The organism is Variovorax sp. 10N432, assembly GCF_056394465.1.
On sequence record NZ_JBFTHX010000041.1, the window covers coordinates 1 to 54,573 of the forward strand.

Sequence of the window (54,573 nt, forward strand, 5' to 3'; positions counted from 1 at the left end):
GTGAGCTMGTCGAGGAACAGCGTGCCGCCGCGGGCACGCTCGAAGAAGCCGTGATGCTGGCGGTYGGCGCCGGTGAAGCTGCCGCGCTCGTGGCCGAAGATCTCGCTCTCGATCAGGTTCGGCGACAACGCGCCGCAATTGACCGCGAGGAAGGGCAGTTCCCGGCGCCGGCTCAGGTCGTGCACGGCGCGGGCCACCAACTCCTTGCCAGTGCCGCTCTCGCCATGGACGAAGACGGTCACGGCGGTGGCCACCACCCGCCTTCCCTCCGTCGACGCTCTGCTGGTCGGCTTCGGCTGGACCGGCGCGATCATGGGGCAGGAGCTCACCGATGCCGGGCTCAATGTTCTCGCCCTCGAACGCGGGACCTGGCGCGACACGCCGACCGACTTCGCCACCACTTTCGCGCAGGACGAACTTCGCTACTACTGGCGCCACGCATTGTTCGAGCCGCTCGCGCACGAGACGCTGACGATCCGCAACAAGCCCTCGCAGGCAGCGCTGCCGATGCGCCGGCTCGGCTCGTTCCTGCCGGGCACCAACGTCGGCGGGTCGGGCGTGCACTGGAACGGCCAGGTCTGGCGCTTCCTGCCGAGCGACTTCGTCGCGAAAAGCCACAACTTCGAGCGCTATGGAGCGAAACAGTTCGTCGAGGGGATGACAGTCCAGGACTGGGGCATCACGTATGACGAGCTCGAGCCGCACTACGACCGCTTCGAGTACCTGTGCGGTATCGCCGGGAAGGCGGGCAACCTGAAAGGAGCGATCGTCGAGGGCGGTAATCCCTTCGAGGGGCCGCGGCAGCGCGAGTACCCCACGTCTCCAATGCGGATGAGCTACCCGCCCACGCTGTTCGCGCAGGCCGCGCGCGATCTGGGCTACAAGCCCTTCCCGCAGCCCAGCGCCAACATGTCGCAGGCCTACACGAACCCGCTGGGCGTACAGCTCGCGCCGTGCACCTACTGCGGCTTCTGCGAGAAGTTCGGCTGCGGAAACTACTCGAAGGCAACCGCTCAGACGACCATACTGCCAGTGCTCATGCGCAAGCCCAATTTCACGCTACGCACCGAAGCCGAAGTGACGAGGATCAACCTGGACTCCACCGGCAAGCGCGCGATCAGTGTCACTTTCGTGGATGCGGCCGGTGAGGAATTCGAGCAGCCAGCGGAGCTGATCATTCTTTCCGCGTACATCCTACACAACGTGCGGCTCCTGCTGCTGTCGAAAATCGGTCGTCCGTATGACCCCACGACCGGCGAAGGGGTGATCGGGAAGAACTACGCCTACCAGATCACCTCGTCGGTGCACGTCTTCTATGACGACAAGCTTCTTAATCCTTTCATCGGCGCAGGCGCGCACGGCATGCTGATCGACGAGTTCAACGGCGACAACTTCGACCACGCGGGCCTGGGACTCATTGGCGGCGGCTTCATGGGCCTCGTACAGACCGGCGCGCGGCCGATCGAGAGCCATGCCACGCCCAAAGGCACGCCCACCTGGGGCAGCGGCTGGAAGAAAGCCATCGCACACAGCTACCTTCGCTCGACGACCTTGTCGACGCACGGCGCGGTGATGAGCCACCGCGCCAACTACCTCGATCTGGACCCGACATACCGCGACATCTACGGGCGCCCACTGATGCGCATGACCTTCGACTTCACCGACAACGAACATCGCATGTCCGACTACCTGACGGACCGCGCCGCCGAGCTCGCCAAGGCGATGAAGCCCGCGAGCGTCAAGGTCGATCGTCGCACCGGGAGCTGGGATGTCGAGCCGTACCAGACCACCCACAACACCGGCGGCGCGATCATGGGAGGCGATCCAGCCACCAGCGCCGTGAACAAGTATTCGCAGAGCTGGGATGTGAGCAACCTGTTCGTGCTCGGCGCGAGCGCGTTTCCGCAGAACCCCGGCTATAACCCGACCGGCACGGTCGCCGCGCTGGCCTATTTCGCGGCGGAGGCGATCCGTACGCGTTACCTGAAGTCTCCGGGACCGCTGGCATGACCCGCGCGACAGGCTCGACCGGAACGCGGCGTCTGGGGGCGTTGGCCGCACTCGGGCTCGCGGCGGTCACGTCGCTGCTCGCGCCAGACGCGTCCGGACAGCCCAGTGGCGCCGGCAATTCGCCGCCGGGCCCATCGGCTGCAGCTGCCAATGCGCAGCAGATCGAGCGCGGCCGCTACCTCGCCGCGGCCGGCGATTGCGTGGCCTGCCACACCTTGCCGCGCACCGCTCCTTTCAGCGGCGGACGGCCGGTCGAAACGCCCTTCGGGGTGGTGCTGTCCGCCAACCTGACACCCGATCCGGAAACCGGTATCGGCCGCTACGACAATGAAACCTTTTATCGCGCGCTGCACGAGGGAATCGATCGCAACGGCCATCACCTCTACCCGGCCTTCCCGTACCCCTACTACGCTCGTGTGACGCGGGAGGACAGCGACGCACTGCTGGCCTATCTGCGCTCGCTGCCGCCGGTGATCCACGCGATCGACCGTAACCAGCTGCACTTCCCATTCAACTTCAGGCCGATGGTCGCCGTGTGGAACCTGCTCTACCTGGACAAGCACGGCTACCAGCAGGACAAGGCGCAGTCTGCCGAATGGAACCGTGGCGCCTATCTGGTCGAAGGCCTTGGACATTGCCAGGCGTGCCATACGCCGCGCAACCGTCTTGGGGGCCCTGAAAAGGACGAGGCCTTTCGCGGCGGTCGCTTCGCCGACTGGTTCGCGCCCGACATCACGCCCAACCGGCGCACCGGCATTGGCGCGTGGGGGCGAGAGGCCGTCATCGAGTTCCTGCGCACGGGCCGCAACGTGCACAGCGGCGCCGCGGGCGAGATGGCCGAGGTGGTGTCGTTCTCGACCTCGCGCATGACGGATGCCGACATCGGCGCCGTGGCGACCTATCTCGCGAGCCTGCGACCGTCTCCCCCGGCCACCATCACGAAGCCGTCGAGCGGCCAGATGGCGCAGGGCGAGGCACTCTGGCGGGACAACTGCGCCGCCTGTCATCGCGAAGATGCAAAGGGTGTCCCGCGCGCGCTGCCGCCCATCTTGGCAAGCGCCAACCTGCAGCAACGCGACCCGACCACGGTTCTGCATTACATCCTCGCAGGCGCACAGCACCGGCCCACCGACGCCGCACCCACTGGATTCGCGATGCCCGCCTTTGGGTGGAAGCTCGACGATTCGGAAATCGCGGCCGTGGCATCCTACGCGCGCAACCAGTGGGGCAACCAGGCGTCCCCCGTCACTGCCGACCAGGTCGCCAAGCTGCGCAGCCGGCTGGCCAACGCCGCCAACGCCTCAACGCGCTGGCCGCCCGAAGTCACTCCGGCGCACGATCTGGCGCATCCGGGCGCGGCCACATGGTCGACGGCTGGGACGGACAGCCGCGACAACGGCACGCCCCGCGCGGGGAGGCCGGCGCAATGAGGCTGCGCGTGCGTGAGCGATTGCGCGCGGATCCTGCTCAGAATCGAGATCGTCTGCCAAAATGCTCTCATGCCCTCTTCGGACCCAGCCTCCTCGCCACCGAAACGGCAGGACCTTCGCCCCACGCAGGGCTCGATCAGGGACGGATCTGGTTCGCTGGATCGGAAATCCGAGCCGTCCAGCCGATTCGGAGCGGCGGCCAGCATTGTGGATCGCCTCGATCTGCGACCTCTGCACATGCGACAGCGTCGGCCGTGGTGGAGGCTCTGGTAGCAGCGAGCATTTCACCGCGCCGGTCACTGTACATGTTTGGTGGGTGGCATCAATGGCGCCGCCAGCCGGCATCCCTTCCTTGGCCAAAGTCGTAGCCGCCCTCCGAGGCGTCAAGCTCCTGGTTGATCGACGCATCCTCAGCGCTTGCGATCTAGAGTGGCATCAGTATCACCTCGCTGGATGACTCGGCTTCAACACCAGGGGCGAGGCTCAGCAAGTACTACACCGTCTCTGCTTCATCCGACCAGGTTGTTGCAGCTAGCTCGGGTGGCTCGTATCGGAAATCGATGAGGCGTAGCGCTCTGTAGCATGCCGGCCGAGTCCGCTGGGAATTTCAATGCCGGCGGCCTTCCGGTAGTCCTCGATCTTGGCTTGAATCTTCGAACATTCGCACTCCTTCCAAGTCAGTTGTACAGCGACCCACCATTTTCCCCAGTTGAACCGAAACCCAACGCCGGAAACGCCTCGAACTCCCGAGTTTTCCTCAAACCCGGGTCCGTCGATCTTAGAGCGCGCGAACCCGGATGGACGAGGTCTGTCCGGATGAGACAGGTGAATGATCGCCTCCAGGAAACCAAGCCGTGTGGAGGGGCGCGCATTCGTACGGCCGGCAGATGCGTGGCATGAAAGTTCGGGAAATGCTCGGCGCGCAGGATGATCTGGAACTGGGCGGGCAACACACGATTGGTCGAGCGCGTGGTACCTGGCTCACAAGAGCGGAGCTCGCTTCACGTGGCCTCGAGCACGGTGCGCTTGTTGATTGTGTGGTCGGCGTGGTCGTTGCGGAGGATTCGTTGGTGCTGAGGGTGTTGCATGTAGAGAAAAACCACACCTCGGGCAAGATCCGCCGCACGCTGGAAAGCCGATGCGATCACTGCAGGACTATCGGCCGGGACGTCCCTTGGCCAACTCGCCATCGACGCGCGTTGAAAACTGCTCGACCAGACGGGCGCCTGCCACGGGCGCTTCGCCATTCCGCCTCCACCTTGGACGAGTTACCGGATTCAGGCCCTGAGTTTCGGGGACATTCAGGCCCGGTTCAGGGGCGAGTTTCACGATGAGGACTTCCTCACTCGACCTTGAAGCAAAGGTCTTGCCCGCTTCGGCGGGTTTTTTCATCCCACCTCCGAATGACCGACCCGCTCCGCATCCTGAAGAAGGACTTCGAATACAAGGCTCATGACGTCTCGATCACCACCACGCGAACCCGGGGGCTGTGGAGTTGGACCTGCGACATCGACGGAAAACGGTTGAATGTGAGGGGCCATCGAAGGCACTTGATGGAAGCGTCAGCGTTGATAGAAGCCACGTTCCGCGCCAGAAGATGCATCGACAGGTTGCCATAGCGGACTCGCATTGGCAGAGCCTTCGCGCCGGCTGCGCCAGGGCACGCCAGACGCTGAGCCGATGGGAAGCGATGACCCCCAGCGACACCCACGGTTCGCAAGCGACCGACTGCAATCAGGTCAGTTGAGTTGCCAGACGTTGCCCGTCCGGCCACAGGACCAAGGGACAACTGCGCATCTCGCTGCGAGCGACCCCCGCGACCTTTTAGGCGATCGAGCGCAGTGCGCGCCTGCGCCACAGCCCTCGCAGCACCGGAACCACCCAGATCGCCACCGACAACACCGCCAGCGAAGCCGCGATCGGGCGGGAGACGAAGCCCAGGAGGCTGCCGGCGGACTTCATCATCGACGTGATGAAGTTCTCCTCCAGCATGCCCCCAAGCACCACGCCCAGGATGGCGGGTGCGATAGGGAACTCGTTTTCTTCAAGCAGGTAGGCGACAAGACCTGCCGCCAGCATCACGCCGACGTCGAAGAGCGAAATGTTGATGGCAAATGCGCCGACGATGCAGAACACCAGGATGAGCGGCATCAACACGTTGCGCGGTACGCGGAGGATGCGCTTGGACACCTTGATGCACAGAATGCCGAGCGGGATCATGATGAGGTTTGCCAAGATGAACAGCAGCAAAACCCCGTAGATGTTCTGCTGGTTGGTGGTGAACAGGGCCGGGCTCGGGTTAAGGTTCTTCATGTAGAGCACGCCGATCACGGTGGCCGTGATCGAGTCGCCCGGGATACCGAACACCAGGGCTGGGATCCACGCGCCGGCCAGGGCACCGTTGTTCGCCGAACCGCATTCGACGATGCCTTCGACGTGGCCGGTCCTGAACTTTTCGGGCTCCTTCGAAAATTTCGTGCTCATCGCGTAGGACGCCCAGGCCGCAACGTCGGCGCCGGCGCCCGGCAGTGCACCAACCACCGTTCCCAATGCACTGCCGCGCAGGATCTGAAGCGGGTATCTCTCGGCCAGTGCCCACTGGCCGGACAGGACACTGCCGACAGAGAGGATGCGTACGGATTGGTTCCTGCGCCTCGCAAGCCACGCACGGATGCGGGTGTGCTCTTTACAGAAGTCGAATCGCACGAGCCGTCGTGCGCGCAGTACGGCCGCAGACCGCCGTGAAGCGCCCGAAGCTACGCGCCCCGCGCGGGATCTGCCGAAGATTCTGGCGACTCTTTGCCCCGCCCCAACTCTTCGATCATGTTCTCGCCCACCGGATCGTTCCCATCGAGAGGGATGGATTCCTCGAAAGCGAGTTCCGGCTCTTCGTTGGTCGCAGCGGCGCCCGGAGTCCGCATGATGACTTGAGCATTCATTTGCAATCCTCCATGCAGGGCCAATACGATCGCATGCAGTTGATTCGAGCGGGAGGGTGCTAATCTCGATTGCGTGTCGGCAAAATTCTTCTCTATTTTCGGTGCGGCATTGCCGCCGTCAGGTTTGATCCTCAGCCGGCAGCAGAGCGGATTTTCCGTCCCTTTCGAGACCGGGGTTTCGTTCGGGTCGGAACTCAGCAGACTTGCGCGCCTCTAACTCGGAGACAGCCCAATCGGATGTCGAGTCAAGGTAGAGGTAGTCATGCAATCCACAAGCGGTCTTGTCGAGAAGCACATCCGGGAATCAGAGGCGCGTCTTCGACACATCGACGAACTCATGACCCGGTCGAGCCACCGGGGCCACATTTCTTCAAACTCGGTTCAAGACCTCTTGTCTCACACGAGAGAAAGTCGCGAGAAGCTGGCGGCCGAACTCGAAGGCCTGCGACGGGAGAGCGCCATCGGAGTTGACCAAGCCATGGTTCGCCGCAGCGAAAGACTCACGTCGCTCTTGGAGGCGATCGGTAGACAGTTTGAAAAGGCGCTCGCCGGGGTTTTCGATTGCCGTGGACTATAGGCGCTGGAGGCGAATGGCTCCGAACCAAGTAGCCCGCCCCGGCAGTCCCCCCTGATCTGGCTCGTCGCGGTAACCGTCAGGTTGGGATCGTGGATCCTACAAAGGAGACGCACTCTACGCACGACTCGCAGCGTTGGCATCTCAAGAACGACAGACTTCACAGCATTACCGAGCGCTGACGAGCAATTGATTCTGCATTTCCGCGATGTTGTGCTCGTGCGACGAGAGCATCTCGCTCAATTCTTCCTGAAGCAGGCTMTCGGGCAAGCGCGGGATCAGGTGTCGCAGCCGTCTGGCAACCCACTCCTGGCCGCGGTTGAGGAACGCCAGGCGCGCCGCCAAGCCGTCGATCGCCATGGTCTTCCCGAAGAAGGCGCCGGTCCGCGTGCTGGGCGTTTCGTGCCGCGCCTGGATAGCCTTGATCAACATGCCACACCATCTGACTTCGTCGCGCCGGGCAGATTGCAGTGCTTGTCTCAACGCCTCGTCTTTCACATCCTGCGCCAGCACCATCAGCACCCGCGCGCCGGCGCGTTCGGCTTCCAGGAGTTCGTTCAGCGCCTCCCCCACCTCCTGCGGCTCCGCTTGGCCTAGGCACGCCCCGCCCAATTCGCTCGCGTAGCAGACAGGCGACGAGAGCTCGACACCGGGGGCTGGAGCGTCGACTGCCACGTACAGCGCCTCGGCGGCATCCCGGGCGATCTCACGAAGGCGCTCGACGGCCGACGTCACGTTCCGTATCCGTGCGGCGCCTTCCCCCGCGTAGAGCGCCATGGCTTCCAGATCGCCGGTCGTTGATCTCAAGGGAGAGTCCGTGCTGAACAGATAGATCGGGCGCTCCGGTTCGGCGCCAATGGGCACGCGGCCGCTCGAGAAAGGGTCTCCGCGCTCGCCTCGGGTCACGCTGTTCTTCAACACGCGCACCATGGCGCCGCGTGGCCAGTTGATGTGGAACGCGTCCGTCAACACGGTCCCCTCTTCCTTGGCCTCAACGATCGCCCGCTTGTGGAAATCGTGCGCGAACGACTCCTTCGTCGCGAGGAGTGCAGTCCCCAGCAGCGCGCCCTGGGCCCCCAGCGACAGAACGCTCGCCACGTCCTGTCCGTCTGACAGGCCCCCCGCAGCCAGAACCGGAACACCGACCGCCTCCAGGACCCGGGGAAGCAATTCGACTAGCGGCAGGCGGCCCCGTACATGCCCACCGGCCTCAATCCCTTGCGCTACAACGATCTGAGCACCCGCCTGTTGCGCCAGCCTCGCCTCCTCGGCGCAACCCACCTGGCACATGACCAGTATGCCCGCTGACCGTAGGCGCTCAATGGTTGCAAACGACAGATCCCAGAAGAGGCAGACCACCGGCACAGCCAGGTCGATACAGGTGGCCACCTGCCGTTCAAGCAGGTTTGGATCAGTGGCCGCGGGGATGATGCTGACCCCAAACCGGGCAGTCGTCGAGGCGCGGACTTTTTGAACCTCGTCACGGATGAAGGCCGGCGTCTCGCGCACCATGCCCAGGAGGCCGAATCCACCCGCAAGACTCACCGCACTCACGAGTTCCGAACGCGCAACGCCGCCCATTCCCGCGAGCACCAGCGGGTAGCGACACCCGAGGAGGTCACACACAGGTCGATGGAGAGAACCCGACTCCAGCGCCCCTGTGGCGACGAACTCCGCGTCGGCCTTCATCGGCGCACCCTTCAGCGTATGACCAGCACCGGCACCTTCGAGTGCGCCAGGACCTGATCGGTGTCGCTGCCTGTCAACAACTTGGCAAAGCCCGATCGGCCGTGGGACGCCATCACGATGAGGTCGCTGCCGTGTTCGGCTGCTGCAGCGATGATCGCGTCCGCCACTCCGTCAGCCACGCTGACGGCCGTCTTCAGCGTCACGCCGCGTGCCTCGGCGCGCGCAACGGCCACCTGAAGCTTGTCCTTCGCAGCATTCACGGTGCCGGCTTCTGCATTGGCGATCTCCTCGGGGGAGAAAGGTACGACACCATCGAAATAGTTCATGGCGTATCGCGGCACCACGCTGAGCGCGACAAGTTCGGCATGGTTGTCTGCAGCGAGCCCGATCGCCCGCTCCATGGCCTTGTCACAGAAACTGCTGCCGTCCGTGGGAACCAAGATATGCTCAAACATTTCATCTCTCCTTGCGGTACAAATGAGCCCGGAGTGCAGGCGCTCAGAACATGGCCTGTCCTTCTCCATAGAGCGTCCGGCGGTCCTCCACGGCGCAGACGCCCGGAATGTTCTCGGCGGCGATGCGCGCGGCGTCCTTGTCTGCCGCACGTTGCACCACGCCCACGTAGCTGACGATCCCCTTGTTGACGAAGACACTCGACCAGGAATCGGACCACCAGGAGTGGGAATTCAGCTCCGACATCAGACGCTTGAGGATTGCCTCATCATCGACATCCGGATCCGCCGAGCGCGTCGCAAAGCTGTCGCTGGTCGCCAATGCCCGCATCAGGTCCGCCCGCGTCACCAACCCCTGCAATTGCCCGTCCTTCAGCACCGGGATGCGTCGAATGTGGCGTGCCTCGAAAATGACCGCGATCTGTGTGATCGGCGTGTCGACGCCGACGCTCACCACATCGGTGCTCATGACATCTCCGGYATGCGCGCCGTTGGCCCTGACGTACGCAACGGGACCCGGATCCAGGCGGGTGAGCCGTTGCCACCACGTTCGGTATTCTGCCCATCGATCGGTCCCGATCTCGTGCCGATGCAGGAGGTCGCCGTCCCCGATCACGCCGACCACCTTGTCGTCCTCCATCACCAGGACGCCGCTGATGCGGTGCGCCAGCAGGAGCTCGACCACGTCATGCAAGGGCGTGCCCGGATTCACGGTGATGACGGGAGTGGTCATGATGTCGCTAGCCTTCATGGTCGCTTTCCTTCAGGGTGGTGGCGCAGGAAGCGCCCTTCAATCAACACATCTTTCAGCACTTTCCCATGACTGAGGGCGAGTTCCTTGGCGTCGCAGAGCAGCGTGAGGCGCCCACGCCTGCGCAGGTCGTCGAGCACGTGCAGGAGGTCGTCGTGCCCCGCAAGTTCGGCCCGATACCGCAGCGCGAACTCGTCTTTGCGCCTCAAGTCATGTGCATACCAGCTGCGCAGCCCCGCACTCGGAGCGACCTCCCTGAGCCATAGATCGATGATGAGATCTTCCCGCGGCACGCCGCGAGGCCACAGACGATCGACCAGCACACGCATTCCGTCATCGGCGCTGACGCGTTCCCTCGCGCGCTTGAGCGTGACGGTCTGTCGCATGCCCACGTGAATCGGAATCTTTTCGTGAAAGGACGGCCCCGAGAGGCGTGTCAGCAGTGGGGTCAGCATGGTGTGCCCGCCAGAAGACACATAAGGCGGGCCGGCGCCAGCAAGCTGTGGCCGCCGCCCTGATCCTTGAGCACAGTATCGTCAGATAGCCTGGATGGATCATCCAGCCGCCACGGCTGGCAGACCGCAATCCGACGGAGCAATCGGGTCGGAATGTTCCAAACGACCCAGTCTCGACGCTGTGATTCATCCGGAATTTCAAGCACCTCGCTCACTGTCATCTCCTTCGTCCTTCGCGACGCCGAACGGGCCGCCTTAAGATCATCCTGACCCCTTCCTTTCCTCGTGTAAAACGACATTAATTGCCAGTTCGATGCAATACTTTCGCATCAACTCGGGAGATAGCATGGATCTCACCCTGGCACAGACGTTTCTTCGGATCGTTCAGACACGCAGCTTTCTGCGCGCAGCCGAGCAGCTCCACGTCACCCCGACCGCTGTAAGCGCACGAATCCGGATGCTGGAGGAGCTCCTGGGCCGGCCTCTTTTCGTTCGGAACAAGGCGGGTGCTGTTCTGACGGTCGCGGGTGAGCAGTTCCTGCCGCATGCGACCAGCCTCATGCAGGTCTGGGAGCGCGCCCGTCACCAGGTCGCTGTGCCTGCAGGCCGCCGTGCAGTCCTCACGGTGGGCTGCGAGATCAGCCTTTGGGATCCGTTGTTGCTCCAATGGCTGTTGTGGATGCGCTCGGCGGCGCCGCATCTGGCCGTACGCACCGAGGTGGGCTTCCCGGACGATCTGCTCGACAAGACCGCCAGCGGCGTGCTGGACATCGCGATCGTCTATGCGCCGCAGCAGCGACCGAATTTGCGGATCGAGTTGCTGCTCGAGGAAAAGCTGGTCATGGTGACGACATCAAAGCGGCTGCGCGCTCCGCGGCCGGATGACTACGTCTATGTCGACTGGGGTCCGGACTTTGCCACCCAGCACGGATTGGCGTTTCCCGAACTCTCCAATGCGGCTGTGAAAGTCGGCCTCGGTCCGCTGGGTCGCGAGTACCTGCTCAGCGCAGGTGGAACCGGCTATTTTCGGCTCGACGTGGTACGCGATCACCTCGAGAACGGCCGGCTCCGACGGGTTCCAGACATGCCTGAGTTCCTTTATCCCGCCTACGCTGCATATGCAGATTCCGCTGACGCGAAGATTGTCAATCCCGCGCTGGCGGGCCTTCGCAAGGTGGCACGTCCTACGCAAGCCATCGCCAAGCGCAATAGGCGAGCGTCGTGACCTACTTTTTCCATCGTTCGTGTGTCGCCTCGACCAACGCACGAGCAGGCACCTTGTCGATGACAAGGGGGAAATCCACGCGTTGCAATGCCCCGGTGCGCTCCAAATGAGAAACAGGCCGTTCGCGGGCGAAGCTGGGCGACGACGTACAGCGCACGTGAAATCATCGCGAGTGTTACCACACGACTCGACGCTCTTGCAGGAGTCAGTCTGCTGACGGCAGACCCAAAGGCAACAATCCTTAGAGCGGCCGATGGGGCAAATGTCTATGAACAGCTCATTGTGTTGAACGAACGAAGGAACCAGCGAACACACTTGTATCCTGAGTCGGCGTTGTAGCAGGCTCGTGTCCGCTTGAGTTAGGCGGACAGATGGACACTTGCGGAAGCGAATGAATGGGCCAGCGTCGTCGGTGTCGGCACAATGGCACAACTCGGAGTTTTCAGGTTTTCAGATGCGAATGCGCCCCGGAGCGTCGAAGGCGAATAGCTTGAACGCGAACATGCTGGGAAAGTGGGTGATCGGCTCGGAGAGCGTCGCTGGCGCCGATGCCCAGGGTCGGGCTGCCGCTGTGCACTGAGCGGGTGGACATGTGTGCCGGCGCCGTCACCACGCTCGCTGAGGGTCTTCGGCGCGGCGCGGCCACATCGTGCGTGCACCTTCTCACGCCAGCAAGGACAACTCGCGTGCGAGCAACTATGTGATGCATTCAAGTCCATTCCAGGCTTAAGGCTCGAAGCCGATCGACTGCGGATCAAGGTGCTGGACGCACCCGCAAGAGCGCTGTGTCAGAGGTGCGCGGGGCGCTATCGACGGATCACGCCGGTCCGACGCATCGTCGTCAACCTCAGGGTTTGTGCGCACAATAATTTGCGCACAGAAGATGAAATGACTGATAAATTTGCGCCCAACACATCCGATACATGGCCACTACCCCCCCTCCCTCCTCTATTGATGACCTGCGCCGTTTGGTGGAAAACGAACGCGATGCGCGCGGCCGCGACCGCATGGGCGAGCGCACGCTGGCCGTACTCGTCGATATGCTGGCGCGGCCGGGGCCAGCGGCCGTCCAGAGCATTTCCGAACTTGCCGCGCACAATGGAGTCGACCCGTCGACGCTCACGCGCCTGGGCAAGCGGCTCGGCTTCAACGGCTTCGCACCGCTGCAGGATGTGTTCCGTCGGCACGTATCGGCGACGCAGCCCTTCTACAGCAGCCGCGTCAGCGAGTTGGTCGCGCACCAGGGGACTTCGAGCGTCACGAGCGTGCTGCAGCAACTCGCACAGAATGAATGCCAGAAGATTCTGGCCGCAGCCAGCAGCCTCGATGAGAAGAAGGTCGGCGAGGCCGTCACCCAACTGATCAAGGCCAAGCACGTCTACGTCATGGGACTGCGCGGCACTTATAGCGTCAGCCAGTTCTTCGGCACGTTCCTGAGTACGCTGCGCGAATCGGTCACGGTGCTGGGCGGCCCAGGCTTTCCCATTGCTTCGGAGTTGGCGCGCATCAAGAACGAGGATCTGCTGGTCGCGATTTCTTACCGGCCCTATACGCGCACCGTCGTGAAGGCGGTCGAACTGATCAAGGCGGAGGGCACGTCGGTGCTCTCGCTGACGGACGCCGGCTCGGCGATCGAACTGGCGCCGCACGAAGGTACGACCATCGCGGTCGACCAGCCCTACTACTTCGACTCGGCGCTGGCCCAGTTCTTCGCGGCCGAAGCCATCCTGATGGCGGTTGCGCGGCGACTCGGACCGAAAGCCATGCTCACGATCCAGCGGCGCGAGGCCTTCAACAAGGCACTCGACATTGAAATCAGCTAACCCTGTCCGTCCGATGCCAACCACTTCGAAGTCCCTGCAGATCCCGCCCGAGGCGCTCGCCTCGGCCATCGCCGACGCCAGTTCGCGCTACACGGCCGCGAACCCGAAGAGCCTCGCCCAGCACCGCGCCGCGAGCGAGGTGATGCCGGGCGGGAACACGCGCAGCGTGCTGTTCAGCGCGCCGTTTCCGATCACGCTCACGGCGGCTCAGGGATGCCGGGTGACATCGCTCGACGGACGCTGCTACGTCGACTTCCTCGGTGAATACACGGCGGGGCTCTACGGCCACTCGAACCCGGTACTGTGCCAAGCCGTATCCAAGGCGCTGGAAGGCGGCTGGGTCATGGGCGGCCACATCCGTGCGGAGGAGGAACTCGCACGTCTGATCTGTGAACGCTTCCCGTCGATCGAGCTGGTGCGTTTCGCAAATTCGGGCACAGAAGCCAATCTCTATGCGATCTCGGCGGCCAAGGCGATCACCGCCAAACCCAAGGTCGTGGTTTTCGAAGGCGGCTACCACGGCGGCGTCTTCACGTTTGCCGGCGGCGGGCCGGGTCCGCTCACGGCTCCCTTCGACTTCGTACTCGCGCCCTACAACGACATCGACGGCACCCGCGCGTTGCTCGACACCCATGCGGATGCAATCGGCACGATCGTGGTGGAGCCGATGCAGGGCTCGGGCGGTTGCATCCCGGCCGAGCGCGGCTTCCTCCAGACGCTGCGCGACTGGGCCAGCGCACACGGCGCGCTGCTCATTTTCGACGAGGTCATGACCTCGCGCCTGTCGCCGGGCGGCCTGCAGCAGGTACACGGCATCACGCCAGACTTGACCACGCTCGGCAAGTACATCGGTGGCGGTTTTAGCTTCGGGGCTTTCGGCGGGCGCGCCGAGCTCATGCGCCGCTTCGATCCAAGTCAACCCGGTGCATTCGGCCACGCGGGCACCTTCAACAACAACGTCTTCACGATGGCGGCCGGCGCCGCCGGACTGCGCGAGGTCTACACGCCGGCGGCGGTGGGACCGTTCAATGCGCGCGGCGACGCGCTGCGCAAGCGGCTCGATGCGATCGCGGGCGGTGCGCGCTTCCCGATGCAGTTCACGGGCCTCGGCTCGATGATGAACGTTCACATGCACCGTGGCCCGGTGCGTAGCATCCATGACGTTGCGCACAGCGTGCAGCCGCTGCGCGAGCTGTTCTATTTCCACATGCTCGAGCACGGCATTTGGCTCGCGCGGCGCGGGATGATCAACCTGTCGTTGCCTCTTGGCGAGGCCGAGTTCGCGCAACTCGAGGACGCGGTCGCGTCCTTCGTCGAGCACTGCAACGCGCTGGCATGAGCACGATCGAACTGCTTGGCCTCAGCAAGCGTTACGGCGGGGTCACGGTCGTGGCGCCCACCGACCTGCGCATCGAGCAGGGCGAACTCGTGACGCTGCTCGGGCCGAGTGGTTCGGGCAAGAGCACCATTCTCTCGATGATCGCAGGTCTCACCACGCCGAGCGAGGGCATGGTGCGCATCGGAGGGTGCGACGTGACGCACGTGCCGCCCGCGCAGCGCAACCTTGGCATGGTGTTCCAAAGCTATGCGTTATTTCCGCACATGACCGTGTTCGACAACATCGCATTCGCGTTGAGCATTCGCAGCGTGGCCAAGGCCGAGATCGCGACGCGTGTGGACAGGGCGCTCGCGCAGGTCCGGCTTGGCGGGCTCGAGCGGCGCCGGCCTTCCGAGCTCTCGGGCGGACAGCAGCAGCGCGTGGCGCTCGCGCGCGCGCTCGTGTTCGAGCCGGAAATCCTCCTGCTGGACGAGCCGATGGGTGCGCTCGACAAGAACCTGCGCGAAGAAGTGCAGCTCGAGTTGCGCCAACTGCAGCGCGAGCTCGGCGTGACCACCGTGCTGGTCACGCACGACCAGGAAGAGGCGTTGTCCCTGTCGACCCGGCTCGTGGTGCTCGACCAGGGTCGAATTCAGCAAATCGATACGCCGATCGCAGCCTACCAGCGTCCCAGCAACCGCTTTGTCGCGCAGTTCATCGGAACCGCCAACCTGTTCCGGGGGGAACTTCGTCATCGAGACGGTCAGGCCCTCGTGGCATTCCCAGACGGCGCCCTGCTCGGTTGCATGGCTCCTTCGGGCCCGGCCGGTCCGGTCGACGTGGTGGTGCGGCCCGAGCATGTCGAACTGCTGCCGGCCGACGCGGCCCAGGGCCTGCGCGTCGAAGTGGTCGAGAGCGTGTATCTGGGCCAGTCGAGCCGCCTGCACCTTCGCACCGCGGACGGCGTGCCGGTGGTTGCGCTGTTGCAGCGGCAGGGCCCGGCGTATTCGCCCGGCGAGGCGCTGCGCATCGGCTGGCGGCCCGCGAATGCCTGGGCCATGGCCGGCCGTGCCAGCCTTTGACGCGGCCTTCGCCGGCCAACCCCCGAGATCCATCTTCGAATTCAACCCAGAGGAGCTTCCATGCGCAAAAGTGTTCTGTTCAACGCCCTGTGCGCCGCCATGATGGTGTCCGCAGCCCTCGGATCGGCGGCCGTGAGTGCCCAGACGGGGGCGGCACCTCCCAAGGAGATCCGAATCCTCGAATCGGGCGGCCCCAGCGGCGACTCGATCGAGCAGGCCTACATCAAGCCCTACACGGCGCGTACCGGCATCAAGGTGACGCGCGAGAGCCCGACCAGCGCAGGCAAGCTGCAGGCGATGGTGCAGTCGAAGAACATCACCTCGGTCCTGGTCGAACTCGGCGCCACCAACGTGGTCGCAGCCCGCGCCCTGGGGCTGCTCGAGCCGCTCGACTGGAACGCCATTGACCCGGCACCGATCTATCCCGAGGCACGTTGGCCCGATGCCTTCGGCTACCAATACTCGTCGACCATCATGGCCTGGGGCAAGGGCAGCAAGCAGCCCAAGACTTGGGCCGACTTCTGGAACGTGAAGGACTTTCCCGGCAAGCGCGCGCTGCCCGACTACCCGGGCTATACGCTGCCGCTGGCGCTGCTGGCCGACGGCGTGACGCCCGACAAGCTCTACCCCCTCGACATCGACCGGGCCTTCGCGAGCCTGGAGAAGATTAAGGGCAGCGTCGCGGTCTGGTGGAAGGCCGGCGCCCAAGCGCCGCAACTCCTCGAGGACAAGGAAGTCGCCTATTCGGCCGCGTGGTCGGGCCGCATCGTCGGCAACCCGAAGATCGACTACACCTATAACCAGGGCCTGCTGCAACTCGCCTACTTCGTCGTGCCCAAGGGCGCGGACCCGGCCGCCAAGGCCGCCGCCATGGGCCTGCTGCACGAGATGTCGAAGCTTGAGAACCAGCTCGTCGCGACCAACGTGATCCCGTACACCGGCGCCAGCCCCGGCATCGAGAAGCTGGTGCCCAAGGACAAGGTCAACGACTACCCGACCACCGAAGCCAACAAGAAGATCCAGGCCCAGGCCGACCCGAGCTGGACTGCGGACAACGCCAAGCTTATCGAGAAGCGCTGGCAGGAATTCAAGCTGGGCCTGTAAGGCCGCCGCCGGTGCGCCGGCTTTTCTTGGCTGATCGAAGGAACGAGATGAATGTAGCATCACGCAGGCAGGCCGCGCCCGGCTTCTGGCTGGTGGCGCCCCTGTTGGCTGTCATGGCGCTGGGCTTCAACCTGCCGCTGGTGCTCATGCTCGGCAAGAGCGTCGTCGGCGAGTCCGGTTTCACGCTGCAACACTTCGTCGAGATCTTTCAGGTTCCCGCCTATCTCAAGGTGCTGTTCAATACCTTCCGCATCGCGTTGATCACGGCCGTGTGTTGCGTGCTGCTCGGCTATCCGCTGGCCTACTGGTTGCGGCGACTGCCGTCGCGGTGGCAGTTGTTGGCGCTCGCGGCCGTGGTGATTCCGTTCTGGGTCAGCATCCTCGTGCGCACCTATGCCTGGATCGTGGTACTCGGCAATGCGGGAATGGTGAACCGCTCGCTGCTCGGGTTCGGCTGGATCGATTCGCCCATCGCATTTCTCTACAACGAACTCGGGGTGGTGATCGGGACGATCAACGTGCTCCTGCCCTTCCTGGTGCTGCCCCTGTTCGCGGCGATGCTCAAGATCGACGAGCGCCTCCTGCGCGCCGCCGAAACTCTGGGCGCGAGCAACTGGACTGCTTTCTGGCGCATCTTCTTTCCGCTGAGCCTGCCCGCGCTCGCAGCCGGCGCGATCCTGGTCTTCATCCTGACGCTGGGGTTCTTCATCACTCCTGCGATCCTGGGCGGCGGGCGCGTGCCGATGGTGGCCAACATGCTCGACCTGCTGGTCAACCATCTGCCCAACTGGGAGCTGGCATCGACCATCTCGACCGTCCTGCTCGGCGTGACGCTGGTGTTGTTCGTGATGTATCTGCGGCTCACCACCCGCAAGGAGGAAGCATGACTGTGCCGACCGGCCGGGGTACGCTTGCCGCACCCGCGAGCACGGGCGAGGCGCTCGCGCGTCTGCACCGCTGGCTGGTGGCGGGCGCCGCGGTCGGCGTGCTGGCCTTCCTTTGCCTGCCGGTGCTGATCGTGATACCGATGTCGTTCTCGAACTCGAATTCGCTGCGCTTCCCGCCCGAGGGGTTCTCGATGCGCTGGTACGTCCAAGTCTTCACCGACGAGCGCTGGCTGCTTGCGATGCGGACCTCGCTGCTGCTGGCCGCGCTGTCGAGCACCCTCGCGCTCGTGCTGGGCAGCTTCGCCGCCTATGGCATCACGCGCGGACGCTTCCCCGGCAAGCAGTTGCTGCAGAGCAATTTCATCTCGCCGTTGATCATCCCGTCGGTGGTGATCGCGGTGGCGCTCTACTTCGCGCTGGCCAAGGTCGGGCTGCTTGGCTCCTTCGCAGGCCTGTTGCTCGGCCACACGCTGCTTGGCGTGCCGTACGTCGTGCTCATCATGGGCGTCGCGATTCGCAGCTTCGACATCCGCATCGAGCAGGTCGCGTTCACGCTCGGCGCCTCCTGGTTCACGATGTTCCGCCGCGTGTTGGTACCCAACCTCTTGCCGAGCACCGCCGCGGCCTGGATCTTCGCGTTCGTGACCAGTTTCGACGAAGTGGTGATCACCACCTTTGTCGCGGGCACGCACGAGACGGTGCCGAAGCGCATGTTCAACGACTTGGTGCTTCAGGTGAACCCGTCGATCACGGCCATTGCGACTTTGTTGATCGCGGTCAGCGTCGGCCTCATGGCCCTGGCCGCCGGGCTGGTCCAGCGTGGTCGGCGCCGCCTTGGAACACCACCGGTCAATTGAGTCCCGCCTTTTCCAATGTCCGCAGCGCGGATCTTCACCCCAACGGAGTCAAAGACATGAACACCTCCACGCCCGGATATGCCGCCCATGGCGGCCCGGTACAGCTCTTCTACCTGAAGGATGGCGCGCCGCGCCGTCCGGTGGTTGAGCGAGGCGAAGGCATCTACCTCTGGGACTCGCGAGGACAGCGCTACATCGATGCCTCTTCGGGCCCGATCGCGGTCAACATCGGCCACGGCAATGCACGCGTGATCGAGGCGGCCGATCGACAGATGCGCAAGGTGGCCTATGCGAGTCGCGCCTTCTTCGAGAACGAGGCCAATAGCCTGCTGGCCGACATCGTGACGCAGCTTGCGGGACCGGGCCTCGAACGTGCGTTCTTCGTCTCGGGCGGCTCCGAGGCGACAGAGAGCGCCATGAAGCTGGTTCGCCAGCATGCGCTCACGCAGGGCCAGGGCAGCCGCTGGAAGGTGCTCTCGCGCAGTCCGAGCTACCACGGCGGCACGCTGGGCGCGCTCGCGATCAGCGGCGACCCGGTGTCGGAAGCGAGCTTCGGAGCGATGGCGCGGCTCATGCCGAAGGTGCCGACACCGTTCAGCTACCGGCTGCCGGAAGGCCATACCGTCGAGAGCCTTGCTGAACACTGCGCGGCCGAGCTCGAGGCCACCATCGTGCGCGAGGGGCCCGAAACGGTGCTGGCGTTCTTTCTCGAACCGGTCGGCGGGCTCGCCACTGGCGCGCTGGTCGCCATCGATGCCTACTACCGCCGCGTGCGCGAGATTTGCACCCGCCATGGCGTCATGCTGGTGTTCGACGAGGTCATGAGCGGTGCCGGGCGCACCGGAAAGTTCCTGGCGGCACACCACTGGCCGGACGCGATGCCTGACGTGGTCACTCTCGCGAAGGGTATCGGCGCCGGATACACGCCGCTCGGCGCGGTGTTGGCGTCGCGCAAGATGGTCGATGCGCTGTCGCAGGCCGGCGGCTTCATGCACGGCTACACCTACGCGTCGAACCCGCTGTCGTGTGCAATCGGCCATGCGGTGGTGCAGGAGATCGTCAACCAGGGCTTGATCCCCAACGCCGAGGCCATGGGAATGCGCCTGCGCGAACGTCTGCTCGAAGTGCAAAAGGACAGTCGTGTGCTCGGCGACATTCGCGGCAAGGGGCTGCTGATGGCGATCGAGATCGTATCCGACCGGGAAAGCAAGGCCACCTTTTCGGCCGAGACGCGAGCGATCGACCGCATCGTCGAACTCGCCATGGCGCGCGGCCTGCTGCTGTATTCGCGCCGCACGGCCAAGGGGCAGTTCGGGGAATGGCTGATGGTCGCGCCGCCGCTGATCGTCGACGCGGCGCAGATCGACACGATCGCCGGCCTCATCGGCGAGACGCTGGCGGCCTTCGAGGCGCAGTTGCGCTGAGGCCGTTTCCAGACTTCCATCACAACGCGTTGCCGCTTGGGCACTTCGCCGCAGGGCGCGGCGCGGACGTCCGCGCGCTCCTGTCTTCGATCCTGATGCCGGTCCGCCGGCGCTTCACATCATGAACAACACTTTAGAGTCACATTCGGGCGGCGACTTCCTGGCGCGCACGCTCAAGGGCTACGGCGTCGATCACATCTTCTTCGTCGATGCGATTCTGCGTCATACGCTGGCGCACGCCGAGGCGCACGGCATCCGGCGCATTCTCGCCCATTCGGAGAAAGCCGCCGCCTACATGGCCGACGGTTTCAGCCGCGCGTCGCGGCGCCCATCGGTCTGCATGGCGCAGTCGGTCGGCGCGGCCAATCTCGCGGCCGGATTGCAGGACGCCTACTTCGCGCACAGCCCGGTGATCGCGCTGACCGGGAGGCAGGTGGCCAACAACCAGTACCGCCATGCCTACCAGGAGCTGCCGCATGAGCCGCTGTTCACGCCGGTCACCAAGTTCTCGGGCAGGGTCGAGACGCCGTTTCAGCTCGCTCACCTCACGCGCCATGCTTTTCGGGTTGCGACCAGCGGGCTGCCTGGCCCTGTGCACTTGGACATGGCCGGCCACGTCGGCAACATCGCGGACAACTGGCAGAGCGGCGAACCAGTGGTGGCCGAACCGCGCCACAGGCGGGTTCCGGCCCACCGAGCGCGCCCTGAGGCGCAGGCGCTTCACGAACTCGCGCAGGCTTTGCAGCAGGCCCAGGCGCCGGTGGTGGTGGTCGGCGCGGCGCTGGTCTGGTCCGGTGGCGAGGCGGCACTGCGCGCGCTGGCCCAGCATGCCCAGCTACCCGTGCTGTGCACGCTCGACGCAAAGGCCGCGATGGCTGACCTGCCCACGCTCGACATGGGGGTCACCGGCACCTACGGCACCGACGGCGGCAACCGTTTCCTGTCCGAAGCCGACTTCGTGCTCTTCGTCGGCTGCGACGTGGGCGATCAGGTCACATCGAACTGGCGGCTCCCGCTGCCCGGCGTGGCCACTGCCCATGTGGGTGTGGACGCAGAAGATCTCGGTCGAAACCTGCCCGGCGCGCTGACTCTGCAGGCCGACCCGGCGACCGCGCTGGAAGAACTGCGCGCACTGTTGCCTTCCGCCTCGCGCGAACACTGGATCGGCCGTGGCCGTGCGTTGAAGGCGCAATGGTGGACGCAGCATGCGCCGATGCTCGACTCGGCCGCCGAACCGGTCCGTCCCGAGCGGCTGATGCGTGAGCTGGGTCGCTGGCTTCCATTGGATGGCGTGTTGGTGGCCGACACCGGCTACGCGTCGCAGTGGTCGGGTCAACTCCTGCAGCTCAAGGCCTCGAGCCAGATCTTCTTGCGCGCGGCCGGCTCGCTGGGTTGGGGGTTTCCGGCATCGCTCGGCGCCAAGGCCGCGAGTCCGGACCGGCCCGTGGTCTGCCTGACCGGCGACGGCGGCTTCATGTACCACCTGCCCGAGCTCGAGACGGCCCGGCGCTGGGGGCTGCGCACCATCACCGTGGTCAACAACAATGGCTGCCTCGCGCAGGGCCTTTCGAGCTTGCGCAAGGCCCAGATCGGCGGCGAGCGGATGCACGACTGCTACCAGTTTATCCATCAGGACTTCGCTGAGATTGCACGTTCTTTCGGATGCACCGGATTGCGCGTGACCCGGCCATCGGAGCTCGGCGCGGCGCTGGAGCAGGCGCTTGCGAGCGAGCTCCCAGTGGTGATTGATGTTCTAAGTGACCCTGCGGCGCTGGCGCCGGTCCCATGGATGCCGCCCGCCTGAACGGTTTGGTGGCCGGCCTGACGACTTCTTGAGCGTGCGCTGAGCAGGGTAGCCCTAGGGAAATCCAACATCCCTTGACGTCTTGGGCTCCGGGGGATCTGGCCGGGGCCATCTCATCTCACGGCCCGCTCATGCAGCACACCTTACAAAGCACGCGGCATCGCTATGAACTGCTCCATACGGGCGCAAAGCAGGCAGATCTCCGAGCGCCCTGCGGCGCGTGCTCGACGCGGATCGCCGAAGATCATCCCTGCGCACAAGGCGCAGCATAAGGGTTTCTCCTGTTTGCATACGTATGCAATGGACTCACATTGCATACGTATGCAAATATCGAACGAGCAGGAAAACACATGATCAGATATCTCAAGCGCGGCAAGGACGTCCAGGTCCGCGCCGAGGATGATGCCAAGGTGCGTGCCACGGTCGAAGGCATCATCAAGGCCGTCGAGGCGCGGGGCGATTCAGCCGTGCGCGACTTCAGCCGCCAGTTCGACAACTGGGACCCGGCCGATTTCCGGCTCTCGACCGACGAGATCGAGAAGGCGCGCAAGAGTCTCTCGGCCCGAGAGATCGAGGACATCAGCTTCGCCCAGACGCAGGTGCGCAATTTCGCGCAGATCCAGCGCGACTCCATGAAAGATGTGGAGGTCGAGACCTTTCCCGGCGTCGTGCTCGGCCACAGGAACATCCCCGTGAACGCGGTCGGCTGCTACATCCCCGGCGGCAAGTACCCGCTGCTGGCCTCCGCCCACATGAGCGTACTGACCGCCAAGGTGGCGGACGTGAAGCGCGTGGTCGCGACCGCGCCGCCCTACCAGGGCGCGCCGCATCCGGCGATCGTCACGGCCATGTCGATGGCCGGCGCCGACGAAATCCTGGTGCTCGGCGGCGTGCAGGCCGTGGTGGCGATGGCCGTCGGCACGCAAAGCATCGCGCCCGTGGACATGCTGGTCGGTCCCGGCAACATGTACGTGGCCGAAGCCAAGCGCCAGCTGTATGGCCGCGTCGGCATCGACCTCTTTGCCGGGCCGACCGAGACGCTGGTGATCGCCGACGAGACCGCCGACGGCGAGATGTGCGCGGTCGACCTGCTGGGCCAGGCCGAGCATGGCCCGACCTCGCCCGCCATCCTGCTGACCACGAGCGAACAGCTGGCACTTGAGACGATGGCCGAGATCGAGCGTCAACTCGCCATCCTGCCGACCGCCGCGATCGCCTCGGTGAGCTGGGCCGAATACGGCGAAGTGATCGTCTGCGACACCCAGGAAGAGATGCTGCAGAAGGCCGACGAGCTCGCCTTCGAGCATGTGCAGGTGATCACGCGCGACCCCGACTATTTCCTGCAGCACATGACGAACTACGGCGGTCTGTTCCTGGGCGCGCGCACCAACGTGAGCTTCGGCGACAAGGTGATCGGCACGAATCACACGCTGCCGACCAACCGCAACGCGCGCTACACCGGCGGACTGTGGGTCGGGAAGTTCCTCAAGACATGTACCTACCAGAAAGTGCTGACCGACGAGGCCAGCGCGCTGATGGGCGAGTACTGCTCGCGCCTGTGCCACATGGAGAACTTCGCCGGCCACGGCGAGCAGGCCAACCTGCGGGTGCGCCGCTATGGCACCCGGGCCGACGTGCCGTGGTATCAGCCGGTTCCGGCCCTGGAAGCCTGAGCATGCTGCCGCGTGCGCCGAACTTCCGCATCGACGGGCGCCGCGCGCTGGTGACCGGCGCCGGGCGCGGCATCGGCCTGGCTGCCGCCGCGGCGCTGGCGCAGGCCGGTGCCGCCGTGACCCTTGCCGCGCGTTCCGAAAGCGAGCTGCGCGAGGCCTGCCGGCAGATCCGCGCCGAGGGCGGTTGCTGCGACCACCTGGTGCTGGACGTGACCGATTCACAGGCGGTGAACGAAAAGCTCACCGCGGCCGGGCCGTTCCAGATCCTCGTCAACAACGCCGGCCTGAACCGGCCGAAGCCGTTGGTGGAGGTGGAAGACAGCGACATCGACGCCGTGTTCGACCTCAACGTGAAGGCCGCCTTCTACGTGACCCGCACGGTGACGCGCGGGCTGCTGGCGGCCGGCCTGCCGGGCTCGATCATCAACATCTCGTCCCAGATGGGCGTGGTGGGCAGTCCGCGCCGCACGCTCTACTGCGCCAGCAAGCACGCGATGGAAGGCATGACCAAGGCCTTGGCGTGGGAACTGGGGCCGGCGGGCATCCGCGTCAACACAGTCTGCCCGACCTTCATCGAGACCGCGATGACGGCTGGCATGTTCGCGGATGCGAGCTTCCGCGACTGGGTCACCTCGAGGATCGCACTGGGCCGGCTGGGCCAGGTCGAAGAGATCATGGGCGCCATCGTGTTCCTGGCGAGCGACGCCGCGAGCCTCATGACCGGCAGCGCGCTGATGCTCGATGGCGGCTGGAGCGCCGCATGAAGTCCAGCGCCACGGCCCAGGAAGTGGCACGGCTCGCGCAGGTGTCGCAGTCGGCCGTCAGCCGGACCTTCACGCCGGGTGCCAGCGTGTCGGAGGACACGCGCAACCGCGTGCTCGCCGCCGCCAAGACGCTGGGCTATCGGCCCAATGCGCTGGCGCGCAGCCTGATCACGCGACGCAGCCGGATCATCGCGCTGGTGATGAGCTACCTGCAGAACCAGTTCTACCCGCTGGTGATCGAAAAGCTCTCTCAAAGCCTGCAGAAGCAGGGCTACCACGTCCTGATGTTCATCAGCGATCTGGAAGAGACCGACGGCGTGCTGGCGGAGATCCTGCAGTACCAGGTCGACGGCATCGTGATGGCCTCGGCGATGCTGTCGCCCGACCTGGCGCGGCAATGCGCCGAGTCGGGCGTGCCAGTGGTGCTGTTCAACCGGGTGCCCGACATCAGCGCATTCGCACGCCACAGCACCAGCTCGGTGACCTCCGACAACCATCGCGGCGGCCGGATGGTGGCCGAACTGCTGCTGGCGCGCGGCCATCGCCGCATCGCTTTCCTGGCCGGCCTCGAAAAATCGTCGACCAACCTGGAGCGTGAGCGCGGCTTCAACGAGGTGCTGGAAGCGGCGGGCGTCGCGGTGTTCCGCCGTGCTGTGGGCCACTACAGCTTCGAGCTCGCGAAAGTGGCCACGCGCGAGTTGTTCGCCGGCGCCGATCTGCCCGACGCGGTGTTCGTCGCCAACGACCACATGGCCATCGCCGCGATGGACGTGCTGCGCCAGGAAATCGGCCTGCGCGTGCCCGAGGACGTCAGCGTGGTCGGCTTCGACGACGTGCCGCAGGCGTCGTGGGGCGCCTATCGGCTCACGACCGTGGTGCAGAGCGTCGAGGACATGGTCGAGGCCACCGTCGAGTTGCTGCACGAGCAGATGCGCGAGGGTACGCACCCTCGGAACGTCGTGATTCCATGCCGCGTCGTCGAGCGCGACTCGGTGCGTGCGGCCGGCTGAGTCGGCTCGCGCTCTTTCATCTTTCATACATTCGAGCAGGAGACTTTTGATGATCCCACGCATCCGCGCATTCGCCGTGGCCGGCCTGGCCTTGGTGGCGCTGGCCGCCGTCCCGGCATCGGCCCATGCGCAGCAGGCCCCCGCCTGGCCGACCAAGCCGATCAAGTACGTGGTGCCCTTCTCGGCCGGCGGCGTCTCCGACGGCGTGGCGCGGCTGGTGGCGCAGCATCTGGGCGAGCGAATCGGCCAGCCCGTGGTGATCGAGAACAAGCCGGGCGTCTCGGGCATCGTCGGCACGCAGTCGGTCGCTCGCTCGGCGCCCGATGGCTACACGCTGATGGGCGGCACCATCACCACCCACGCGGTCAACCCCTTCTTCAACAAGAACCTGGGCTACGAGCCTGTCAGCGACTTCGTGCCGGTGAACCTGGTCGGCATAGTCAGCAATGTGCTGGTGGTACCGGCGGGCAGCCGCTTCAACTCGGTGGCGCAGATTGTGGCCGAACTCAAGGCCAGGCCCGACAGCCTGACCTACGGCACCGCGGGCGCCGGCACCTCGCAGCACCTGTCGGGCCAGCTCTTCCAAAGCATCACCCACACCCGCATGCGCCAGATCATCTACAAGGGCGGCTCGCAGGCGATGGTGGACCTGATCGGCGGCCAGATCGACATGGTGTTCGAGACCGTCGCGGCGGCGCGGCCGATGATCGACGGCCAGCGCGTGAAGGTGCTCGGCGTGACCTCGAGCCGGCGCCTGGCCAGCTTGCCGGGCGTGCCCACGCTGGCCGAAGCCGGCGTGTCCGATTTCGAGATGCAATCGTGGCAAGGCGTGTTCGCGCCGGCAGGAACGCCGAAGCCGATCGTCGACCGCCTGAGCCGCGAGATCGCTGCGATCGTCGCGCTGCCCGATGTGCAGGAGAAGCTGCGCAAGCTCGGCGTCGAGCCCGACGGGCGCGCCTCCGAGGCCTTCACTGCGTTCCAGCGCGCCGAAATCGCGAAATGGGGCAAGGTGATCCAGGAAGCCAGCATCCAGGCCGAATGAAACCATCCCACCCGGACCCATCGACATGAAGAACAGAACTCCTTTCCCGCCGCTCACCCGCGGCGCCCTGCTGCGGCGTGCGGCCGCGGCACTTTCGGCGCTGGCGTTCGGCGGCGCCGCCATCGCACAGGCTGCGCCCGCGGCCGCTGGCCCGGGTGGTTATCCGGCGACCGGCCGCGTGGTGATCGTCGTGCCCTTTGCGGCCGGCGGCGCCACCGACATCGTGGCGCGTCTGGTCGCCGACGAGCTTGGCAAGCGCTGGGGCACGGCGGTCGTGGTGGACAACAAGGCCGGCGCGGGCGGTGGCATCGGCACCGAATTCGTCGCGCGCGCGAAGCCCGACGGGTACACGCTGCTGCTCGGCACCCAGACCGCGCTGTCCGTCAACCCGACGTTGCTCAAGAAGATCAGCTACGACGTGGACAGGGACTTCGCGCCGGTCACCCAGCTGGCGAGCACGCCGCTGGTGCTGCTCGCCAGCAACAAGTCGGGCGCGCACAACGTGAAGGAGCTGATCGCGCTGCTCAAGGCCAAGCCGGATGCGCTGTCCTACGGCACCAGCGGCAACGGGACCTCGCAGCACCTGACCACCCTCATGATGCTCAACCGCATCGGCGCCAAGGCCGTGCATGTGCCGTACAAGGGCAGCAGCCAGTCGCTGGTCGACCTTGCCGGCAACCAGATCGACATGCAGTTCGACAACATGACGACGGCGCTCGCCTTCGCGAAGAACGGCCAGGCCAAGGCGCTCGCCGTGACCAGCCTCGCCCGCTCGCCGTTGCAGCCCGAGCTGCCGACGCTCGCGGAATCGGGCGTGCCCGGCTTCGAGGCCGTGACCTGGCTCGGCCTGCTCGCACCCGCCAACACGCCGCCCGCAGTGGTGAACTGGCTCAACAAGGAAGTGGTTTCAGTGCTCGAATCGCCGGCGGTCACGAACCGCCTGGCGGGCCAGGGCTTCACGCCCAAGCCGATGACGCCGGAGGCATTCCGCAAGTTCATCCAGGCGGAGACTGTCAAGTTTTCCGAGCTGATCAAGACCAACAACATCACGATCGACTAGTTGGACGATGCTCACCGCCGAATTGATCTGCAAGCTGCGCTCGGTCGACACGCCGACGATCTGCAATGCGCTCGAACTCGCCATAGGCAGGCGCAGCGCGCACGGCTTCACCTACGGCACGCTGGTCGCGGCGCCGCAACCGCTGGCGCCCATGCTCGGCTTCGCGCGCACCGCGCGCATCCGCGCCGCGGCGCCCTCCTCGCTTCCAGCCGCGGAACTGCACCGGCTGCGGCTCGACTACTACCGCCATGTCGCGCCGACGCCGGGCCTGCCGACCCTCGTCGTGATGCAGGACCTCGACGAGCGCCGCGGCACCGGATCGTTCTGGGGCGAGGTCAACTCGGCGGTGCATCAGGCGCTGGGCGTCGCGGGCGTCCTGACCGACGGCTCGGTGCGCGACCTCGGCGATCTGGCGCCAGACTTTCCGATCCTGGCGGGCAGCGTCGGTCCTTCGCATGCTTTCGTGCACGTGGTGGACATCGGCGAGCCTGTCGAAGTGTTCGGCTTGTGCATCGCGAATGGCGACCTGGTCCACGCCGACCGCCACGGTGCGGTCCGGATCGCGCCCGAACACCTGCACGCGCTGCCGGGCTGCATCGACCTCGTCCAGCGCAAGGAGGCGCCGTTGCTGGCGGCCGCGCGCAGCGGCTCCTTCGACATCGCTGCGCTCGAGCGGGCGATGTGCGCGGCCGACGACATCCACTGACCCACCCGACAAGTACACACCATGGACATCCGTCATCCTCTCGACACGCGCCTGCCGGCCATGCTGCGCAGCGGCCGACCCTTGCGCGCGATCTTCAATTCACTGCCCAGCGCTGCCATCGTCGAGATGTGCGGCTATGCCGGCTTCGACTTCGTCGTGATCGACAACGAGCACGGCAGCGCGGGCCACGAGACCACCGAACACATGCTGCGCGCCGCGCGCGCGAGCGGCATCGTGCCCGTGGTGCGCTGCCTGCGCCAGGACATCGCGCGCGTGCTCGACATGGGGGCAAGCGCAGTGCAGATCCCGATGGTCGAAAGCGCCGATGAGGCGCGCGACCTGGTGCAACAGGTGCGCTACCCGGGCGTCGGGCGCCGCGGCAGCGCGTTCAGCTCGCGCGCCGCGGGCTACGGCGCGTTCGCCGGCGCCGCCCACACGCAGCGAAGCAACGAGGGGATCGCGCTGATCGTGATGATCGAGACACCCGAGGCCGTGGATCAGGCGGCCGAGATCGCGGCGGTCCCCGGCGTCGATGCGGTCTTCGTCGGCCCCAACGACCTCGCGCATTCGATGGGCTTCGGCAACGACTGGAAGTCGCCCGCAGTCGAAGCAGCGATCGAGCGAGCGCTGCGCGCGGTCTCGAATGCCGGCATCTGCGCCGGCATCATCGCCCTGACGCCCGAGGACGAAGCAAGGTACGGACAATGGGGTGCGCGCTATTTCGCGACGGTCGCCTCGAGCGTGATCACGCAGGCGCTGCGGCACGCGTCGACCGCGGGCGGGCGCGCCAAGGCGGTCGAAGGCATTGCCTACTGATCGAGATGGAGCATGGCTAGCCGTGCTTCGGCCTGCTCGCTTCTTTGAGATCGAAGCTGGAGATCGCCGCCTCTGCAGCGGTGATCTCGTCTTTTCGGTGCTTCCTTCGGCGCCGATGCCCAACGAGGTAACGATTGCCGACCTAATGCGCAAACGAGAACGCAAACGCAAGCCTGCGCGCGCAGCAGTTGCATTAAGAGCCGCTTAAGGCTTCGGGTCTAGCCTTTTGAAGGTCATAAGTTCTGCCGGGAGACATCATGAGCATTCCCTCGAAGGCCCCTTCCCGTTTTGTCCTTGCGCTTGTCGCGGCAAGCGCGCTGAGCGCTTGCGGAACGCATGCGCAGACGATAGCGCCCGGCGCGGCACCAAGCGCCTCGTCCGCGGCGGCCGGCAGCCCGGCAGTGACTCGCGACTTCTCTCAGATTGTCGAGCGCTGCGGCGGCGCGGTCGTCAACATCACCGTCAGCGGCAGCAGGCAAGTCGCCGATCGCAAGCACGACGGCCCCAACCTGCCTCGTCACGGCTTTCCGCCCCTGGATCTCAACGACCCCTTCCTCGAGTTCTTCAGGCGGTTCGAAGCCCCGGGCGGCTCGCTTCCCGGTCAGACCGAAATCCCTTCCCATGGCCTGGGTTCGGGGTTCATCGTCAGCAGCAACGGCGTGATCCTCACCAACGCGCACGTCGTGCGCGATGCCCAGGAAGTTGTGGTCAAGCTGACCGACCGACGCGAATTCAAGGCCAAGGTGCTGGGCGTCGACCCGAAGACGGATGTCGCCGTGCTCAAGATCGACGCTCGGAATCTGCCGACGTTGAGCATTGGCAATTCGCGTGACCTGAAAGTTGGTCAGTGGGTCCTGGCAATTGGTTCGCCCTTTGGCTTTGCCAATAGCGTGAGTGCCGGCGTCGTCAGTGCCAAGGGACGCGCGCTTCCGGGCGATGGCTACGTTCCCTTCATCCAGACGGACGCGGCCGTCAATCCCGGCAACTCGGGCGGGCCCTTGATCGACTCGCGCGGCGAGGTCGTCGGAATCACGTCGCAGATATTCACCGGAAGCGGAGGCTTCCAAGGTCTCTCGTTCGCGATTCCGATCGAGGTGGCGACACGCGTGAAGGACCAGATCGTCGCCACGGGAAAGGCCACACACGCCCTTCTCGGTGTCACCGTCCAGGAGGTGAATCAAACGCTGGCCGACTCGTTCAAGCTCGACAGGCCCGAAGGCGCGCTGGTCTCGAACGTCGTCAAGGGCGGCCCCGCCGACCATGCGGGGCTCAAGGCTGGCGACGTGATCGTCAAGGTGAACGGACAGCCCATCGTCTCGTCCGGCGATCTCCCCGCGCTGATAGGAATGGCCAGCCCCGGCGACAAAGCTGCGCTCGACGTCTATCGCCAGGGCAGCCGCGAACACGTCACGGTCACTCTTGGCGATGCTGGTGGCAAGGCCGCCAGCCTTGTGAACTCCGGCATCTCAGGCGCCAAGGGTGACCTTGGACTCGCCTTGCGCCCGCTGCAGCCGCAGGAGCGGCGCGAAGCCGGGGTAAGCGGCGGCCTGTTCATCGAGGACGTCCATGGGCCCGCGGCACTCGCCGGTGTACTTCCAGGCGACGTGCTCGTGGCCGTCGACCAAAACCCGGTCAACAGCCCCGCCCAAGTGCGCGATCTGGTCACGAAGTCAAGCAAGGCGGTGGCGCTGCTGATCCAGCGCGACGGAAACAAGATCTTTGTGCCTGTTCCCATCGGCTGACGAAGGACGCGCACGCAAGGCAGTGCCTGGAGCAACGCATTGCATGACTTCGTTGCTCCACTACGGGAAAGGAGAAACGAGATGAGAGCAAAGTTCAACATGACCGCCGTCGCCATCGCAGCGGCACTGGGACCGCTGGCGTTGGGCGCCGCCTATGCGAGCRCCACCACGTCGCCACCGGTCTAGAAGGCCGGTGCGGTCGAGTTCATGAGCCGCGGCATCGGCCGGGAAGAATCCAGGGCGATCGAGAAAGCGAGCCCCAAATGGCCGCTGACGCTCGAATCCGCCACGAAGGACCGGCATGGCGCCGACTTCGCGGCCGATGTCAACGTCGTGATTCGAGATGCCAGGGGTCATGCGCTGCTGCAGACCGTATCGACTGGACCGTTTGTCCTGGCCCGGCTTTCCCCGGGTCACTACGACGTCGATGCAACGTTCGACGGAAAGACCCTGAAAGACGGTAGTCGACAGTGAAGGCCTGCCGGCAAAGGCGTTGTTCCTGTGGTCGCAACAGGTCGGAGGCCAGCACTCCTGACGAGGCAGGTCGCGCTGTGTCGACAACGGCGGGGCGCAACGGCGCCGACTGCTCCCGGGTGCGCGGGCCGGGATCGGACTGATTGCGGTTGCTTTTCGGTTCGTCGCCAGCATGGAACCGTCCTGCCGCGCGAGGGCGCGCGCAGGGCTCCGAGGCTCGGGGCCGACCGAGGCAGTGCTGCGGGCGTCGCGCCTTTACTGGCTGAACGGCGGTGAGTGGGGGGCGGGAGTCGTCTCACGGCGGCATCGGAGCGCGGTTACGCGCACGGCTTGGGGCGCAGAGTCAAGGTCCGCAGGACTTGCCTCCGATGCGCCCCAGCGGTTCGTCGACATATGAATGTCATATCGACGCTGCCACCCTTTTCCCATGGCCTGATCCATGCAAGCGTTCAGATCGAGGTAGCGATCCGCGATGTCGGAATCGCTGGGCGCAGCGAAGGAGCACGTGGCGAACAGCGCGAAGCACAAGGACAGTGAAGAGTAACGAAGATTCATGTATTTCAAACAGTGATGCCTTCGCCAGAGTGACGAAGCTCTCAAGTATGGCGACCTGGGATCAGGACTCGGTGGGGGAGTATGTCGACCGGGAGCGAGCTCGTTCGAGTCGTCGAACCGCCATGGCTTCGCGAATTCGCAGGTCGGCTTGTGCACAAACGTGCCGCTCGGAATCCTCTCCATGGCGTCTTGGGTCGGTCGCCAACCACCACAGCGCGAGCTTCAGCGCGTCCATGACCAAGTCGTCTGAAGAAGCAAGTGAGGAAGATCCATTCATGCGGTTGCCTCTGATTTGCGGCAGGCGGATGCGCACCTTCTCTCGTAGCCCTCGCCGCCAGAAACAAGGCACTTTAATCACAACGTGACATAAAGTCCAGAGCAGTCGTCGGAGGCGAACCCTTCGTCGTCCGTCAATCCTGAATCCGGCTCGCCAGCCGGACTGCCAGAGCGAGCGCATCGAGTTGGTCGGCGTGTTGAGTGGCGAGCGTGGCGAGCTTCCTGCGTCCAGCGGCCAACAGGTGGACCTCGACCTGTCGACGATCGACCTTGCTGGTCTTGCGCTTGACCAGGCCAGCCTCCTCGCAGCGGGTCACCAGGGCGACGACGCCATGCGGTTGAGCCTGGAGTCGCTCGGCGATCTCGCCGATCGTCGCCCAGTTCCTACCCGGGAAGCCCTGGGTATGCAACATGAGTTGATATTGCAGGACAGTGATGCCTTCAGCGCGAGCGGCATCTTCGCTGAACCTCAGGAAGCTTCGCAGTCTGAATCGGAAGTCTGAAAGGGCCTCGAAGCGCTGCTTCTCGGCGTCACTTGGGGGAGTCGGCATGGCAATTGGCTGGGTGAATGCACGAATGTAACAGCGCTGCCGAGTATTGCATGGCCTACGGGAGGCCTGCACCGCGCCAACGGCCAGGGTCACCGAGACCGGCCAGAGATTCGCCGCTCCTTCCGCGAAACGATCTACTGGCCAACTAGCGAATTCGATAGTCAAGCAGCGCTGCGCGAACTGATGACCCGGCCGTCCCGCCCCGCTCCAGATCAGTGTGGGCGTCGGCAATCCTTGCGCAAAGCGCAACCACGGCCATTGTGTAGCTCCAAAGATCGTCGCTTACCCCGGCCTCACTGTCGGCCAGCAGGCGGTATTGGACAGCCAATTCCCTGAAGATGCGATCCGGATCGATGTCGGCAAGCAAATCCACAGGCTGTGTCATTTCGGTCCTTCCAAGGTCGAACGCACGCCACAGGCTGCAGATCAGACGCAGCGCCTGAAGGCGCGACTCTTCTCGTGATGTCGATGGCTCAGAAAGGTTCCCGCTCCCAGGGCAAACGCGCGAGACGCAAACGGTCCGGCATTCCTGCGTCACTCGACGCCGCGAATTCAGCACACCTTCACCTCAACTTCCCGGCGCCGCGCCGCCGTGGCCCCGACGCGGGCGCGCCCGTTGACGCTCGGCTCGGATACATGCTCGACGTGAGGACCGACATGACCGTGGACATCGCGGCTCCCATCAGGAGCGCCCCGTGAACCACGGCTCGCTCAAGAAGAACACCTGCGCTTGCCGCGGTCCGCGGCTTTCGCGGCTAGGAGGGTAATCCCTCACAGCGTGATACAACGTCTGTCATACTATGACATACCTGACTGTGGCCTGACCGCGTGTGGCTGTCCTGCAAGGGACGTGTCGATGAATCGGCGCCTTCCAACCTCCTCCATTCCCCCCGATCTCCCATGAAAATCAAAAGCCAGAAGGATTTCCTGTCCGGTCTCATGTTCACCTGCGTAGGGCTTGCGTTCGCCCTCGGCGCGACCAACTACACCATCGGCAGCGGTGCGCGCATGGGGCCGGGGTACTTTCCCCTCCTTCTGGGCACGATGCTCGCGATCGGCGGCGGCGTGGTGATGCTCGGCGCACTCACCGCTGGCTCTGGCGCACCCGGAGGCGATCCGGTCGGACGCATCGCGTGGAAGCCGCTCGCGTTGATCATTGGCTCCAACCTCGTGTTCGGCGTCCTGCTGGGCGGCCTGCCCAGCATCGGGGTCCCGGCGATGGGCCTGCTGGTGGCCATCTACGCGCTGGTGGTCGTCTCAAGCCTTGCGGGCACGCGCTTTTCGCTTAAGTCGGCGCTGATACTGGGCACGATCCTGGCCATCGGAAGCTACCTGACCTTCATCATCGGCCTGAGTCTGCAGTTCCAGGTCTGGCCCACCTTCATCACGGGCTGACGGAAGCAACCATGGACCTGATTCACAACCTTTCCATCGGCTTTGAAGCGGCCTTCACGTTTCAGAATCTCATCTATGCCTTCATCGGCTGCTTGCTCGGCACGCTGATCGGCGTGCTGCCGGGCATCGGTCCTGTCGCGACCATCGCGATGCTGCTGCCGGCCACGTATGCATTGCCGCCGGTGGCCGCCCTGATCATGCTGGCGGGCATCTACTACGGCTCGCAGTACGGCGGCTCGACCACCGCCATCCTGGTCAACCTTCCTGGGGAATCCTCGTCCGTGGTGACGGTGATCGACGGTCACCAGATGGCCAAGCAGGGTCGAGGAGGCCCCGCGCTTGCCGCCGCAGGCCTCGGATCCTTCTTCGCGGGTTGCGTGGGGACCTTGGTCCTCGCCGCGTTTGCGCCACCCCTGACCGAACTCGCCTTCAAGTTCGGGCCCGCGGAATACTTCTCGTTGATGGTGCTGGGTCTGATCGGCGCCGTGGTGCTGGCTTCGGGTTCGCTGCTCAAGGCGATCTGCATGATCATGCTCGGACTGCTGCTCGGACTGGTCGGCACCGACGTCAATTCGGGCGTCGCACGCTACAGTTTCGACATCCCGGAACTCACCGACGGCATCAGCTTCATCGCCATCGCCATGGGCATCTTCGGCTATGGCGAGATCATCGCGAACCTCTCCCAGAGCGAGGAGGAACGCCAGGTGTTCACGGCCGAACTCCACGGCCTCATGCCGACCAAGGAGGACTTCAAGAACATGGTGCCCGCCGTCCTGCGCGGGACCGCGCTGGGCTGTTCGCTCGGGATTCTTCCGGGCGGCGGGTCGCTGCTGTCGGCATTCGCGTCCTATACGCTCGAGAAGAAGCTCAGACTCAAGCCGGGGGAGATTCCGTTCGGCAAGGGCAACATCCGCGGCGTCGCGGGGCCCGAGTCGGCAAACAACGCGGGTGCGCAGACCTCTTTCATACCGCTCCTGACGCTCGGTATCCCGGGCAATCCCGTGATGGCGCTGATGGTGGGTGCGATGACCATCCACAACATCCAGCCCGGTCCCCAGGTCATGACCAGCAATCCGGAGTTGTTCTGGGGCTTGATCGCCTCGATGTGGATCGGCAACCTGATGCTGATCATCCTGAACCTGCCCTTGATCGGGATCTGGATCAAGCTGCTCTCCATTCCCTATCGCTGGCTCTTTCCGGCGATCGTCCTGTTCTGCGCGATCGGCGTCTATTCGACCAACAACAACACCTTCGACGTCTGGATGGTCGGCTTCTTCGGAATCGTCGGCTATGCCTTCCTCAAGCTTGGCTGCGAGCCTGCGCCGCTGCTCCTGGGCTTGATCCTCGGTCCGATGATGGAGGAGAACCTGCGGCGCGCCCTGCTGCTCTCGCGTGGCGACTGGAGCGTTCTGGTCACGCGTCCGATTTCGGCCGGCCTGCTGGTGGCGGCAGCCATCCTGCTCACGATCGTCCTTCTGCCTGCGGTGAAATCCAAGCGCGAGGAAGCGTTCGTCGAAGAGGGATGATGATGACCGCAGTCAAAGACGTCCCCTGCACTCGTCAGGAACAAGCGATGCTCGACCATTTCACGCGCGGCGGCGCGCTGATGACCCTTGCGCTGCTCTGCGCTTGCGGTACGTCCGTGCCGCTGAAGGCGCCTCCCCCTCTGGCTCGACGGCGACGCCGATGCAGACACCGATGCCTGTCGCGCCGGCTCCCCAGCGGCCGGTGCCGCAAGCCAGCTTCGCGCACCCGGCACGCGGCGCGACCATTTCGCACTTCGATGGCCGCCTCAACAAGGGGATCGACATCGAGGGTCGACCTGGCGATCCGGTATTGGCAGCGCGCGACGGGCGCGTCGTCATCGTCACGAGCGCACTGCCCGCCTACGGCAAGATGGTGATCCTCAAGCATGACGAAACCTTCATTACCGCGTACGCCCACATCGAACGTTCGCTGGTCGGCGAGAACGAGGTCGTGCGCCAGGGACAGCCCATCGCCGAGATGGGCAAGAGTGGCCGAGACAGGGTCGCGCTTCACTTCGAGATTCGAAAACTGGGAATCGCCGTCGACCCGGAGCCTTATCTGCGGGGAGAAGTGAACTGAAGTCGCGTTGACTCCTGCGCATGGAACATCTGATGGAAATTCTTGACAGCATCGACTGGGATCGATGGAGCGCCCCTGCCCTTTCCGCACTTCGGATCTTGCTGATCGTGGTTGCCGCCTGGATCGCCATCGCGACGCTTCAAAAGGCGGTGCGCCTGGTTCGCCTGAGGGTCGAAGGCAGGCTTGACGGGTCCGACGGCGCGAGGCGCGCCGAAACGCTCGGACGGGTCATCCGCTACCTCATCGCTCTGGTGATCGGCGCCGTGGCCGTGATGCTGGTTCTGGCCGAAGTCGGGGTTTCACTCGCCCCGATCCTGGGGGCCGCGGGCGTGGTCGGCCTGGCTGTCGGCTTCGGTGCCCAGAGCCTGGTCAAGGACTACTTCACGGGCTTCTTCATCCTGTTCGAGGACCAGATCCGCGCGGGCGACGTCGTGACGATCGCTGGTCTTGGCGGCTCGGTCGAGGACATCACCCTGCGGCATGTTCGACTCAGGGACTATGACGGCAACGTGCACTTCGTGCCCAATGGGCTGATCACGAGCGTCACCAACATGTCGCGCTCGTTTGCGCACGCGGTCGTGGACGTCGGCGTGTCGTACCGCGAAAACGTCGACGAAGTTATCGCGGTCATGGAGGCTGTAGGTGCCAGATTGCGCATCGATCCTGCATTTGCGGTGCGCATACTCGGCGACCTCGAGATGGCCGGGGTTGATCGTCTCGACGACAGCGCCGTCGTCATCAAGTGCCGCTGCAAGGTGACGCCGCTTCAGCAGTGGACTGTGCGACGCGAGTTCCTGAGAAGGCTGAAGGCGGCGTTCGACGTCGAGCGCATCGAGATCCCCTACCCTCAGCTCACCGGGTACGCAGGACAGGCCAAGGATGGTTCGGCGCCGGCATTTCGGCTGCGCGATCCGAGCGAAGCGACGGCAACCCTGGAACACCTCGACAAAGCAGAGACCCCTAATCGCTGACTTGGCGGCGTCGATCGTCGCACCTTCACCGCATGATGTTGACGGCGCATGCGAGGAGCGCAGTCGCGAACAACACGATCCACGCGGTGAGGAATCGGGTTCGTACCGGCTTGCGCATGCCTTCGAGGCGCGAAGGCAGGGTCTGAATTTCTTCGGGCGGCTGGGGCAAGGCGAGGCGAGGGTCGGCCTCGATGTTGGTCAGCAGCGCGGTGAGCGTGGCATGACCACGAACATCCTCTTCCAACGTGGCAGATTGGTCCCTCACGCTCGACCCATAGGCCAGGAAGACGTTCCCCGCCGGCGTGAATCCGACGCTTTCACCGCTCATCGACAAGATGCCGATGTCTATCAGGGCGTCAATGCCGCGCCTGACGTAAGGTCGCTCGCTGACAGGCGCCGTGCATTGCAGAGCGGTTCGGGACGTCTTGGAAGCGTTCCCGGCAATGCATCGCTGCAACACCAAGTCTGTCAACGTGCTTGCGATTGTCTCTCTTTCGGTCGGTCGTCTGGCCACATTGCTCCGAGGCTTTGAGCGGGGTGCCCTTCCCGGGCATCCCAGCAGCTTTCTTGAACGATGAGCGCGAGATCGTTGTGCTTCGCACTCGCACAGATAGATCATGGCATGAGTGATATTGAGAGACACTGGTCCTTCACGGGGGTCCACGCAGTCTGTCGCGCTGAGCGCGCTCAGTTGGCGCCGCCGATCGCAGCCCGGCCGGCGCGGCCGATGGTCATTCCCTGGACCAGGATTGAAAACGCCACGACGCAATAGGTCAGCGCGAGGATGATCTCGCGCTCGGCGCCGACCGGCAGCGAGAGGGCCAATGCCACCGAAATGCCGGCACGCAGACCGCCCCAGTTGAGCACTCGGGACGAGCCGGGTGGCAGACCGAACTGCGCGCTGGCGGCAGCAACCGGAAGACCGACAGTCAGCCATCGAGTCGCCAGGGTGGACATGGCCAGTTCCCGGCCGTCGTTGCCGATCATGAGACCGCAGACGACCATCGCCAACGGCCCCGACACTTCCAGATGCCTGGCCAAGGCATAGCCCCCCATCACGGCCGCGAGCGTGAGCAACACCTCCACCTGGTAGTGATCGATGCTGCGCAGCAATCGGAACGTGACATAGCCCAGCGCCAGACCAAAGGCAATGCCGCCGCCCGCTTCCCGCAGCAAGAGCCCCGCGGCTCCCGGAACCGTCAGGGCCGTTCCGCTCGCGAGTATGCCCAGCAGCAGGGCGAAGATCACCACGCCCACGCCGTCGCTGAAGAGCGACACGCCCGCGATCACGAGTTCCAGGTTCTTGGGGGCGCCAGCCGAGCGGAGGATCCCCATGGCAGCGATCGGATCGGTCGGCGAGATCAGCGCCCCGAAAAGCAGGCAGTACAACAATGAGAGCTTGACGTCGATGAGAGGGAGCACCGCCCACATGCCGAAGCCGACGACCATGGCCGAGAGCAGGGTTGCAGCGAGCGCGAGGGCGGCGATCTGCCGCTGAGATTCCCTGCATCATGACGTCGGAGAAGTCGATCGATCGCAGGAACGACTCCTCGTAGCGCCGCAGCCCCTGGTCTAAGCGGAGCGTGTCCAGACCGAACATCGACAGCGAAATTCCGAGCGCGATGGCCATCACGCCGATGGCCGTTGGCAACCGGATGAACCGATGATTCAGGTAGGCAAGCAAGGCCGTGACCACGAGGCAGATGGCGGCAATGTCGAGCATGGGTCGTCAGACGGGCGGCTTACGGGATGCTTGCGACGATCGCGCCAAGTGCACCATGGGTCACCGTCCGGCGTAGCGTCGCATGACGGCGGCCCACGTCAGCCCGATCCCCTTCATTGGCGATGTCGCGCTGTGCGTCGGTCCAGACCAGATCGGCATGGCGCAATAGAACCGCGCGGCGGTCCTGGTCGCTTTCGCAGGCAATCACCGCGGTGAGTACATCCAGCAATCGGATCATCACGGCTGTGCTGCCCGCCGCGTTCTGGCGAATCATGTGGAACATGACGTCGGCCAGGCTGCCGTAGGTGGCGCTCGGCACGACGAGCACGACTTCATCGCCACGAAGGGTCACACCGCTCGGCAGGTTGGCGCCCGCGAGGTCGCACAGCGCGGCGCCCAGTCGATCAAGCACGCTCATGGCGGTATGGGGGTCGTTGATGCCCGGAGACAGCGCTCGGACGGCCACCTCCACCAATTGGCGAACCGCGTACTCCAGGTCACCGACGCTGCCGCGCGCTGCCCCCAGCGCGGTGGCACGGCGCACTGCGTCTTCCGCTTCGGCCACCTGCACCGACATCAGGGCGACCGGTGCGCCTGGAAAGACATAGTCGCCCCTGCGCGCGAGGAGTCGAATCGCCGTTCCGTGTTCGGACGCCCAGTCGGCAAGACCCGCTTCGTCGAACTGTTGCAGGTAGCCGCGTCGTGCATCGACGATGGTGGAGGCGTTGGCCCAGAAATCTGCCGACGGAGGTGCGGGCTGCGCCTCGTCCGTGATCGTGGCCTTCATGGCGGCACGAATGTCGTCGCTCACCAAATCCACAACCGTGTCGACGTTGATGCGATTGGCCATGTGGCCAACGAAGTACACCAGCGTCCCGACGCAGGCGAAAGCCAGGAGGATTCCGAAGCTCAGGGCCAGATGGGGCGTGAAGGGCCCCTCCTCCTGCGTCCTGACGCTGCGAAGGACCATCAATGCATAGGAAAAGGTGCCGAGATACGCGCCCAACGTGACCTGTACACCGCGATCGCGCGTGAAATTGGGCAATAGCCGTGGCCCCATCTGTCCGGCCGCCAGCGACAGCGCTGCGATGGTGATCGAAAAGACGGTGCCTGCCACGCCGATGGTCGACGCCGCGATGGCGCCCAGCAAGGTGCGAGCGCCCGTCCCCCCTCCGTTGTACAGCCAGTTGCTTTCGGCGACCCATGCCGGGAGCCGCCCTCCCCGATCAACTTCCAGCAAGGCCACGGCCAACAGGATGCCGGCCAGCACCATCGCGCCTGGCACGAGCCAGAATGCCTCGCCCAGTTGATCCATGAGTTTTCGGAATCTGGCGGTCATGAGCGTGGCTCGACCGGATGGCGCGAGGTTGTGGCAGCAACCGCTGGCAGATCGGCATGGGCAGATCTTCTGCCACCGCATCCCGCGACTGCGACCATGTGGTCAGCCAGCGAGTCATAGAGAGGCCGCGTGATCATGCGCGACACCAGCGTCGCCAGCATCGCTGCGGCCATCAGGCTCAGAACCATCGCATGGCCGTCGACCATCTCCATCACGATGATGAACGCCGTCAACGGAGCGCGTGTCACGGCTGCAAGGAATGCCGCCATGCCGAGCGCGATCAGTGGAGGTCCAAGGCCGGGTTGGGTGGCCTGCGCGATCGGGTTTCCGACTCCGGCATCGATGGCAGCCCGAACAAGGCGAGTTCGCCAGCTGGACATTTGGCTGCGAAGGTGGGAGCGGAAGTCTGCTTTTTGATTCATCAGGCCAAATGCATGGCAAGATTCACGTCCACCCAGATGCCCATGACCACCATCATCAGGTTCTCGGTCAGCGATACGAGACCCAGCGGCTGGTGATGAAGGTCTTGCTCGTCGGGCTCGGCATGGACAACCTTGCTTCATTCAGGAAGCGCATACGCAATGACGTAGTCGCCCGCCTTGGTGTGGGTGGATCCATGGCCTCCGGCCACCACCAGGAGGTACTGCCGGCCGTCGGACCCGGTGTAGGTCATCGGCGTGGCTTGGCCGCCGGCAGGAAGCCGGCTTTCCCACAACTGCCGGCCATTGCCGACGTCATAGCCGCGCACGTAGTCGTCAAGCGTCCCTGAGAGAAAAGCTACGCCACCTGCAGTCATGATGGGGCCACCGATGTTCGGCACGCCCATGCGGAACGGCAATGGGATCGGCGCAAGATCGCGGACAGTCCCGTTGCGGTGCTTCCAGACTATCCTCCCGCTTGCGAGATCGGCGCCGGCGACGTAGCCCCAGGGGGGTGCTGTACAGGGAAATCCGAGCGGCGATGTGAAAGGGCTGAGCGCCACGGCAAAGGGCGCGCCGAAGTTCTCGTTGAGCGCCGGCAAGGCCCCTCTCGGCGGCCCCTCGGTCTGCACCACGAGCGCCTCGTCGTTCGGTCTCGGAACGAGCTTCGACACGAAAGCGAGGTAGGTCGGGGTCGTGAATGCGACTTGGCGCTGGGGGTCCACCGCGACACTGCCCCAATTGAACACACCGAAGTTGCCTGGGTAGATCAAGGAGCCCTGGGTCGAAGGCGGGGTGAAGCGACCTTCGTAGCGCAGACGATGGAACGCGATGCGGCAGGCAAGCTGGTCGAACATCGTGGCGCCCCACATATCGCGCCCGCTCAACCTGGGTGGATCGAAGGACAGTGCGGTCTTCGGCTGCGTCGGCGCGGTCCGGTCACCGGTCGCCGCGCCTTGTGGCGCCGCCACTTCCGATACCGGATTGATGGGCTTGCCGGTTCGCCGGTCGAGCACGAACAACTCGCCCTGTTTGGTGGGCTGCACCAGGGCCGGCACCGTGGCACCGTTGATCGTGAGGTCGATCAAGCCGGGCTGGGAGGGGACGTCGTAGTCCCAGAGGTCGTGGTGGACGGTCTGAAAGACCCATCGCACTTGCCCGGTCGCAAGATCGAGCGCGACCACCGATGACGAGTACTTTTCCACCGCGGCGCTGCGCCGGCCGCCCCATTGATCCGGTGGCTGATTACCCATCGGAACGTAGACCATGCCGAGCGCCTCGTCGACACTCGAGATTGACCAGCTATTGGGTGAATTGACTGTATAGCTCTCGCCAGGCGCAATCGGTGCGGTCGCCTCCGGATTGCCGGAATCCCAGTTCCAGACCAACGCGCCGGTGTCTACGTCGAAGGTCCGGATCACACCGGACTGCTCGTGTGTTGATACGTTGTCAAGGACCGTCCCGCCGACGATCACCAACTTCCGTGTGACCACGACCGGGGAGGTGGAGTAGTACGAGCCGGGCCGCGGATTGGGCATATGTGCCCAAAGGTTGATCTGGCCCTTGCCGTCGCCGAACGCACTGCACACGGCGCCGTTGTCGGGGTTCAAGGCAATCAGGCGACCTTCGGCTGTGGGCATGAAGAGCTTCCCATGGGCGCAGACTTCCGACACGGCGCCGCGCGCGGTCGCGACGGGGAGCGGTGGCTCGGAAGGCGAAGCGGTCGGCACGGCCGCTGCGTTGTCTGCGGATGTGTTTGGAGGCTGGTATGAAAGCCCGCGGCAGGTGAGATGCAGCAGCGCCAGAGCGCCCTTGATCTCTGGGGCGTAGCGCCAGACTTCCGCTCCCGTGGTCGCATCCAGCGATTACCGACTGATGGGGATTGCAGAGGTAGAGGCGGTCTCCCACCTTCAGCGGAGTGACTTCATAGGTCGTCTCCTCCGGGTCACCGGGCTGCCCGCGCATGTCACCGGTTCGGACCTGCCAGGCCATCTTCAGTTTCGAGACGTTGGCCGGCGTGATCTGAGTCAGCGGCGAAAAGCGCTGGCCGTAGCCGGTACGCCCGTAGGCGTGCCATTCGCCAGCGGGCAGGATACTGGTGCCGGACGGTTGTGACTGGCCGACTGGCAAGACGCCCTCGATCGCATGCATGTCTCTGGTCCAGGAAGCCAGCATGGCTGCAGCGCTCACGGCAAGGGCCGCACTCAGCGCGAGGCCGCCCCCTTGCTTCCACGAAGCGCGCCGCTGCTTGCCGGCGCCGTCGTGGCCGGTCGCTCCGGCAACGCGCAATGAATGCACGGTCCATGGGCCGCCTACATAGACGCCCAACAGAAAGAGAAAGCCCAACCGCGCGGCGAGCGGCCACCAGTCCAGTCCCACTTCCCACAGCGCCCATGCCAGCGTCCCCACAAGCAGGGTTGCCATGACCCAAGTTGCCATGGCGGAGCGACGCATCAAGAGCCCACCCACTGCCAGCAAAGCCAGGGCTGCGCCCAGGTGGTACCAACTCCCGCCCAACCCGACCAGCCATGCGCCCGCGATGCCAAGCGCCACTCCCACCAAGGCGATCACGACACCTGAGATCAGGGGAATCGATGGGGAAGAAGGGGTCTTCATGAAGCTTTCCAGATAGCGCGTCCCGTCCGAAGTCTGATTCAGCGTCTCACCCAGGGGTTTCCCAGACGTGTCGATTTGACGCAGCATGTCGTAGGACTTTGCCAACGCCTTCTCGGCCATCAGCCTGCTGGCGACCAGCGCCTCGCTCGATCGCTCTCCCAACAGTGCGTCAAACAGGTCGAGCGTGGGATTGGGCCGGGCTTGGCTTCGGCGACTCCGGCTGCATGTTCATTCGCCGCTGGGTCGCCATGAGGAACTCGTGAAACCCGGCATCGATGTACGCTGTCGGGGGCAGCACATCCGTGAGCAGCTGCGCATCCACTTCAGCCTCCAGTCGCGCAGCCGTTTCGTCGACTTCTCCCTTGATCAAGGCGAGCCCCACGACCAGAACGACGAGCGGCGCAACGATCCCGATGCGCAACCAGGGTTGGCTGCCTTGGAGGAAGGTCAGGAAGCCGGGCCGGGCCATGGGCGGCCGCGCGCGCTGCAGTTCCGGTTTGCGAGCGGCGATCGCACGAAACCGGGCCGCCTGCAAGCGCTGCGTGACATCGTGCGAAAGCGCGGCTTCTCCATCCGAGAGCCAGATGGCGATCGCGCGCCCGAACTCATCGAACGATCGCTCATCGGACGCCCATGGGTCGTCCCGCCTCGCGGCAGATGCCCTCGACCTCGTCGACTTCGCCAGCTCCATGATCAGCCTCCCTTGTGAATCGCACAGCCGCAACAACGCCAGGAGTTCCGAGACGCAAGCTCGAGGGAATACAACGGCTGACGCCACGCCCAGGATGACGAGTCGTTTCAGATTTCATCACAATATGAGTTAAATTTCGCCTAGAGTCGCGAGATAGTCCGCGCGGCCGCCACCTGATTGCCGCCGCACCGGCACCAGCGTTCGGGCCCAAGCGCAGATCTTCAGCCGGATATGGAAGCGCGACCCGGCAACGCTGTCTTCCAGCGACAGGGACCCACCCAATCGGCGCATGATCTGCCAGCTGATCGCCAGCCCGAGCCCGGCGCCCTGGGGCCGGGGTTGCCTCTGTCTACCCTTTTCGCGGTCGCCGCCCTCATCTAACCTGACCCTGGCTCCCGGCCTGTTCCCGATCGCAACCCGGCTGGGCATCGATCCTGTGCATCTCAGCATCATCCTGATCGTCAGCGGGGAAATCGGCGTTGCGCCGGTCACGTTGTGGCTGCTGTATCGGCTGTTCTGACTCACGCGAGCCCGCGGGGCGCCGCCGAGGCGGGCCGTTCTCCCTTCTGGCTCGATTCCTCGATCTGCCGCTGGGGCAGCGACAGCACGCGCGCGGTGTTGACCAGCGCTATATGGGTCAGCGCCTGCGGAAAGTTGCCCAGCAGGTGATGCGTGCGGGGGTCGAGCTCTTTGGACATTCGGCCGAGGTCGTTGCAGCGCGCGAGCAGCTGCTCGAACAGCGCGACCGCCTGCGCGCGCCGTCCGGCCAGGCTGAGGCAGTCTGCGAGCCAGAACGTGCAGGGCAGGAATACACCTTCGCCGGGCGGGAGTTCGTCGACGCCGCTGGCAGTGTGGTATCGCAGTACCAGACCGTCCACCATCAGTTCGCGTTGAATGGCATCGATCGTCCATCGAACCCGGTCGCCCCCCTGTGGCAGGAAGCCCACCAACGGAATGAGCAAGAGGCTGGCGTCGAGTTCGGTGGTTCCATAGTGCGGCACGAAGCTGTTGCGACTCGCGTCGAAGCCTTGGTCGCAGACCTGCGCATGAATGGCATCGCGGGTGCGCCGCCAGGCCTCGACCGGCCCGTCCAGCCCATTGCGCTCGGCGTCCTTGACGGCGCGATCGAAGGCCACCCAGGCCATCACCTTCGAGTGGGTGAACTGCCTGCGCGGGCCCCGGACTTCCCATATGCCCTCGTCCGGATCACGCCAATGCGTTTCCAGGAAGGCAAGCAGCGCGCGCTGGATCTGCCAGGCATGCGGCGGCGGCGTCAGACCGGCGGCTCGCGCGAGATGCAACGTGTCCATCACTTCGCCATACACGTCGAGCTGGAACTGCCTGGCCGCTGCGTTGCCGACGCGAACGGGCGCCGCCCCGCGATAGCCGGGCAGCCAGGGCAGTTCGGTCTCGTCGATCCGCCGGGCGCCCGTGACGCTGTAGAGGATCTGCATGTCGACCGGACTGCCGGCCACGGCGCGCAGCAGCCAGTCCTGCCAGGCGACTGCTTCGGCGGTGTAGCCGGCGAGCAGCAGCGCATTGAGCGTGAAGGTGGCGTCGCGCAGCCAGCAGTAGCGATAGTCCCAGTTGCGCACCCCAGCGGGCTGCTCGGGCAGGGACATGGTTGGCGCGGCAACGATGCCGCCGGTCGGCTCGTAGGTCAGGGCTTTCAAGGTGATTAGGGAGCGAAGCACCTGCGCGCGCCAGCGTCCCTGGTCGATGCAGCGTCCGGACCATTCGAGCCACCAGCGCTCGGTCACCCGCAAGACCTGCTCGGCATCGATCGGCGGTTGTGTCGGCTCGTGCGACGGCCACTTCGAAGGTGGCCAGCGTCTTCAGATCCGCGCCGTGGATGGCCACGCGGGTGTGCAGCTCCAGCGTGTCCGGCCCGCCGGTGGCCAGCAGGGTGCCGCCCGTCCTTCGAACCCGCGGGATGACGGAGCCGTAGTCGAAGCGAATGACGAGTTCCATCTGGATGCGCACCCGACCGCGCAGGCCCTCGACGATGCGCACCACGTCCCAGCGCTCGTCCGACCGCGGCATGAAGTCGATCACGCGCACCGCGCCTTCGCCGGTCTCGAACTCGGTCTCGAGGATCAGCGTCGCATCGCGGTAGCGGCGCCGCCCCTGCTCAACCGTCGCAGGGCGCGATCAGCCAGCGACCGTGCTCGGGCTGGCCGAGCATGGCCGCGAAGCACGCACCCGAATCGAAACGCGGCAGGCACAGCCAGTCGATCGAGCCATCGCGGCCGACCAGGGCGGCGGTATGACAGTCGCCGATCAACGCGTAGTCCTCGATGGGCAAAGGCATCGCGTCAATCCGGGCGTCCGGGGTTGTGCCAACCCCCGTCTGCCGCGATGAAATGGCTGGCCGCCGCCGGGCCCCAGCTGCCTTTTGCATAGACAAGGGAGCGAGGAGGGTTGATCGGCACCGGCTCCACGGCTGCCCACGCCGCCTCGATAGCGCTCTCTCGGGTGAACAATGCGTCGTCGCCGGCCATCGCGTCGCCCAGCAGCCGCTCATATGGACTCTGTTCGTTCGGTGCTTCCTCGAGCAGCCGAAACTCCCGCTGATCGCCCAAGAAGGCCTTGCCCGCCCGCTTGACGCGGGCTCCCAACGCGATCATCGAACGCGGCGAGAGATGGAAGCGCAAGTAGTTTGCGTCCTCGGAGGTCCCCGAGTCCGCGAACAGGGTTTGCGGCGGCCGCTTGAAACGCACCATCACCTCACACACGTTCTCGGGCAGCATCTTCCCAGAGCGGAGGTACCAGGGCACGCCGTCCCATCGCCAGGAATCGACATAGAGCCTGACGGCGCAGTAGGTTTCGACGTCCGAGTCGTCCGCGACCTGTGGCTCGCTGCGGTATCCGGCGTATTGACCGCGCACGATGTCGTGAGGCCCCAATGGCCGCAATGCAGCGAACACGTCGGTCTTGTGGCGATGGACGGCCTCGAAGTTGCGGCTGGCGGGGGGTTCCATCGCCAGCAGCGCGACGATCTGGAACAGGTGGTTCTGCACCACGTCGCGCAGGCAGCCAGCGCTCTCGTAGAAGGCGCCGCGGCCATCGACGCCGAATCTCTCGGCCAACGTGATCTGCACGCTCGCCACGTGGTGGCGATTCCAGATCGGCTCGAGGAAGGAGTTGGCGAAACGGAAATACAGGATGTTCATGATCGCTTCCTTGCCGAGGAAGTGATCGATGCGAAAGATGGCGTCTTCGGGAAAGACCTGCTGCGCGACGCGGTTGAGTTCACGCGCCGAGGCGAGGTCGCGACCGAATGGCTTCTCGACGATCACGCGCGCGTTCGAGGCAAGTCCAGCGCTGCCGAGTCGCCGGATGACTGTGGCGAACAGCGACGGCGGGATTGCAAGGTAGTGCGCCGGGCGCTCGACTGCACCCAACGTCTGCTTGAGCGTCGCGAAGGTGTCGGCGTCGTTGTAGTCCCCGCTCACGAACTGCAGTTTGGAGAGCAGCCGTTCGAGGGCAGTCGCGTCGTCGGCTCCATGATCGCCCTCGATGCTGGTCCGCGCAAAAGAACGAAACCGCTCCAGCGTCCACGGCGACGACGCCACGCCTATCACCGGCACGGCCAATGCGTGACGCTTGCACAGCGCGTAGAGCGCTGGGAAGATCATCTTGTGCGCCAGGTTGCCGGTCGCGCCGAACACCACCAGCGCATCGGACGCGACGACAGCCATCTCAGAAGGAATGCGGTTCATTCACTGTATGAGTACCTCTCAGTGCCGATGGTTCAGTATGAGCCCGGCTGTGGCTCTAATTGAGGCGCCTCCCGATCGCACCGTGCTTCCTCTGTGTGCAAAAGTCTCCTAAAGCCACGGAGGCCCCGCAGGGCTCGCCCGGCGTCCTTAGCCGGCCTGGGGGCCATTTGATCTGGATGGCAGTGGCGCAGGCGTTCACGGCCAGCACCTTTGCCACGTTCTCGGGTCCCGTCAGGACTGCACCGTCGGACTTCAAGGGAAAAGATGCGATTACGAGCCCTGCCTTGGTAAGGATTGCCGCCTTCTCGATGTCGCGGTGCGAGCTGAACGACATCGGCGATGGCGAAGAAGCGATCGAACGCAAGAGTTCAGTGGAAATACACCCGGCGGCGTTGGTCAGCCCGTGAATTGATGCTTGCAAGGTTGTTCTCGAAAAGCGATGTCTCGAGGCGAGTGAGCCGTTTGGCGAGGGTCGCAGCCTCGGCGGCGTCTTCGGCAGGCGCACGCCAGCCAAGCTCGCAAACCATTGTATGACGAGGATATGTCATGACATGAGTAAATACCCTCACAGTTGCACCGAACGCGTGCGGTCCCCGCGCCGAGGTCACTTGCCTCGCCGGTTCTTGTCCCAGATGTCCAGCAGAGTCAAGGCCATGAGGCCATTCTTCTGTTCGATCCAGGTTCATCCGATAGCGCGCCTTCATGCGTGGCGCATCTTGCTCATAAGGTCTATAAATGCAGTTCCGATGTTGACTCGGGCGCCTATGACCGTTTCTTTGTCGCGCAACGAAATGCGGCAATTCCATACTTCGACCGAATGCCTCCTGGCAGTGTGCGGTAACGCACAGACGCCATGGCATAACGTGACAGTATCTTGAAAGTCAGGAGCATTGAGCAATGGCCATCCACCATGCCCTTTCGGGCGAAATGATCGACATCCGACCACTCGGCGACGCGATACGGGCGACGCAAAGCGCCACGCTGTACAAGACGCAGCACCTCGAGGTGTTTCGCATGGTCCTGTCCGCCGGCAAGGAGATTCCCGAGCACAAGGTGGTCGGCGAGTTCACGATTCAATGCCTCGAAGGCAGCGTCGAGTTTTCCATCGGCACCACGCGCGACATCATGCGAGCGGGCGACCTCAAGTGCTTGGCAGGGGGCGTGAGGCATTCGCTCTTGGCCATCGAGGACTCGTCTCTGCTGGTCACGTTGCTGCTTCATGGCGCCTAGGTTCATGCGAACGATAAGTCCATCGTGGAAGCGCGGGGGGTGGTCTTCACCATCGGCCATTCGAGCCGGACGATCGAGGACTTCATCGGTCTGCTGTGGTCGAATGAGGTGGCCGAGGTGATCGATGTGAGAACCATCCCGCGCTCGCGCCGCGACCCTCAGTTCAATCTCGAGACGCTCCCCGGGTCGCTCGCTGCTGCAGGGATCGGCTATTCCCACATGTCGGGTCTGGGTGGACTGCGCCACGCGCGCGCCGATTCGCCGAACATCGGCTGGCACAACGCATCGTTCAGGGGTTACGCGGACTACATGCAGTCCCCAGAGTTCGCCGCGAACGTCGACGCGGTCGTGGCGCTTGCGCGCTCCCGGCAGTGTGCGCTGATGTGTGCGGAGGCTGTCCCCTGGCGGTGTCACCGTTCGCTGATCGCCGACGCGCTTCTGGTGCGAGGGGGTACGCTTGGAGGACATCCTTGGGCTCCACGGGCGCAAGCTGCATGCGCTCACCTCGTTCGCCCAAGTCGAGGGCCTGCGTGTCACGTATCCTGCAGTAGGGTCAACTCCGGATCGGGCGAGACCATGAATGCGGCGGCGCCCCCGCGGCGGCTCGAGGCGATCACGCCTAGCCAGGACCTCGACAGTGTGTTGGCTGCTGCACGCGGCTGTCGTGCGTGCGAGGCCCGTCTCCCGCTGGGGCCGCGTCCGGTGCTGCAAGCCGGCTACACCTCACGTCTCCTCGTGGTGGGCCAAGCTCCTGGTGTTCGCGTGCACAAGTCGGGAATCCCATGGGACGACCCCAGTGGAGAGCGGCTGCGAAACTGGACAGGCCTCTGCGAAAACCGCTTCTACGACGCACGCCACGTAGCGATCATTCCGATGGGATTCTGCTACCCCGGGCGCGGGCAAGGCGGCGATCTACCGCCTCGGCGCGAATGCGCGGACCTGTGGCTAGATGGGTTGCTCGCCCGGCTGCCTCACGTCGAGCTCACACTGTTGATTGGCCTGTACGCACAGCGTCATTTCCTGGGCCGTCGACGCAAGGCATCGCTCACGGAGACGGTCAAGGCCTGGCGGGAGTTCGCGCCCGATTTCATTCCGCTGCCGCATCCTTCGGCCCGCAACACACCCTGGTTTCAGCGGAACCCCTGGTTCGAGCAGGAACTGCTGCCAGCGTTGAGGCAGCGCGTCGGCTTGTTAAAGCTGGATGGAGTGACCGCATGAGCCGGCGCGCCCCGGCTCGACCGGTGTTCTTCAAACTGAACCAGATTCAGATGCCGGTGGGGGCGCTCACATCGATCGTCCATCGCGTCACGGGCGTGATCCTGGCGATCGGCATCCCGTTTTGCTTCTACGCGATGCATCTTTCGCTCGACAGCGCGCAGTCGTACGAACGCCTGACACGGATGGCGAGCAACGGCTTGTTCAAGTTCGCGCTGATTGCTTTCATCTGGGCGTTGTCGCACCACCTGTTGGCGGGCGTGCGACATATGCTGATGGACATCGGCATCGGTTCGCACTTGTCCGACGCGCGCCGCAGCGCCTGGACCGTGAATGTCGGCGGCGTGGCCATGGCGCTGATGGCCGCTGGAGTCGTGCTGTGAGAAGACCCCTCGGCGGCCTCACGCCATGGTTGGTGCAGCGCCTGAGCGCGGTGTTCATGCTGGCCTTCATCGGCTTCGTGCTGGCGAACTTCCTGGTCGATCCGCCGGCTTCGTACGAGGCCTGGAGAGCCTGGATGGGCAATCCCGGCGTCAGCGTCGCCGCGCTCCTCTCCTTCGCCGCCCTGCTGATGCATGCATGGGTCGGCCTGCGCGATGTGACGCTGGACTACGTCAAGCCCCTTGCCGCCCGCGTCGCCGTTCTGGCGTTGATCGCAACCGCGCTGCTGGGTGCAGGGGCTTGGGTCTTTCGCATTCTCTGGCTGGTTCGGGCGTGAAATTTTCTCGCGGCGCTTCTCTCGCATCCCTTGAAAGACGTTCATGAAATTCTCGATCTATCGCTTCAATCCCGAGCAAGCCGTCAAGCCCTACATGCAGGATTTTGAGCAGCCCATTGGAGACGAGGATCACATGCTGCTGGACGTGATCCTGCGCATCAAGGCGCAAGACAACACGCTGACGATCCGTAAGTCGTGCCGCGAGGGCGTCTGCGGCTCCGACGCGATCAACATCAACGGCCGCAACGGACTGGCGTGCATCACACGGGTGCGGGACCTGAAAGAGCCGGTCGTTTTGCGCCCGCTGCCGAGCTTCCCCGTGATTCGCGACTTGGTGGTCGACATGACGCGCTTCTACGCCCAATACACCTCTGTCAAGCCTTGGCTGATCAACGACGAGCCTCCGCCCGAGAAAGAGAGACTGCAATCGCCTGAGGAACGCGACCGCTTGGACGGGCTGTACGAATGCATCCTGTGCGGTTGCTGCACCAGCCAATGCCCTTCGTCCTGGTGGAACCCGGAAAGGTTCGTGGGCCCCGCAGGCTTGTTGCAGGCAGACCGCTTCATCGCCGACAGCCGCGACCGCGCGACGCGCGAGCGGCTGGACGACCTGAACGATGTCTACAGGTTGTTTCGCTGCCGCTCGATCATGAACTGTACGGAGGTGTGCCCCAAGGGACTCGCCCCGTCGCGGGCGATCGAGAGTATCCGGCTGACCCTGCTGAAGGAGGCGCTTTGAGCACCGCGACCGGCAGCGTCGCGGCGCAGCCGTTTAACGAAGACGACGGCGCGCTGTCACCTTGGTGGATACGTGCCGTCGTGATCGTGATGATCCTGGGCTTTGCCGGGTTGATCCTGATTACCGCCCTGTCGTACCGGAACGCGCCGCCGATTCCGGCACGCGTGGTCGACCCGCAAGGCGCGTTCTTGTTCGGGTCGGACGACGTCGGGGATGGGCAGGCGGTATTCCTGCGCTACGGCCTGATGGCCAATGGCAGTATCTGGGGCCACGGGGCCTACCTCGGGCCCGACTACTCGGCCTCCGCATTGCACCGCATGGGACTCGTCACGGCAGAAGCCATGGCGCAGGAGCGGCACCGAAAGGCTTTCGGGGCATTGGACCGAAGCGAGGCGGCGGCGGTCCAGGCGGAGACTGCGGTGGCACTGAAGACCAACCGCTACGACGAAGCCACCGGGACGCTGCAGTTCACTGACGCGCAAGCGGCCGCCTTCACGGCCGAAATCTCCCAATGGACCAGCTATTTTCATGACCCTTCACGCAATGGCGGCCTGAAGGCCGACCTCATCACCGACCCGGCCGAGCTGCGCCAGTTCACGGCGTTTGTGACCTGGGCGGCTTGGGCATCCGTGGCGGCACGACCTGGCGAAGAGCACTCTTACACCAACAACTTTCCCTACGACCCGAGCGTGGGCAACACCCCCATCTCGGGCGCATTGCTGTGGAGCGCCATCAGCCTGATGGTGCTGCTCGCAGGGATTGCCAGCGTGTTGCTGGCGTTCGGGAAGTTCGACTACCTGGGATGGATCACGCGCGGCCACAGCGTCAAGCCGCAGATGTTGCCGGGGCGTTCCAGTCGGGGGCAGAACGCGCTCGTGAAGTTCTTCGTGGTCGTGGCGCTCCTGCTTCTGGCGCAGGCGCTGGTGGGCGGCGCCGTCGCCCACTACCGCGCCGATCCGGGCGGCTTCTACGGCTTCCAGCTCGAACGCATCTTTCCCAGCAACCTGATGCGCACTTGGCACCTGCAACTTGCCATCTTCTGGATCGCAACGGCCTATGTGGCCGCAGCACTGTTTCTGGGTCGATCACTGCGCACGGACGAACCGCGCTGGTTGCCGGGTTGCATTCATGCGCTGTTCGCTGCGTTTGCAGTGGTCATCTTCGGGAGCCTGCTGGGCGAATGGGCCGGCATCGCGCAGCTCCTCGGGCCGTTGTGGTTCTGGTTCGGCAACCAAGGCTGGGAATACCTCGAGCTCGGCCGCGTCTGGCAAATGCTGCTGGTCGTGGGGCTATTCGCCTGGTTCGCGCTGCTCTGGTCGCTGGTGCGCCCGAGCGCACTGGCCGAGCCCGCCGCGAAGCCGATCGTCCGGATGTTCATGGTCGCGGCGCTCGCGATTCCGGTGTTCTACATCCCGGCGATGGTGTTCGGCGCGAAGACCAACTACACCGTGGTCGATACCTGGCGCTTCTGGATCATCCACCTGTGGGTCGAAGGATTCTTCGAGTTCTTCGCCACCACGGTCGTGGCCCTGACTTTCTACCAGCTGGGTCTGACCCGCCGCAACGTGGCGCTGCGGGTGATTTACCTCGACGCGATCCTGTACTTCCTCGGGGGTTTGATGGGCACCGGACACCATTGGTACTTTACCGGGCAGACGAACGTCAACATGGCGCTATCGGCGCTGTTCTCGGCGCTGGAGGTGGTGCCACTGACCTTGCTCACGCTGGATGCGTGGGACTTCGTTCGCACCACGCGCGGCGATCGAGACGCCGCTGGCAAGCAGATGGTCATTCCGCACAAATGGACCTTCTATTTCCTGATGGCGGTGGGGTTCTGGAACTTCGTCGGCGCAGGCATTTTCGGCTTCCTGATCAACCTGCCGATCGTCAGCTACTACGAAACCGGCACGCTGTTGACACAGAACCACGGACACGCCGTCATGATGGGGGTGTTCGGCATGCTGGCGATCGCGCTCATGGTGTTCGTGCTCAGGCAGACGAGCCGCGATGAGGACTGGCCGGGCGTTGAGAAATACATCCGTTGCGCCTTCTGGGGCACCAACGTCGGGCTGGCGATGATGGTGGCGATGAGCCTCTTCCCAGGCGGTCTGCTGCAAGTCTGGGACGTGTTGCAGAACGGGTACTGGCATGCACGCAGCCTCGACTACATCAGCAGCGAACGATCGCATCTGATTGAATGGCTGCGCATGCCGGGCGATGTGGTGTTCATCGTCTTCGGGGCGGTGCCGCTGGTGATAGCGACTCTCAAGAGCTACATGGCGTTGGGCGAGCAGCCGGGGGGCAAGAAGTCCGCTCTGCATCAACCTGCGTGAAATTAAAAAATGGCTGTGACGCAAGCGGTAAGCAAGGCGGTGATCATGAGCAAGGGCAAGCGCAGGACTACAACGAAAAGCATCAACAGACCGCTCAATGTGAATTTGACGCTCATCAAGTCGGCGTCTCCGTGCTCTCGATCGCCCGCCGCCTTTCCAACCAGGCCGGTCTGAGCGTGGACCCTGCGGGCAAGGGGCTGTCTAGCAGAGCAAGAAAGGCCTGCGTGAAGCGCAACGCCCTGGCCCACAAGCAGCGCGTGTTGACCGAGGAGCGACTGGAGGCGGTGCTTGAAACCTGTGAGAACTTGCTGAAGGAAAAGCGCGACCGCGCCCTCCTCCTATTCGCCTGGGCCTTGGGCCGACGCCGGAACTCGGAGGTGTCGAAAGCCGTGCTCGAGAAGCTACACCGCGGTGAAGAGGGCGGCTATCTGTACACGCTGGCGAGCCCAAAGACGAACAACAACGGGACAATCCGCCCGGGAGATGTGAAGCCAGTGGTCGGGCGGCCCCTCCGTGGCCCTGGAAACTGGCTCAAGGTGAGCGACATCAGCTCGGCGCCCCTCTTTGCTGGTTCGCGGGCATGCCTGGTAGGCGCATTCTCAAGGACGAGAAGCTCGGCACCGACCGGTTTTCGAGGACGGCGGACCGAAGCATGGGGTGATCGTATTTTTGGTGCAGATTGATACGGTGCGCGCCGGAGCATCTCCGAGCGCTTGAGGTGTGGGCGATTCGTCCAGCACCTGTAGTTGGCGTAAATTGACGCTCCTCCCGGACAGGCTTGGACTGCGCCATGACCTTCGCACATCGCTACGTCGGAGCGGACAGCCTGCCTGCCAGGCTGTCCGAGTTTGACGTCGAGCAGT

Annotated in this window: 48 protein-coding genes and 5 pseudogenes; 35 read left to right on the top strand and 18 right to left on the bottom strand. The window is 64.6% G+C overall.

Annotated features, from left to right (window positions below):
* Positions 1-260 (bottom strand): annotated as a pseudogene (locus AC1DF3_RS30525) (sigma 54-interacting transcriptional regulator); the annotation flags it as partial.
* Positions 261-312: 52 nt separating this feature from the next.
* Here AC1DF3_RS30525 and AC1DF3_RS30530 point away from each other — a divergent pair.
* Together AC1DF3_RS30530 and AC1DF3_RS30535 are read left to right on the top strand one after the other, a co-directional pair.
* Positions 313-2,010, top strand: coding sequence for a GMC family oxidoreductase (locus tag AC1DF3_RS30530; protein ID WP_478141872.1), 1,698 nt, complete (start codon positions 313-315; stop codon positions 2,008-2,010).
* A complete protein-coding gene (locus AC1DF3_RS30535; protein WP_478141873.1) occupies positions 2,007-3,440 on the top strand; it encodes a c-type cytochrome in 1,434 nt (477 codons plus the stop codon). Before AC1DF3_RS30530 ends, AC1DF3_RS30535 begins: the two co-directional genes overlap by 4 nt.
* A gap of 1,155 nt (positions 3,441-4,595) precedes the next feature.
* Here the strand turns inward: AC1DF3_RS30535 and AC1DF3_RS30540 are convergent.
* Complete coding sequence (locus tag AC1DF3_RS30540; RefSeq protein WP_478141874.1) at positions 4,596-4,832, bottom strand: hypothetical protein; 237 nt, start codon at positions 4,830-4,832, stop codon at positions 4,596-4,598.
* A gap of 11 nt (positions 4,833-4,843) precedes the next feature.
* Here AC1DF3_RS30540 and AC1DF3_RS30545 point away from each other — a divergent pair, with 11 nt between their 5' ends.
* A complete protein-coding gene (locus tag AC1DF3_RS30545; RefSeq protein WP_478141875.1) occupies positions 4,844-5,059 on the top strand; it encodes a hypothetical protein in 216 nt (71 codons plus the stop codon).
* Positions 5,060-5,264: 205 nt separating this feature from the next.
* On the opposite strand, the pseudogene AC1DF3_RS30550 reads toward AC1DF3_RS30545, so the two are convergent.
* Both AC1DF3_RS30550 and AC1DF3_RS30555 read right to left on the bottom strand, forming a co-directional pair.
* Positions 5,265-6,077, bottom strand: a pseudogene (locus AC1DF3_RS30550) (tripartite tricarboxylate transporter permease); the annotation flags it as partial.
* A 119-nt stretch (positions 6,078-6,196) separates the two neighbouring features.
* The gene (locus tag AC1DF3_RS30555; RefSeq protein ID WP_478141876.1) at positions 6,197-6,379 is read right to left on the bottom strand and encodes a hypothetical protein; all 183 of its coding nucleotides are present in this window, start codon (positions 6,377-6,379) and stop codon (positions 6,197-6,199) included.
* A 262-nt stretch (positions 6,380-6,641) separates the two neighbouring features.
* Here AC1DF3_RS30555 and AC1DF3_RS30560 point away from each other — a divergent pair, with 262 nt between their 5' ends.
* A complete protein-coding gene (locus AC1DF3_RS30560; RefSeq protein WP_478141877.1) occupies positions 6,642-6,956 on the top strand; it encodes a hypothetical protein in 315 nt (104 codons plus the stop codon).
* A gap of 165 nt (positions 6,957-7,121) precedes the next feature.
* Here AC1DF3_RS30560 and AC1DF3_RS30565 read toward each other — a convergent pair whose 3' ends face one another.
* From AC1DF3_RS30565 to AC1DF3_RS30580, 4 genes are read right to left on the bottom strand one after another with little or no spacing between them, the layout of a single operon-like run.
* On the bottom strand, positions 7,122-8,642 hold the full coding sequence (locus AC1DF3_RS30565) for a nitronate monooxygenase (protein WP_478141878.1): 1,521 nt from the start codon (positions 8,640-8,642) through the stop codon (positions 7,122-7,124).
* 11 nt (positions 8,643-8,653) lie between these two features.
* Positions 8,654-9,097, bottom strand: a complete 444-nt coding sequence (locus AC1DF3_RS30570; protein ID WP_478141879.1) for a universal stress protein — start codon at positions 9,095-9,097, stop codon at positions 8,654-8,656.
* A gap of 43 nt (positions 9,098-9,140) precedes the next feature.
* A complete protein-coding gene (locus AC1DF3_RS30575; RefSeq protein ID WP_478141880.1) occupies positions 9,141-9,845 on the bottom strand; it encodes a CBS domain-containing protein in 705 nt (234 codons plus the stop codon).
* Positions 9,842-10,300, bottom strand: coding sequence for a DUF488 domain-containing protein (locus AC1DF3_RS30580; RefSeq protein ID WP_478141881.1), 459 nt, complete (start codon positions 10,298-10,300; stop codon positions 9,842-9,844). Before AC1DF3_RS30580 ends, AC1DF3_RS30575 begins: the two co-directional genes overlap by 4 nt.
* A gap of 346 nt (positions 10,301-10,646) precedes the next feature.
* On the opposite strand from AC1DF3_RS30580, the gene AC1DF3_RS30585 reads away from it, so the two are divergent.
* From AC1DF3_RS30585 to AC1DF3_RS30670, 18 genes are all read left to right on the top strand, one after another.
* On the top strand, positions 10,647-11,525 hold the full coding sequence (locus AC1DF3_RS30585; protein ID WP_478141882.1) for a LysR family transcriptional regulator: 879 nt from the start codon (positions 10,647-10,649) through the stop codon (positions 11,523-11,525).
* Between the two features lie 923 nt (positions 11,526-12,448).
* Positions 12,449-13,348: a MurR/RpiR family transcriptional regulator gene (locus AC1DF3_RS30590; RefSeq protein WP_478141883.1), complete on the top strand. Its 900-nt coding sequence runs from the start codon at positions 12,449-12,451 to the stop codon at positions 13,346-13,348.
* Positions 13,349-13,361: 13 nt separating this feature from the next.
* Entirely contained in the window at positions 13,362-14,687 is a 1,326-nt protein-coding gene (locus tag AC1DF3_RS30595) for an aspartate aminotransferase family protein (protein WP_301814780.1), read from the top strand.
* The gene (locus tag AC1DF3_RS30600) at positions 14,684-15,748 is read left to right on the top strand and encodes an ABC transporter ATP-binding protein (protein ID WP_301814778.1); all 1,065 of its coding nucleotides are present in this window, start codon (positions 14,684-14,686) and stop codon (positions 15,746-15,748) included. The genes AC1DF3_RS30595 and AC1DF3_RS30600 overlap by 4 nt, the downstream gene beginning before the upstream one ends.
* Positions 15,749-15,808: 60 nt before the next feature.
* Positions 15,809-16,852 (top strand): extracellular solute-binding protein, encoded by a 1,044-nt coding sequence (locus tag AC1DF3_RS30605; protein WP_301814776.1) that lies wholly within the window; start codon positions 15,809-15,811, stop codon positions 16,850-16,852.
* Positions 16,853-16,899: 47 nt separating this feature from the next.
* Positions 16,900-17,739, top strand: a complete 840-nt coding sequence (locus AC1DF3_RS30610; RefSeq protein WP_301814775.1) for an ABC transporter permease — start codon at positions 16,900-16,902, stop codon at positions 17,737-17,739.
* Complete coding sequence (locus tag AC1DF3_RS30615) at positions 17,736-18,596, top strand: ABC transporter permease (RefSeq protein WP_301814772.1); 861 nt, start codon at positions 17,736-17,738, stop codon at positions 18,594-18,596. The genes AC1DF3_RS30610 and AC1DF3_RS30615 overlap by 4 nt, the downstream gene beginning before the upstream one ends.
* A gap of 56 nt (positions 18,597-18,652) precedes the next feature.
* Entirely contained in the window at positions 18,653-20,020 is a 1,368-nt protein-coding gene (locus AC1DF3_RS30620; protein ID WP_478141884.1) for an aminotransferase family protein, read from the top strand.
* A gap of 196 nt (positions 20,021-20,216) precedes the next feature.
* Entirely contained in the window at positions 20,217-21,824 is a 1,608-nt protein-coding gene (locus tag AC1DF3_RS30625) for a thiamine pyrophosphate-binding protein (protein WP_478141905.1), read from the top strand.
* 350 nt (positions 21,825-22,174) lie between these two features.
* Complete coding sequence (hisD, locus tag AC1DF3_RS30630) at positions 22,175-23,497, top strand: histidinol dehydrogenase (protein ID WP_478141885.1); 1,323 nt, start codon at positions 22,175-22,177, stop codon at positions 23,495-23,497.
* Positions 23,498-23,499: 2 nt separating this feature from the next.
* The gene (locus AC1DF3_RS30635; RefSeq protein WP_478141886.1) at positions 23,500-24,261 is read left to right on the top strand and encodes an SDR family NAD(P)-dependent oxidoreductase; all 762 of its coding nucleotides are present in this window, start codon (positions 23,500-23,502) and stop codon (positions 24,259-24,261) included.
* Positions 24,258-25,271 (top strand): LacI family DNA-binding transcriptional regulator, encoded by a 1,014-nt coding sequence (locus tag AC1DF3_RS30640; protein ID WP_286505482.1) that lies wholly within the window; start codon positions 24,258-24,260, stop codon positions 25,269-25,271. The genes AC1DF3_RS30635 and AC1DF3_RS30640 overlap by 4 nt, the downstream gene beginning before the upstream one ends.
* 49 nt (positions 25,272-25,320) lie before the next feature.
* Positions 25,321-26,313 carry a Bug family tripartite tricarboxylate transporter substrate binding protein gene (locus AC1DF3_RS30645; RefSeq protein ID WP_478141887.1) on the top strand — a complete coding sequence of 331 codons (993 nt, stop codon included), beginning with the start codon at positions 25,321-25,323 and terminating at the stop codon, positions 26,311-26,313.
* 25 nt (positions 26,314-26,338) lie between these two features.
* Complete coding sequence (locus tag AC1DF3_RS30650) at positions 26,339-27,373, top strand: Bug family tripartite tricarboxylate transporter substrate binding protein (RefSeq protein ID WP_478141888.1); 1,035 nt, start codon at positions 26,339-26,341, stop codon at positions 27,371-27,373.
* Positions 27,374-27,380: 7 nt separating this feature from the next.
* A complete protein-coding gene (locus AC1DF3_RS30655; RefSeq protein ID WP_478141889.1) occupies positions 27,381-28,079 on the top strand; it encodes an RraA family protein in 699 nt (232 codons plus the stop codon).
* Between the two features lie 21 nt (positions 28,080-28,100).
* Entirely contained in the window at positions 28,101-28,895 is a 795-nt protein-coding gene (locus tag AC1DF3_RS30660) for an HpcH/HpaI aldolase family protein (RefSeq protein ID WP_301814760.1), read from the top strand.
* 257 nt (positions 28,896-29,152) lie between these two features.
* Entirely contained in the window at positions 29,153-30,637 is a 1,485-nt protein-coding gene (locus AC1DF3_RS30665; protein ID WP_301814757.1) for a Do family serine endopeptidase, read from the top strand.
* Between the two features lie 207 nt (positions 30,638-30,844).
* Positions 30,845-31,111, top strand: a complete 267-nt coding sequence (locus AC1DF3_RS30670) for a hypothetical protein (protein WP_478141890.1) — start codon at positions 30,845-30,847, stop codon at positions 31,109-31,111.
* A 965-nt stretch (positions 31,112-32,076) separates the two neighbouring features.
* On the opposite strand, the gene AC1DF3_RS30675 is transcribed toward AC1DF3_RS30670, so the two are convergent.
* Both AC1DF3_RS30675 and AC1DF3_RS30680 read right to left on the bottom strand, forming a co-directional pair.
* Positions 32,077-32,493 carry a MarR family winged helix-turn-helix transcriptional regulator gene (locus AC1DF3_RS30675; protein ID WP_478141891.1) on the bottom strand — a complete coding sequence of 139 codons (417 nt, stop codon included), beginning with the start codon at positions 32,491-32,493 and terminating at the stop codon, positions 32,077-32,079.
* 145 nt (positions 32,494-32,638) lie between these two features.
* Positions 32,639-32,878: a hypothetical protein gene (locus tag AC1DF3_RS30680; RefSeq protein WP_478141892.1), complete on the bottom strand. Its 240-nt coding sequence runs from the start codon at positions 32,876-32,878 to the stop codon at positions 32,639-32,641.
* A 515-nt stretch (positions 32,879-33,393) separates the two neighbouring features.
* Between AC1DF3_RS30680 and AC1DF3_RS30685 the strand changes: the two genes are divergently transcribed.
* The 4 genes from AC1DF3_RS30685 to AC1DF3_RS30700 all read left to right on the top strand — a co-directional run bounded on the left by AC1DF3_RS30685 (position 33,394) and on the right by AC1DF3_RS30700 (position 36,965).
* A complete protein-coding gene (locus tag AC1DF3_RS30685) occupies positions 33,394-33,888 on the top strand; it encodes a tripartite tricarboxylate transporter TctB family protein (RefSeq protein ID WP_301814750.1) in 495 nt (164 codons plus the stop codon).
* 11 nt (positions 33,889-33,899) lie between these two features.
* A complete protein-coding gene (locus AC1DF3_RS30690) occupies positions 33,900-35,414 on the top strand; it encodes a tripartite tricarboxylate transporter permease (RefSeq protein WP_301814749.1) in 1,515 nt (504 codons plus the stop codon).
* Between the two features lie 160 nt (positions 35,415-35,574).
* Positions 35,575-35,994 (top strand): murein hydrolase activator EnvC family protein, encoded by a 420-nt coding sequence (locus AC1DF3_RS30695; RefSeq protein ID WP_478141893.1) that lies wholly within the window; start codon positions 35,575-35,577, stop codon positions 35,992-35,994.
* A gap of 20 nt (positions 35,995-36,014) precedes the next feature.
* Positions 36,015-36,965 (top strand): mechanosensitive ion channel family protein, encoded by a 951-nt coding sequence (locus AC1DF3_RS30700; RefSeq protein WP_478141894.1) that lies wholly within the window; start codon positions 36,015-36,017, stop codon positions 36,963-36,965.
* A gap of 25 nt (positions 36,966-36,990) precedes the next feature.
* Here AC1DF3_RS30700 and AC1DF3_RS30705 read toward each other — a convergent pair whose 3' ends face one another.
* From AC1DF3_RS30705 to AC1DF3_RS30730, 6 genes and pseudogenes are all read right to left on the bottom strand, one after another.
* Positions 36,991-37,293, bottom strand: coding sequence for a hypothetical protein (locus AC1DF3_RS30705; RefSeq protein ID WP_478141895.1), 303 nt, complete (start codon positions 37,291-37,293; stop codon positions 36,991-36,993).
* Between the two features lie 359 nt (positions 37,294-37,652).
* Complete coding sequence (locus AC1DF3_RS30710; protein ID WP_478141896.1) at positions 37,653-38,414, bottom strand: cation:proton antiporter domain-containing protein; 762 nt, start codon at positions 38,412-38,414, stop codon at positions 37,653-37,655.
* 293 nt (positions 38,415-38,707) lie between these two features.
* Positions 38,708-40,027, bottom strand: coding sequence for a DUF2254 domain-containing protein (locus tag AC1DF3_RS30715; protein WP_478141897.1), 1,320 nt, complete (start codon positions 40,025-40,027; stop codon positions 38,708-38,710).
* Positions 40,024-40,374, bottom strand: a pseudogene (locus tag AC1DF3_RS30720) (chloride channel protein); the annotation flags it as partial. The gene AC1DF3_RS30715 and the pseudogene AC1DF3_RS30720, both read right to left, overlap by 4 nt.
* A 212-nt stretch (positions 40,375-40,586) precedes the next feature.
* Positions 40,587-43,062 (bottom strand): annotated as a pseudogene (locus tag AC1DF3_RS30725) (membrane-bound PQQ-dependent dehydrogenase, glucose/quinate/shikimate family).
* Positions 43,063-43,231: 169 nt separating this feature from the next.
* Entirely contained in the window at positions 43,232-43,753 is a 522-nt protein-coding gene (locus AC1DF3_RS30730) for a DUF3619 family protein (protein ID WP_478141898.1), read from the bottom strand.
* A 289-nt stretch (positions 43,754-44,042) separates the two neighbouring features.
* Here AC1DF3_RS30730 and AC1DF3_RS30735 point away from each other — a divergent pair, with 289 nt between their 5' ends.
* Positions 44,043-44,273 carry a hypothetical protein gene (locus tag AC1DF3_RS30735; protein ID WP_478141899.1) on the top strand — a complete coding sequence of 77 codons (231 nt, stop codon included), beginning with the start codon at positions 44,043-44,045 and terminating at the stop codon, positions 44,271-44,273.
* Position 44,274: 1 nt separating this feature from the next.
* On the opposite strand, the pseudogene AC1DF3_RS30740 reads toward AC1DF3_RS30735, so the two are convergent.
* Together AC1DF3_RS30740 and zwf are read right to left on the bottom strand one after the other, a co-directional pair.
* Positions 44,275-46,064 (bottom strand): annotated as a pseudogene (locus AC1DF3_RS30740) (glycoside hydrolase family 15 protein).
* Positions 46,065-46,068: 4 nt separating this feature from the next.
* Complete coding sequence (zwf, locus tag AC1DF3_RS30745) at positions 46,069-47,475, bottom strand: glucose-6-phosphate dehydrogenase (protein ID WP_478141900.1); 1,407 nt, start codon at positions 47,473-47,475, stop codon at positions 46,069-46,071.
* 176 nt (positions 47,476-47,651) lie between these two features.
* Here zwf and AC1DF3_RS30750 point away from each other — a divergent pair, with 176 nt between their 5' ends.
* The 8 genes from AC1DF3_RS30750 (at position 47,652) to AC1DF3_RS30785 (ending at position 54,393) form a co-directional block, all read left to right on the top strand.
* Positions 47,652-47,882 (top strand): hypothetical protein, encoded by a 231-nt coding sequence (locus tag AC1DF3_RS30750; RefSeq protein ID WP_478141901.1) that lies wholly within the window; start codon positions 47,652-47,654, stop codon positions 47,880-47,882.
* A gap of 490 nt (positions 47,883-48,372) precedes the next feature.
* Entirely contained in the window at positions 48,373-48,705 is a 333-nt protein-coding gene (locus tag AC1DF3_RS30755; RefSeq protein ID WP_301816067.1) for a cupin domain-containing protein, read from the top strand.
* Between the two features lie 39 nt (positions 48,706-48,744).
* Entirely contained in the window at positions 48,745-49,923 is a 1,179-nt protein-coding gene (locus AC1DF3_RS30760; protein WP_478141902.1) for a DUF488 family protein, read from the top strand.
* A complete protein-coding gene (gene sdhC / locus AC1DF3_RS30765) occupies positions 49,920-50,303 on the top strand; it encodes a succinate dehydrogenase, cytochrome b556 subunit (protein WP_301816070.1) in 384 nt (127 codons plus the stop codon). Before AC1DF3_RS30760 ends, sdhC begins: the two co-directional genes overlap by 4 nt.
* Positions 50,300-50,638: a succinate dehydrogenase, hydrophobic membrane anchor protein gene (gene sdhD, locus AC1DF3_RS30770; protein ID WP_301816071.1), complete on the top strand. Its 339-nt coding sequence runs from the start codon at positions 50,300-50,302 to the stop codon at positions 50,636-50,638. Before sdhC ends, sdhD begins: the two co-directional genes overlap by 4 nt.
* Positions 50,639-50,681: 43 nt before the next feature.
* Positions 50,682-51,377: a succinate dehydrogenase iron-sulfur subunit gene (locus tag AC1DF3_RS30775; protein WP_301816072.1), complete on the top strand. Its 696-nt coding sequence runs from the start codon at positions 50,682-50,684 to the stop codon at positions 51,375-51,377.
* Entirely contained in the window at positions 51,374-53,710 is a 2,337-nt protein-coding gene (locus AC1DF3_RS30780; RefSeq protein ID WP_478141903.1) for a nitric-oxide reductase large subunit, read from the top strand. The genes AC1DF3_RS30775 and AC1DF3_RS30780 overlap by 4 nt, the downstream gene beginning before the upstream one ends.
* A complete protein-coding gene (locus AC1DF3_RS30785) occupies positions 53,707-54,393 on the top strand; it encodes a site-specific integrase (RefSeq protein ID WP_478141904.1) in 687 nt (228 codons plus the stop codon). The genes AC1DF3_RS30780 and AC1DF3_RS30785 overlap by 4 nt, the downstream gene beginning before the upstream one ends.
* Positions 54,394-54,573 lie beyond the last annotated feature (180 nt).

What these genes read in the sequence shown, in the direction of transcription:
- AC1DF3_RS30665 (WP_301814757.1), top strand. Translation starts at nt 29,153, where the DNA reads ATGAGCATTCCCTCGAAGGCCCCTTCCCGTTTTGTCCTTGCGCTTGTC.
- AC1DF3_RS30670 (WP_478141890.1), top strand. Translation starts at nt 30,845, where the DNA reads ATGAGCCGCGGCATCGGCCGGGAAGAATCCAGGGCGATCGAGAAAGCG.
- AC1DF3_RS30615 (WP_301814772.1), top strand. Translation starts at nt 17,736, where the DNA reads ATGACTGTGCCGACCGGCCGGGGTACGCTTGCCGCACCCGCGAGCACG.
- AC1DF3_RS30735 (WP_478141899.1), top strand. Translation starts at nt 44,043, where the DNA reads ATGATCTGCCAGCTGATCGCCAGCCCGAGCCCGGCGCCCTGGGGCCGG.
- AC1DF3_RS30700 (WP_478141894.1), top strand. Translation starts at nt 36,015, where the DNA reads ATGGAACATCTGATGGAAATTCTTGACAGCATCGACTGGGATCGATGG.
- sdhC (WP_301816070.1), top strand. Translation starts at nt 49,920, where the DNA reads ATGAGCCGGCGCGCCCCGGCTCGACCGGTGTTCTTCAAACTGAACCAG.
- AC1DF3_RS30635 (WP_478141886.1), top strand. Translation starts at nt 23,500, where the DNA reads ATGCTGCCGCGTGCGCCGAACTTCCGCATCGACGGGCGCCGCGCGCTG.
- AC1DF3_RS30555 (WP_478141876.1), bottom strand. Translation starts at nt 6,379, where the DNA reads ATGAATGCTCAAGTCATCATGCGGACTCCGGGCGCCGCTGCGACCAAC.
- AC1DF3_RS30730 (WP_478141898.1), bottom strand. Translation starts at nt 43,753, where the DNA reads ATGGAGCTGGCGAAGTCGACGAGGTCGAGGGCATCTGCCGCGAGGCGG.
- AC1DF3_RS30545 (WP_478141875.1), top strand. Translation starts at nt 4,844, where the DNA reads ATGACCGACCCGCTCCGCATCCTGAAGAAGGACTTCGAATACAAGGCT.
- zwf (WP_478141900.1), bottom strand. Translation starts at nt 47,475, where the DNA reads ATGAACCGCATTCCTTCTGAGATGGCTGTCGTCGCGTCCGATGCGCTG.
- hisD (WP_478141885.1), top strand. Translation starts at nt 22,175, where the DNA reads ATGATCAGATATCTCAAGCGCGGCAAGGACGTCCAGGTCCGCGCCGAG.
- AC1DF3_RS30680 (WP_478141892.1), bottom strand. Translation starts at nt 32,878, where the DNA reads ATGACACAGCCTGTGGATTTGCTTGCCGACATCGATCCGGATCGCATC.
- AC1DF3_RS30710 (WP_478141896.1), bottom strand. Translation starts at nt 38,414, where the DNA reads ATGGTCGTCGGCTTCGGCATGTGGGCGGTGCTCCCTCTCATCGACGTC.
- AC1DF3_RS30775 (WP_301816072.1), top strand. Translation starts at nt 50,682, where the DNA reads ATGAAATTCTCGATCTATCGCTTCAATCCCGAGCAAGCCGTCAAGCCC.
- AC1DF3_RS30540 (WP_478141874.1), bottom strand. Translation starts at nt 4,832, where the DNA reads ATGAAAAAACCCGCCGAAGCGGGCAAGACCTTTGCTTCAAGGTCGAGT.
- AC1DF3_RS30645 (WP_478141887.1), top strand. Translation starts at nt 25,321, where the DNA reads ATGATCCCACGCATCCGCGCATTCGCCGTGGCCGGCCTGGCCTTGGTG.
- AC1DF3_RS30610 (WP_301814775.1), top strand. Translation starts at nt 16,900, where the DNA reads ATGAATGTAGCATCACGCAGGCAGGCCGCGCCCGGCTTCTGGCTGGTG.
- AC1DF3_RS30605 (WP_301814776.1), top strand. Translation starts at nt 15,809, where the DNA reads ATGCGCAAAAGTGTTCTGTTCAACGCCCTGTGCGCCGCCATGATGGTG.
- AC1DF3_RS30685 (WP_301814750.1), top strand. Translation starts at nt 33,394, where the DNA reads ATGAAAATCAAAAGCCAGAAGGATTTCCTGTCCGGTCTCATGTTCACC.
- AC1DF3_RS30755 (WP_301816067.1), top strand. Translation starts at nt 48,373, where the DNA reads ATGGCCATCCACCATGCCCTTTCGGGCGAAATGATCGACATCCGACCA.
- AC1DF3_RS30705 (WP_478141895.1), bottom strand. Translation starts at nt 37,293, where the DNA reads ATGAGCGGTGAAAGCGTCGGATTCACGCCGGCGGGGAACGTCTTCCTG.
- AC1DF3_RS30560 (WP_478141877.1), top strand. Translation starts at nt 6,642, where the DNA reads ATGCAATCCACAAGCGGTCTTGTCGAGAAGCACATCCGGGAATCAGAG.
- AC1DF3_RS30715 (WP_478141897.1), bottom strand. Translation starts at nt 40,027, where the DNA reads ATGACCGCCAGATTCCGAAAACTCATGGATCAACTGGGCGAGGCATTC.
- AC1DF3_RS30600 (WP_301814778.1), top strand. Translation starts at nt 14,684, where the DNA reads ATGAGCACGATCGAACTGCTTGGCCTCAGCAAGCGTTACGGCGGGGTC.
- AC1DF3_RS30650 (WP_478141888.1), top strand. Translation starts at nt 26,339, where the DNA reads ATGAAGAACAGAACTCCTTTCCCGCCGCTCACCCGCGGCGCCCTGCTG.
- AC1DF3_RS30690 (WP_301814749.1), top strand. Translation starts at nt 33,900, where the DNA reads ATGGACCTGATTCACAACCTTTCCATCGGCTTTGAAGCGGCCTTCACG.
- AC1DF3_RS30570 (WP_478141879.1), bottom strand. Translation starts at nt 9,097, where the DNA reads ATGTTTGAGCATATCTTGGTTCCCACGGACGGCAGCAGTTTCTGTGAC.
- AC1DF3_RS30655 (WP_478141889.1), top strand. Translation starts at nt 27,381, where the DNA reads ATGCTCACCGCCGAATTGATCTGCAAGCTGCGCTCGGTCGACACGCCG.
- AC1DF3_RS30640 (WP_286505482.1), top strand. Translation starts at nt 24,258, where the DNA reads ATGAAGTCCAGCGCCACGGCCCAGGAAGTGGCACGGCTCGCGCAGGTG.
- AC1DF3_RS30530 (WP_478141872.1), top strand. Translation starts at nt 313, where the DNA reads ATGGGGCAGGAGCTCACCGATGCCGGGCTCAATGTTCTCGCCCTCGAA.
- AC1DF3_RS30595 (WP_301814780.1), top strand. Translation starts at nt 13,362, where the DNA reads ATGCCAACCACTTCGAAGTCCCTGCAGATCCCGCCCGAGGCGCTCGCC.
- AC1DF3_RS30585 (WP_478141882.1), top strand. Translation starts at nt 10,647, where the DNA reads ATGGATCTCACCCTGGCACAGACGTTTCTTCGGATCGTTCAGACACGC.
- AC1DF3_RS30590 (WP_478141883.1), top strand. Translation starts at nt 12,449, where the DNA reads ATGGCCACTACCCCCCCTCCCTCCTCTATTGATGACCTGCGCCGTTTG.
- AC1DF3_RS30695 (WP_478141893.1), top strand. Translation starts at nt 35,575, where the DNA reads ATGCAGACACCGATGCCTGTCGCGCCGGCTCCCCAGCGGCCGGTGCCG.
- AC1DF3_RS30660 (WP_301814760.1), top strand. Translation starts at nt 28,101, where the DNA reads ATGGACATCCGTCATCCTCTCGACACGCGCCTGCCGGCCATGCTGCGC.
- AC1DF3_RS30580 (WP_478141881.1), bottom strand. Translation starts at nt 10,300, where the DNA reads ATGCTGACCCCACTGCTGACACGCCTCTCGGGGCCGTCCTTTCACGAA.
- AC1DF3_RS30620 (WP_478141884.1), top strand. Translation starts at nt 18,653, where the DNA reads ATGAACACCTCCACGCCCGGATATGCCGCCCATGGCGGCCCGGTACAG.
- AC1DF3_RS30675 (WP_478141891.1), bottom strand. Translation starts at nt 32,493, where the DNA reads ATGCCGACTCCCCCAAGTGACGCCGAGAAGCAGCGCTTCGAGGCCCTT.
- AC1DF3_RS30750 (WP_478141901.1), top strand. Translation starts at nt 47,652, where the DNA reads ATGGCAGTGGCGCAGGCGTTCACGGCCAGCACCTTTGCCACGTTCTCG.
- AC1DF3_RS30535 (WP_478141873.1), top strand. Translation starts at nt 2,007, where the DNA reads ATGACCCGCGCGACAGGCTCGACCGGAACGCGGCGTCTGGGGGCGTTG.